Here is a 57,671-nt window from a genome sequence, read left to right as displayed (position 1 = left end):
CCGGAAATGGATGGCGCCCAGGTATCAAAAGAAATTAAAAAGCAATGGCCGGCCCTGCCTGTAATACTTGTAAGTTCGGTAGGTAGCGAGCAACATAAAAACAACGAAGCAAACCTGTTTAATGCTGTGTTAACCAAACCCATAAAACACCATGTGTTGCATAAACTGGTTACAGAACAATTGAAGACGCTGGCGCCTGTTAAAAAAGAGGTGCAGCTTACACATTCGCAGTTTTCGGAAGATTTTGCCAAACGCTACCCTATGCGTATTTTAATTGCCGAAGATAATATCATCAATCAACGCCTGGCTATTCACATCTTAACAAAAATGGGTTTTGAGCCAGACCTGGCCGAAAACGGGCACGAGGCGGTTAATGCGCTGATGGCTAAAGATTATGATGTGATATTAATGGACGTACAGATGCCCGGCATGGATGGGCTTGAAACAACCCGCTTTATACGGCAGAATATGACGATGCAGCCGGTTATTATAGCCATGACCGCTAATGCATTGCCCGAAGACCGGGCGGCTTGTATCGACTCGGGCATGAACGATTATATGAGCAAACCAATGAAGCTTTCGGATATTATGGATATGTTGGGAAAATGGGGCAAATACATTAATAAAATTCCCGAAAACTAAAATTTGAAATTATATTTACGAAATTTTAAGCACCCATGAAAACACAGCTTGCCCGTACTTTAACCTTGGCTTTTAGCTTTTTGCTTCTCGCTTTCAGCTTATCCGCCTCACCCAAAAGGTATTATTACGAGCTTAAAGTTTATCATTATAAAACGCTTGACCAGGAGGCCAAGATTGAACATTATTTAAAAGACGCATATCTGCCCGCGCTACATAGGGCGGGCATACCCAATGTTGGCGTATTTAAACCGATAAAGCAGGATACAGTCGATATGCGTATTTATGTTTACACGCCTTTTACGAGCTTAGATAAACTTACCGGTATTGATAAAAAGTTGCAGGGTGATACCCAATATTTTACCGATGGGGAAGAATACATGAACGCCGATTACAAAGATGCCCCTTATACACGCATCGAAATTATGATATTGCATGCTTTTCCGGGCATGCCTGCACCTGCCGTGCCCCAGCTTACCGGTAATAAAATAGACAGAGTTTATGAGCTCAGGAGCTACGAAAGCCCAACCGAAAAATATAACTACAACAAAGTAAGGATGTTTAATGACGGCGACGAGATAGGCCTGTTTAAACGCCTTGGCTTTAACGCGGTTTTTTACTCAGAGGTGGTATCAGGATCGCACATGCCCAACCTGATGTACATGACAACCTTTAACAGTAAGGAAGAAAGAGAAAAACACTGGGAGGCGTTTAGCAACGATGCCTATTGGAAAACCCTTTCGGCAAAGGCCGAATACCAGCACAATGTTTCGAAAGCTGATATTTTCTTTCTTTTCCCAACCGAATATTCTGATTATTAAGCAGCGCTTTACCGGTATTTAGCAAATAGGACAGGTGCATGCTTTTGCACCTGGTGCTACGGATTGTTTAAGTATTGTTATAAAATACGCCGATAAGCGAAGTTATTGCGGCCGTTATATTGATAGCTGAAGGCAGCCCCGGATTGTACCATTTCTCCGTATGTAGGCTTGTGTAAACATTAGTTGGTTTTAAACGCATAATATTCCTAAAACTACTAACGCAGGCTCGATTTTTGCTGTTGAATTACACAAGTGGGAAATTTAAAAAAAATCATGATAGCGGACGATGATCCGGGGATTGTGGATGCGGTGGAGATCATCTTGGATTTTGAAGGATACAAAGTTTCGTCGACCATTAATGGCGCGACGGTTTTGGATATGAAAACGGAACTTCCGGACTTGCTTTTGCTTGATATCTGGATGTCGGGCTCTGATGGCCGCGATATTTGCCGTGAACTTAAGCAGCGCTTCGATACCAAATCAATCCCAATTATCATGATTTCGGCAAGCCGCGATATTGAGCGCTCTGCTTACGAAGCCGGCGCCGATGACTTTTTGGCCAAACCCTTTGAGATTGATGATCTTTTGGGGAAAATAAAACGCCTGTTGTAGATAAAAATCCTCCCTTAACTGCCGCGGTATACCTACATCGGATTGTTAAGAGAGGATCGGGATGCCTTCAGGCTTATTTTTTAGGCCCAGTTAAAGTCAACTACTTTTCCGTTAAGTTTCCATTTTTGTGGCAGCATCGTTTCCATCCAATCCAAAGGTTCACCTAAGGGCAACACCTTGGCTGCACTGGCAAATGCATTTTTTACAGCAATCTTTTGTTCGGCACCCATGGCCTCGGGCTGCCCGGATATAAATAGGGGGGCACCGCTTTCTGCCAATAATTCCAGCCACTGTTTATTTCTACTCCATGCTATTTTAGTAGTGATACCTACACAATCGCCATCTACAGCATAAAATTTATTGTGCTGCGGCAAGCGGAAAGCCAGCGTATTTACGCCCATTTTGCGTGTGCGTTCCCATTCGTTGCCGCTGGTATCATCGCCTATGCGGCACATTTCAAAAATACCCGCGCTTAAATGGCTCATGGTATTACAGCCTATTACATAAATACCATCGCCGGCTGCTTCGCGGATATCACGGTACAGGTCAAGAATGATTTCGGCTGTGGTTTTACTCCGGTCGTTATAATTCCAGTTGGGCGTCGTGATGCTGTCCTTCATATCAAATCCCCAGCGGCCGGTGATATCATAAGTAGTAAAATCATGTTTAACCATTTCGTAGCCCCATTGCTTATAAAAGGTAAAATTTCGTTTAATACGTTCCCGGTTTTCGGGTATAGTTGGGTCAAGGGTTGGGTTTTTAGGGTCGTCCCTGCCGGGGATTTTTGGCGCCAGCAGGCTCGCCTTCTCATCATGACGGGCGCATAGCGGGCGCATCCATAAGCCGGGACGCATCCCCAGTTTTTTGATTTCATCGCCTAAAAGGTGCATATCCTTAAACTTATCGTTCGGCTTGCTAAAATCATCGTTCCAGCCGCCATCTCCTGGCAATAGTGGTGAGTATGTTGCCCAGCCCGCGTCAATTACCGAAAATGGTTTGTTATTGGTATCGGTAACCAACTCGCTCATCATGGCGGTGGTTTGTTTTATCAGGTCGAAATTGTTGTTACCGTAAGCAAAATACCAATCGTTAATGCCATAAATTGGCTGTTTGGGTAGTCGTGGTTTTTCGCACATAATACCGCAAAAGCGATGATCGGTATAAAAAGCGTTTTCGTCCGGCTTGCTGTGTGTGGTTACAATATCTGCTGCATGTAAGGTGCGGTTGCCCAGCAAAACCCCATTGCCGCCCGAGTGTGTATCCAGGTTAAGGTCAAGGTAGTTCTGGTCCAATCCCCACCAGCAAATACTGCTGGCACCCGTTTTTACCCCGAAGCAGGCCGTTTGCTTTTCGTCGTTTATTAATATATACCAGGGGCTTTTACTTCCGTCGAAGCCAGATTTCCATTTTAAATCACCATAGGACCGTTCCCAATGATCGCCAAGGTATTTTGCGGATGGCGGCGTATTATGTTTCCAGCGCAATCTTACCGCGTTCAATTGTTGCGTTGGCGACCGTAGGTAGATAGCTTTAGCATTGCCACTGGTTTTAAAATCAACCTGGATATCTTTATAGGTGAATTTTGTGCCGTCCATGGCTTTCAACTTAAACCATTCTTCACCGGATTGCGCCCAAACCTCGTCAGGTGCATTCATAGTTGTTGTTTGGGCTGATGTGGCATAAGTTAGGCGGCTAAACAGTACAGCGGCGCCGGTTGTGGCCGTCAGTTTCAGGAAATGTCGTCTTTGCATAGTGATGTTCTGAATTGGATATACAACATTACTAAAAGCATTTAGTGATTTAAAATGAAATGTTGCAAATTGTTGTTGCTAAAACGACTAAAGCCAATCTTATGAGTGCTAAAACCAAATAGCAAATTCGGTTTGCCCCGCGGCTACGGTTTTTAAACTAAATTCAAAACCATGGTTCAGGAGTATCTCGCGTGTTAAAGTAAGCCCTATACCTTGCCCGTCCTTTTTGGTGCTGAAAAATGGGCTGAACAGGTTGGCGCTTTGCTGGGTGCTAATGCCTTTGCCAGTATCGGTGATAGTAAGCTTTCTTTCGTTAGCTATAAAGGCAAACTTTACCAGGCCTTCATCTTCAATGGCTTCAATGGCATTTTTTACAATGTTTATCAGTGCCTGTTCCAATTGTTGCTCATCGGCCATAATGTTTACGACCTCATCCGGCAGGTTAAATTCAAATTCCACTCCCTTTCCTTTGGCCTTTGCGCGCATAAGTGTGGCTACCGATTGTATTAGTTTTTGAAGTAAAACAGGCTGTTTATTGGCAGGCGGGAGTTTCACCAGGTCGGCAAAGTTGCGCATAAACAGGTTTAGGTTTTGGTTACGGTCCATGGCTATCTGTAGGGCATCCTTCAGCATATCAAACTGGTGCCCGGCCCAAAGCTGGTCGGTTTTCATGGCCGATTGCATGATGGAATTTACAGGCCCTATTGTGTTGTTCACTTCATGTGCCATCATCCGAATGACTTTGCCGTAAACCTTCTTCTCGGCTGCAAGAATCTCGGCAGTTAAATCCTCGATCATAATAAAATGACGCGAAAATCCCCTGTCAACAAAGTGCGATTTCTGGAGTTTAAAAGAATTGAGGCCATCCAGTTTTACAACAGCTGTCTCGCCAGACTTGAGCAGTTTCATTTGCTCAAACAAAGGATGTTGCAGGTCATGAATGGAATTGCCCTGCAGTTTATCGTCGGCTATACCCAACAACTGTTGGGCTTTTGGGTTTATCTGCTGAATGCGGTCGTCAAAATCCAATATAATAATACCGGTAGGTGAGGTATAGATCAGTTTTTCTAAAAAGAAATGTTGCTGTTCCTGCCTTGTCCGTTCTGTTCTTAACTCATCCATCATGTGGTTATAAACATCAATTAATGTATCAACCTCGTGCCTGCCGGTTGATAAAAATTTCACGTTAAAATCCTTGTCTTTTATGGCATCCAGGCCCTGCATTAATAGTTTTAAAGGGTTGATGAGCTGCCGGTAAAGCTGGACAGACACGACCACCGAGATAAGCACAAATACCTCCGAAGCAATAAAAAAAACCTTGTTTTGCTGAAAAATAAAATAGGTGAGCACCAGTGTTACCAGGTGCAGTGTTACAACAAATAAAACGTATTTAGTCCTCAGCTTCATCGTATGGTATCTGGTATTTATCAAGCCGGCGGTAAAGGGCGCTCCGCGTGAGCCCAAGGGCCGCCGCTGCCCGGCTTATTTTGTTTTTATGGTGGTCCATGGCGCGTTTTATCATCTCAACCTCCACCTCTTCCAAAGTTAGGGTACCTACGCCGGGTAATTGCATGTTTCCTTTTTTTACCGGCGATAGCTCCAATTGCGATTGGAAATCCTGGATATCTAACTCATCCTTTTTACTCACCAGTATTGATCGCTCTACAAGGTTTTTCAATTGCCTTATGTTGCCTGGTAAAGGTAGTTGTTGCAGCCATTTCATGGCAACAGGCGATACCGATAATTTGGGCCGGTTATATATCTCCTTTAAGTTATTGATAAAATAATCAACCAGTAATGGTATATCCTTTGGCCGTTCGCGCAGGGCGGGCAGGTACACAGTGATCAGGTTAATGCGGTATAACAAATCCTCACGGAAAGTACCGCGCGATACCATTTCATTCAGGTTTTTATTGGTGGCGCAAACTACCCGCGTATCTAATGTTTTGGTACGGCTGCTGCCCAGCATTTCGTAAGTTCTGTCCTGTAGTACGCGCAATAGTTTTACCTGGCTGCTGGCATCCAGGTCGCCAATTTCATCTAAGAATATGGTTCCCTTGTGCGCCATTTCAAAGCGGCCCGTGCGGTCAAAACGCGCGTCGGTAAAGGCCCCGCGGATGTGCCCGAACATTTCGCTTTCAAATAACGACGTAGATATCCCCCCAAGGTTAACCTTAATAAACGGCTTATTGCGGCGCAGACTGTTTTGGTGGATAGCCTCGGCTATCAGCTCCTTGCCGGTACCACTTTCGCCCATGATCAGGATGGATGCATCGGTGGTTGCAACGCGGCCGATGGTTTCCAGTATATCCAGCATTTTGGGGTCCTGCCCTATAATGTTTTGAAAATTATAGGTTTTATCTAACTGTTTACGGGTATGATGTTCTGTTTTTTTATCCCTTAAATCTAACAGGGTTTTAACCGTTTGTAAAAGGTGTTCATTATTCCAGGGCTTGTTGATAAAATCATTGGCGCCCAGCTTCATGCCTTGTACAGCCAGTTCAATGCTACCCCAGCCGGTAATTAATATTACCGGGATGGCGCTGTTAAGTTGCTTGATTTTCTCCAGCAGGTTCATACCTTCCCGGCCCGACGTATCTATCGAAAAATTAAGGTCGAGAATGATTAGCTCCGGGCTTGCTTTTTTTATAATCTTTATAGCCTCGGCAGGCTCTTCGGCGCTCACAGCGTCGTAGCCTTCACTTTTGAGTAATAACAAAAGCGAGGTGCGTACGGCAATATCATCATCAATAACCAGTATCATAATTGCAGGTCAATATCGTAATTAGTTAAAAGTATTGAGTGTTGAGTTTTGAGTTATTTTTTTGAGGCTCATATGTTATTCTTCGTGTAAAGCAACGGCGGGATAAATGGCGGCCGCTTGCCTGCCCGGATATAGCGAACATAAGAATACCAGCACGTAAATAAATATGATTGAAAACAGGATAGCTACCAGGTAAATACCGGCCGAAAGATCAAACACGTTGAGCAGCGGGAACTGCACGGCGAAAAATGACCCGACGATAAGCGAGAAGGTAGCCAGTATCATTGACTCCATAATGAGCTGGTTAGATACCGAGCTACCGGTGGCGCCCACAGCCCTGCGCAAGCCAATCTCGCCACGTCGCTTATTAATGTTATACCAAAGGACTCCGAATAAGCCAAGCGCTACGTTGATTACTAAAAAACAGCCTACAATGGTCAAAACTATCATTGGTACCAGTGTAAAGTAGTTGATATCCTTACGTTTGTTTACCAGGTGCTCAATTTCCACGTTCGAATCTTTCATGTAATTGGCTAAGGTTTTATATAATCGGGCTTCGAATGCAGCGCTGGCGTTAGGCGTAACTTTTACCAGGATCTTTCCAAGTGACCTAAAGCTGCCGGTATCCGTTCTGTGGTATAAAGCGTCGCCCGCAACTGCGTAGTCGCCTTTTGCCTTGATGGCCTGTATTACACCGATAACTCTTTTTTTATCTTTGCCTTCTTCACTTTCCTCTATCAATTTACCTATCGCCTCGCCTTTGCCAAATAGTTTCTCGCGCAGGGTGTTATTAATTACAACTGAAGGCGTTTTGGTTGCCATATCTGTTTTGTTAAACCACCGGCCTTCCACCAACTGCGCGTCTAAGGTTTTGAGGTAGGCATCGTCGGCGTTATACATATTTACATTACTGTAACCATGTTTATTATGGCCGGCCCATCCTGTCCAGGTGTTTGCCGAGAACGGGACGTTATCGCTGCAAAAACTTATTTCGCGTACCTCGGGCATTGCTTTTATGGTTTGGCTCAGGGTTTGGTAATAGGTGTTTAATGAATCGGTATTTTTTGTTTGCAGGGCATTGTTGTAACTCACTACCCACACATTTTTATAATCCATGCCTATTGGTTTTTTATAGTTATTGTAGTAATACACCAACAATGTAAATACGGCAAATAGCACCAGGAACGAGAATAGCATCTCGGACATCAATAAAAAGTTTTGTTTCTTTTTATTCCAGATGAGTTTAAATAAATGCTTAAACATAATATCTTAATTTAAAGGATGAATAATTGTTATGAAGCTTTCAGGGCTGTTACTACGTTTAGTTTTGACATACGCCAGGCCGGGTAAACACCCGATAGTAAGCCAAAGAAAAAACAGATGAGTAATCCTATTCCCAGTACGGTAAAATTGAGGGATAGTACAAGGTTTGGAATAAGGTTCATACTGTTAAGCCCCTGGATGGCGATAAAAGACAATACCACACCAATAAGCCCGCCCAACAGCGTGAGTATGATGTTTTCGACAATAAACTGGTAAACCAAGGTGCCGGACGATGCCCCGAAGGCCTTGCGCACGCCAATTTCTGACGAGCGTTCCATAATGCGGGTAATATTGATATTTACCAGGTTAAGCGTTGGCAGCATCATTACCAGCAAGGCAAATATGCCAATGGTTGTTAATACGATCATAACCCCCGACGATTTTTCGTTGCCGGTATCAACATAGCTTACAATGTAAGGATCGGCATGGCTGAATATTTTATCAAACTCCTTGCTTTCCATTGGTAACCGGGCAACCATACTTTGATATTCATCGTGCATACGCGGCAAATCTGCTTTTGAATTTGCAAGCAATACACCAAAAAAACCTCCCCTGTATCCTTTATCCTTACGGTAATCTGTTTTTGATACAGTATAGGGTAGGTAGATGTCGCCATAGGTCATGTAGCTGGTTATCGGTACATTTTTTACTACGCCGGTTACTTTATATTTCACGTTATCGGCCTCGATGTACTTGCCTACAACCGAGGGTATATCGCCGAAGTATTGCTGTTTCATATCCTCTGATATTACAGCTACTTTATCGGCATTATCAACCTGTTGCTTGTTAAAAGCCTTGCCTTCAATAAAGTCGTATTCCATAATATCCCAGTAGGCATCATTGGTGTATTTATAGTTTACGGCAATCTTTTTATTGTTAACATAGGTATTTGTGCCGCTGAATATAGAGGAAATGCCCACCTTAACAGGCGTTTTTAAACTACCAGCATAGTGGCTTAAAAAATAGTAAGATAAGGGCCCCGAGCTTTGCCCGCCGGTTTTATTTATCTCCTGCATTCTTGAAATGTACAAAGAACGATCGCGTTTCCTGTCGGGATAGCTGTCGCCGGCAATTTTATCTATAAAGGCGGTAAGTACAAGTAGTATGGTAAGGGTAAAGCTGATACCAAACAAACTGATAAAGGTGAAGAACTTCCTTCGCCTCAACACCGCTATGGCTATTTTAAAATAATTTTTAAGCATGACTGATTGTTTAAGCGGTTAATTATTGAACTTGCGAACCATCAAACAGGCGTACCAAACGGTGCGTTTTGTGGGCCATATTTTCATCATGTGTAACCATTACAATGGTGGTGCCTTCGTTGCGGTTAAGATTAATGAGGATGTCCATAATTTCGTTGCCCATGGCGCTATCCAGGTTGCCGGTTGGCTCATCGGCCAAAATAATATCCGGCCGGCCTACAATGGCCCTGGCTATGGCTACGCGCTGGCGCTGCCCGCCCGATAGCTGGGTTGGGAAGTGTTTGATGCGGTTGGCAAGGCCCACTTTTTCCAGTGCTTCTGTGGCCAATGCGCGGCGTTCTTTTGCGGTGGTATCGCGGTACAGCAGGGGAAGCTCTACGTTATCAAGCACCTGCAAATCGTTAATCAGGTGATAGCTTTGAAAAATAAAGCCCAGGGTTTTGTTCCTGAATTGGGCCAGTTGCTTATCATTCAGCTTTTCTGTCGATTTATCGGCAATTTTTATGTTTCCTTTTGATGGCGCATCCAGCAGGCCCATAATATTAAGCAGCGTGCTTTTGCCGCAGCCCGACGGCCCCATGATGGATAAAAATTCGCCTTTGGCCACGTCAAGGCTGATGCTGTTAAGGGCCAGGGTTTCTATAGTGTCGGTGCGGTACACTTTTTCGATGTTTTGTAAACGGATCATATTGGTGAGTTGTGAATGGTGAATAGTGCGTGGTTGGTTAATTATTGAATTATTGAATGACTGAATTATTGAATTTGTATTTTTTAATTATTGAAGCGACGAGTTTTTTGAATTTTTACTTTTGACTTTCTCTACTGGTAGTTGATTTTTCTGTTGGTTTCAAAATCATATAACGATAGGTAGCGTAACTGGTAGTAGGCGCCCCAGAAATCGCGGAGCGAGGCTACATAGTCGCGTTTGGCCTGGTCGTTTTCGCGGAAGGCTATGCCAAGGTCGGTGATGCTCAGGTCGCCTAAAACGTAGCGTTCGCGGGCTATCTGGTACTTTTCAGAAGCTATACTGTCGGCTTCCGCAGTGTATACCAGCTGTTCTTTCATTACATTAAAAAGCGATACCTGGGTTATAATCTGTTGTTTAAAAGTTTGCTTGTCTTGTTCAACGGCATATTCGGTAAACTGCTGGTTGGCCAGGGCTGTTTTGGTGCGCGATTTAGAGCGGCCCCAATCCAAAATCGGCACTGCTAACTGTACCTGCAACACCTGCTGGTTTTGCGGGTTTTTATAAACCCCCGGTATACTGCTTGATGTATTTGAGTAACCCAAATTGGCATTCAATGTAGCGGTTAAACCATTCTGGCCTTTTGCTTTTGCCACATCCCGCTTGGCCTCGGCCACGCGGCGCAAAAACGCAATGGCATCCGATCGGTTGGAGAATGCCTCGGCCAAAACTTTGTCTGCCGATACCTGCATCTGGCTAATCTGCTCGGGTACTACCAGTACAATTTTCTCTTCGCCTTCCTGACCGGTATAGCTGCGCAGGTTAAGGGTGGCAATTTCCATGTCGCGTTTCGCGGTGCCTACAGCTTTTTTTGCGTTTATCTGTTCCAGTTGCAATTGCAGTATTTCGTTTTTTGAAACCTTGCCCAATTCAAATTTAGTATTGGCAATGCTCATGATTTTTTGGGTATTAGCGTAATTGGTTTCGGCAATTTTAAGGTTAACCTGGGCCAGCAGCAAATCGAAAAAGAAACCTTCTACATCTATGGCTATTTTTTCCTGTGCTTCAATGTAGGCCTGCTTACTCTCGTTATATTTTAAAGGCTCAATGCGTTTATCCCACTTTAAACTATTAAACTGAAATAGGGGCTGGGTATACCCGATGCCATAGGGGATGCCATTGTAAAGCACGTTATGCCTGTCGAAATCATCAAAACGCTGCAATTGCGTGGTTCCGTAAATCGTTCCGCCGGTGGCAGTAATGCTCTGGCTAAAATTAAGCGCCAGCGACGAGTTATCATTATGTATAGGCTGAAACTGTATGGTGCCGTCGGGTTGTTGTACCTGGGTAAACGTTTTGGTATATCCCGGTAAAATGCCGCTGAGTGATAGCTGCGGCTGGTAATTTGATTTATAGGTGCGGTATTCCCAGTATTTTGTTTCGCGCACCGTAGCAGCCTGCTTGGCGGCTATGGAGTTGGCCTTAGCCATCTCAACCACCTGCTGCAGGGTAAGCCGAAGCGTATCGCTACTGCCCGCGGCAAATGCCCGTGAAACAATGGTTAGTAATAATATGGTGTATAAGAATTTCATTTGGTGTGTACTTATATTTTGATCTGCTGCCGTATCCGGGCTATTCCAAATACGTCATGTCATTGCGAGCGTAGCGTGGCAACCGCGGACTTTGCATGGCGGACTTGTCCAGTTCGCGATTGCTTCGTTCCTCGCAATGACATATTTGTCATTAATTCGTTATCGTTACTTCCTTCGAGTTTTTAAACTCTGTCATATCCGATGTAATCACAACATCCCCGGGTTTAACCCCATCTTCAATTTCCACATAGTCGAAATTGGTGAGGCCAATGTGAACGGTGCGCCGTTCGGCTTTGCCGTTGTTAATTACAAAAATGTCCTGTACGGTAGGGCCTTTAAATGCCGGGCCGTTGGCTACCCGCAGTATTTTGCTGTGGGTGGCCGTTACCAAAAACACATCTACCTTCATATTGGGGCGAAGTTGTTTGTTCGCACGGTCATCCAGCTGGATATCGAAGGATATAATGCTGTTTTGTATCGATGGCGAAACATTGGTAACATGCCCGCGCAGTTGCGTATCGTTAATACGGATAATTACCGGAATCCCGCTGTGCAGTTGGTCCATCGAATTATCTGATATACTGCCCGATATCTTAAAACTGCCCAGGTTGGCAATACGGGCAAGGGTTTCGCCCTCGTGCACGTTGGCGCCTATGTTTTTGTTTACGTAGGTAATAACGCCGGTGCGGGTAGCCACCACATTGGCCAGTGCAAGCTTGCGTTGCAGGGCCTTCAAATCGTTCTCCTGTATGGCGGCAGCAATCTGGGCTTCTTTAATTTCTATCTGCATGGTTTGCTGCTTATTTTTAATCTCGTTTTCCAGCTGCTTTTTTTCAAGCTGGGCAACTTTCAAATTAAGTTCGGCCTGTTCAATTCCTTCGCGGGTGCCGCCGCCCGCTTTAAACAGGCGTTTGGCATTTTCAACGGCATCGGCCAGGCTGCTGATGCGCAGTTGCTTAATGTCGTTGTTTGATTGGATATCGTAAAAGCTTTTAGCAAGGTCAAGTTTTAGTTTAGCAATCTCGTTTCGTTTTGATTCGAGGGTAAAGTTTAGCTTATCAAATTCTGTTTGGGTGGCCGATTTATCTAAAGTTAATATAGACTGGCCCGGAGTAATTTTATTACCTGCATCCATCAGCGCACTTTTGATTGATGCATTTATCGGGCTGGTGATGATCTCCTCAAACTCGGGCAAAACCTCGCCGGTAGCGTTAAGGGTATTTTCTATATTGCCAACTTCTACGGTGGCGGTAGTAATCTCTGCTTTTTTTACCGATGATTTTATAAATCCCCGAAGAGCAACAATCAGCAGTACTAATACCGCGATACTGATCACTGCGATCACCGCGCCTTTTTTTCTTTTTTGCGATGTTACCTCGAGCGTAATTTCCTTATCCATTGTGATATAATTTGTATAAGGTTTTGCAATAGGTATACCAATGTTAAAGTGTTTATTATTAGTGATTTATGAAATTTTTATTTTGAAAAAGTGTCCGGTATCGGACAAATATTTTGATTTTGGACGGGGGGCTGTCTGAACCGGGATTCATCGGATTTAGCAGATTTTTTTGATTTTGATTTGCAGGCGGAGGAATAATTGATAGTTAAAAATCCAAAAAATCTGATAAATCTGCTTAATCCGAGTTCAGAAAATTGCGTTAGGGACAAAAGCGGATACCGGCCTCGCGCTTAAGGTCTGTGCAGTATGATCCGTTAGCCAACAGACCGGGCCGAAGGCAACGCTAAAAAGAGAGTCAAGAGTCAAGAATCAAGAGTCAAGACTTTTTGAAAAGGCAGGCGACAATGTATAGGCTGCCGAAATATATTATCTTCATTCTGCTAATTTAAAAATCCTGTAAATACTGATTCAGACAAACATTCCTTCCGTAAACAATGTAATTATTATCTTGTTCCACATTTACATCGAACCGGATACTTTGCTATGAAGAAAATACTGCTCTATTTACCCCTGTTTTTTATGTTATCATGCGGACATGGACCGGCACAGCTGGACGAGAATAAGAAACTTAACACCATTGCTACTGAATACGTTAGGCTGGGCCTTAACATTGGACAGTACGATACTGATTTTGTGGATGCCTATTACGGCCCCGACTCGTTGAAGCCAAAATTGCCGCCTGCAAAAGAGTTTCCTAAGGATAGTTTGCTGGCCAATACCAATATTTTGATGAACGAGTTGAAAATAATTTCGACCAACGCGCAAGTTGACAGTAATAAAATGCGGGCAGATTGGATGATCAATCAATTGGTGGCATTTGGCCGGCGCATCAGGATTTACTCGGGCGAAGAGCGCCCCTTTGACGAAGAATCGAAAGAACTTTTCGGCGTATCGGCCCCCGTTTATGACGAGGATCATTTTAAAGCGCAGATAGCTTTGCTTGATAGTATTTTGCCGGGCAAAGGCCGCGTAAGCGAGCGTTTTCAAAAACTGGCCAATAAATTCATTATTCCAAAGGATAAATTAGATCCGGTTATAAAGGCCGCAATTGCCGAAGCCCGCAAACGTACATTGGCGCATTACGGCTTACCCGCCGGTGAGGCATTTACGCTGGAATATGTGACCGACAAACCATGGAGCGGCTATAATTGGTACAAAGGCAATTATAAAAGTACGGTGCAAATTAATACCGACCTGAAAATTTTTATTGACCGTGCCATTGATGTGGGCAGCCACGAAAGTTATCCCGGGCACCATGTTTATAATATGCTGCTGGAAAAACACCTGTATCATGATAAGGGCTGGGTTGAGATTTCGCTTTACCCGTTGTTTAGCCCGCAAAGTTTAATTGCCGAGGGAAGCGCCAATTATGGCATTGAAGTAGCTTTCCCGGGAGACGATAAGGTGAAATTTGCCAAGAACGTGTTACTGCCGCTGGCGGGGCTGGACACCGCCGGCATCGATCTGTATTTTAAAGCACTTGCCATACGTGGCGGGTTGAATTATGCCCGCAACGAGGCTGCAAGGGGGCTGGTAAACAACACCATGTCGAGAGATAAAGCGACCAATTACCTTACCAAATATTGTTTGATGAACGATGAAACGGCGGCAAAATCAATCAGCTTTATCAAAAAGAATCGCAGTTATGTAATTAACTATAATTACGGGCAGGATTTGGTAAAGAATTATATTGAAAGAAATGGCGGCACTGCCAAAAATCCTGCGAAGCAATGGGAACTTTTTGGTAAATTGCTGAGCAATGAGGTCGGCCCCGACCAGTTGCTCCAAAAGTAAACCGCTATGTTAAAAAAAGTTGTCCCTGTTTGCCTCGCTGCGATATTATTAGCAGGCTGCTGCTATGCTCAAAAACGAATAGTTTGGCTTGATTCTGATACTGCCAATGAGATGGACGATTTGTATGCCATTACTTACCTGCTTAAAGATGCAGGCGTAAATGTAGTTGGTCTAAGTTCGGCCCATTTTAATAATGCCGATATGCTTGTTGGCGAAAAATGGCATTATTACCCTACCAAAAACATCAATACAGTACAGCTAAGCCAGGATTTAAACGAGGAGATGTTAAAACTTATGGGCCGCACAGAAATACCACACCCGCTGGGAGGCCGCGGCACTATTGGCCATGCCTGGGGCGGTAAAGAACTGGTGCTTTCGGCAGCCGAAAAGGGTATCATAGCTACCGTACATCAGCTTAAAGCAGGCGAAAAGCTGGATGTTTTGTGCATAGGTGCGGCATCAAACCTGGCCTCGGCTATACAGGCCGATACCACCATTATTCCACATATAAGAGTTTACCTGCTGGCTGCCCGCTATTTTAGCGACCGCAAAGTTTGGGACAAAAGCGAATTTAATGTGCGTAATGACCTGAATGCCTTCGACCTGTTGCTAAACTGCAAAGGTTTGGATTTGACAATTATGCCCATTAATACCGCCATTGCCCTAAAATTCGACCGCACTGTATGCCGCGATAATTTAAAAGATAAGGGTAAATTAGGGCAATTGTTATATAGCCGCTGGGATTTTGTAGAAGCCGGCCAAACCTGGATTATGTGGGACCTTGCCCTGGTAATGGCCTATCTTGATCCCGCCAAAACCGAAAAGATAAGCGCACCCGTGCCGCCAGAGAACGACGCACGTGAGATATCGGTTTACAAAACCATTGATGCGGCTAAAATGCAGGCCGATTTTTGGAATAGGATGGCAGGGAAGTAAATTGAAGATTTTTATTAAAAAAAGAAGTCATCCCGAGTGGTAAAATTTTGCGAAATCGTGAAGGAGGAGTGCTAACCAAATAAAAGACTGTCATGCTGAGGAACGAAGCATCTATTCACGAACTTTTCTATCGGCTATGCATAGCTGAGAGATCTTTCGTACCTACCTATGACAAGTTGAAAAACGGAAGTCGTCCCGTCCGTTAGCTAACGGACGGCATGACATTGGGGATTAAATCGTTGTTATTCCCCTTCGTTATTTCCCCCAATTTTACGGCTCAGCATGCCCATTATAATAATACCATTAACCCGTTATAACAATGAAGTCCCGATTTTTAATAGCCCTTTTATTTGCAACCGGCATTCATGTGTCGTGTAAAAATCCAAAGCCCCGGCATGTCTCAAAACCTGGGCCGCCAGACAGTGGCTGGGGCACCTACGCGGGATCAAAAGAAGGGAACCGTTATTCATCAAACGACGAAATTAATTTAGTCAATGTAAGCAAACTGAAAGTGGTTTGGACTTATAGTACCAACGATAAAGACTCGGCCAACCGCAGCCAAAACCAATGTAACCCCATTATGATTGATGGTATTTTATACGGCACCAGCCCCAAGCTGAAGCTGTTTGCATTGGACGCGGCAACCGGCGAACAAAAATGGCTTTTTGACCCGGCAAAAGCCGATACTACCAACAACGGCGACCCAATGGCTTACTACAAAGTGAGCAGGGGCGTGATTTACTGGCAAAACAAGAGCGGCGGCGAAAAACGGTTGTTTTATAGCGTTGGCGCTAAAACTTTTGCCATCGACGCCGAAACCGGCGGCCCCATTATGACCTTTGGTAAAAATGGTTACCTGGACCTGACGAAGAATCTGGACAGGGATACCAAATCATTTGTGGCCGGCACAACGCCTGGGGTAATTTATAAAGATTTGCTGATAGTTGGCACGCGTGTATCCGAATCGGCAGATGCTGCGCCAGGGCATGTGAGGGCTTACGATGTGCGGAGAGGGAAACTGAAATGGATTTTTCATACCATACCATATCCGGGCGAAAAAGGATATGAAACATGGCAGGATACCGCGGCATGGAAAAAGTTTGGCGGGGCCAACAGTTGGGCCGGAATGGCGCTGGACGAAAAGCGGGGCATAGTTTATGTGCCAACCGGGTCTATAGGCGGCGATTTTTATGGTGGTTTTCGCAAAGGGCAAAATCTTTTCGGTAATTCATTGCTCGCCCTTGACGCAGGCACCGGTAAGCTAAAATGGCATTTCCAGGTGGTACATCATGATCTGTGGGACAGGGACCTGCCCGCCAATCCCAATTTGGTGACTATTACACACGATGGTAAAAAGATTGACGCGGTAGCCCAGATCACCAAGCATGGCTATATTTTTATGTTCGACAGGACAAATGGCAAGCCTATTTTTCCGATAGTAGAAACCCCCGTGCCAACCAAAGGCTTGCCGGGGGAGGTGCCCTGGCCAACACAACCCATCCCGGCTTTGCCGCAGCCTTTTGCCCGGCAAATGTTTAACCCCGAAGATATTACCGACCGCACACCCGAGGCCCACAAAGAAATGCTGGACAAATATAACCAGGTTAAAAACCGCATTATGTTTACGCCACCGAGTAAACAAGGCGGCTGGATATTTCCTGGTTTTGATGGCGGCGGTGAATGGGGAGGTGCCGCGGTTGATATACAAACCAATATTATGTACATCAGTAGCTCCGAATTGCCCTGGGCGCAAGTAATGATAAACGTGCCTAAAGTGGCCAACGATAACTCCCTGAAAGGAGCGGGACAGGTGATTTACAATAAAAACTGCATTGCCTGCCATGGGCCGCAGTTAAAAGGAAACGGCACATCGTACCCATCGCTGGTAAATATTGGCGCTAAGTACAAAGAGGAACAACTAAGCCAGATTATTGCCAACGGCCGTAATATGATGCCATCCTTTAAACAAATAACATCGCAGGATAAAAAAGCATTACTGGCTTTCCTGCTTAAGTTACCTGATGCCAAAGCGGCAAAAATATTAGCTAAAGAACCAACCACAAACCGGGCAGCCAGCACGAAAACCGAAAAGAAAATGGTGGACGAGACACCGTACACGATGACCGGCTATAACCGCTTTTTGGATAAGGACGGCTACCCGGGAATTAAACCGCCATGGGGTACGCTCAACGCTGTTGACCTTACCACCGGTAAACTTTTATGGAAAGTGCCGGTAGGCGAATATCCCGAGTTGACTAAGAAAGGCATCCCGGTTACCGGTACAGAATTATATGGTGGCCCGCTGGTAACCAAAGGCGGCCTTGTATTTATAGCAGCCACTAAGGACGAAAAAATCCGTGCATTTGACAAAAAGACAGGTAAAGTGCTTTGGGAAGCCAAACTGCCTGCCGCAGGCTACGCAACTCCGGCTACTTATGCTATAAATGGTAAGCAATATTTAGTAATAGCATGCGGGGGAGGTAAGATTGACAGTAAATCGGGCGATGAGTATGTTTGTTTTGGGTTGGGGGAGTAAAATTATTGATAAGAGATATGGATATTAAAAAACTTATTCCAAAACATAAAGACGATCAAAAAGTAATTGCAGGCCTTAAAAAGCTTTCGTTTGAACAGTTAGAGCCTATTATTCCCGAGTTGTTAGAATGGCTTCAAGATGCGAATTGGCCAATTGCCAGGCCTGTTGCCGATATTCTTAAACCCTTTGCAAATAGGATAGTTCCTGAAATAATTAAGATCTTAAAAACAAACGATGGAATGTGGAAATTGTGGGTATTGGGATATCTTGCAAGAAGTACAACAGATCCCCTTTTGTTGAATGAAATTGAACGGATCGCGAAATTTCCATCATGGGACGAAATTGAAGATGAGGTTAATTTGGAAGCGATTTCGATTTTGAATGGGGATTATAAATGAGCCTTTAAGGAACATCGGTAAATTGGCAACAAAAATCAAAACAACTTTCTGTCCTGAAATTCCATTAATTATTATATTGCAACATATGCAAAATGATAAAACCGCTTCCCTAAATAAATGCTTAGTTAAGTTTTTCATCCCATTTATGTTAATCGTTTTAGCGGTTTGCCAATCCTTCGCGCAATCGCGATATCAGCCATCGGCATTATTTCCCGCCTTGCCGCTGTTGCCCCCCGGTAATGAATACCGTACCGCCACCGGTGAACCCGGACCTGCATATTGGCAAAACCAGGCCGATTATGTGATAGATGTAGCCCTGGATGATCAGAAGAACGTGGTTAGCGGAACGGCTACCATAACTTATACCAATAACAGCCCTAAAGCGCTATCGTCATTATGGCTGCAATTGGAGCAAAATGTTTTTAAAAAAGATTCAAGGGGCATAAAATCAAAATTGTTCCTTTATAAAAACCCGGAAGAAGAAACCGCCGATGGGGGATACGATATACAGGCAGTAAAGCTGAAGGAAGGAGTGATTAAAGGCGACATTAAATATAGTATTTACGATACCCGGATGGAGTTGACATTGCCCCAGCCCTTAAAAAGCGGGCAAAAAGTAACCTTTAGCGTTCAGTACCGTTACAATTTTCCTCAAAACTATAAAAATGCCGATTTCCTGGTTAACCGTACCGATATCCTGCCGACCAAAAACGGCAACATTTACGCGGTTGCCCAATGGTACCCGAGGATGTGCGTATTGGATGATGTGGAAGGCTGGAATACCTTGCCTTACCTGGGTAACGGCGAATTTTACCTGGAATACGGTAATTTTAACGTGAACATTACCGTGCCCGCGGGCTATATTGTAGAGGGCTCGGGCGATCTGCTGAACCCTGAAGAGGTATTAACCCCTGTACAGCTCAAGCGCTGGCAGGCAACTAAACAAAGCGAGGCGCCAGTATTTATCCGTTCGGCTAAAGAAGTTACGGAAGCTTCGTCGCGGCCTGTAAAAGCTACAAGTACCTGGAAATACAGGATGGATAATACCCGCGATTTTGCCTGGACGGCCTCGAAGGCGTTTATTTGGGAAGCCTTCAGCTTCCCGGTAGCTGGGGGTAAAAAAGTGCTGGGAAGTTCGCTGTACCCGGTTGAATCCGACAAAAAAGATAGCTGGAAACGGTCATCAGAATATATCAAATTCACGTTGCAGCATTTTTCGGAAAAGTGGTTTACTTACCCATACAATAAGGCGGTAAATGTGGCATCCAACCTGGATGGTATGGAGTACCCGGGGATGGTATTTTGTTCGGCCAGGGATACCGGTAACGCGTATTTTATGGTGGTAAACCACGAATTGGGCCATACCTGGTTCCCGATGGTAGTGGGCGGCAACGAGCGAAAGTACGCCTGGATGGATGAAGGTTTTAATACCTTTATTGATAACCTGGCTGTGAAAGATTTTAATAAAGGCGAGTTCAGGGGCTATGCCGAAATATACAGCCCGCTTGATACGCTTTTTTCGGAACGGGTAGTGCCCATCATTACCCGGCCTGATGCGATACCCGGCGATATGGTTTTCCCGGTCCAATACCAAAAGGTAGCCTATGTGCTAACCCTACTGCGTAACCAGGTAGTTGGCCCCGAAAGGTTTGATAAAGGTTTCCGCAAGTATATTGCCGATTGGGCTTACAGGCACCCTACACCCTGGGATTTTTTCAGGAGTATGGATAGTTCGGTAGGCGAGGACCTTAGCTGGTTTTGGAAATCGATGTTTTTAGAAAATTACCGCCTTGACCAAGGGGTAACCAAAGTAGAAAACCTGGCAAGTGACAGGGCGCAGATCACCATTGAAAACCTGGAAAAAGCCGCCATGCCGTTGGTGGTTGAACTAACTTACGCCGATGGCTCGACAGAGCACCGCGAATTCCCGGTAGAGGTATGGGAATATACCGGCATCTACACATTTACAGGCAACAAAAAAGCGGCGGTAACTAAAGTAACCATCGATCCGGATAAGCTCTATCCCGATGTAAACAGGGGAAATAATACATATGAGGTGAAAAAGTAAATACGGGTGGCGGTTGTTTAAAAGGTGTTTTATTGCCCCTTATCAATAACAATTAAATAACATACAGTTAAATTGATGTTGATGCCCGGCCTTTAAATTTAGGGAAGAAAAAAACCAATGGACCGTATCCTTTTCCCTCGCAGTAATTTTGATGATCTTCGTAGTTGCCCGATAGATAAACTGGAGGAGGATATTTCCCGCACATCTATCCGCTTAAAACTACAGGGCAACCTGGCGACAGATCATGAGCGCGAACGTTATAAGCAGGAGCTGGATAAGCTAAGCGTTTTTAAATACATAAGCCAGCTGCGAAAAGGGAAACTCAGCTATGAGGATTTTAATCAGAAGGTTGAATTGACGTCCTGAAGAGGCTAAAAACTCTCTTCGTAACTAAGGTATTATGAAGCCGATAAATACCAGGCCAATGCGATACTACCGGCTAACGGCTGGTTTTATGTTAAAGTGATAGTTATACCGTACAAATTGGTATTTGTTTGAATTTCAGGTATATTTATTGGACAAACCGATATTTATTTACGCAACCAATGCCAGTTTTTAACAGGGATAAGTTTCTAAAAAACAGGCCGGTCATTATCATTTGGTCGACCTGTTTTATAGCGATCGCTATTTGGTACACCTGTGTTTATGACTGGGGACCCAGGGGGATTTTACATCTTAAAGATACGCATCCCGAAATGATGCTGGCAAAGCTGGATGCCGGTAAGAGCCAACCCAATCCCGACTCGGTACTGTTAATCAAATCATTACTTCAAAAGTTGGCCGCTCAGTCTGGCGAATCCATGGATACAATCGCCGCTTCAACCAAAGGCGGGCAATATTTGATATTAAAGATGTATAGCAAGCGCCGAAGCAGTATTTATATTATGCAGAGGGTAGATATTTTGAGTAAAAGCGGAAAGAACAGCAAGCAAAATTTTTGGCTGGGCAAAGCGCAATATTTTGATAAACTTAAAATTGTTTTGATGCTGGAAGGTTTACGAGATAAATTTGGTTCTTAAAATTCAAACCAAAATATGCAACTTTATTGCCAGCCAAATTATATCTATGAAATTCAAAATATTGCCCGCCCTAGCCTGTACTGCTTGCTTAACCGCGATAGCCCTTTTTAGTAACGCCCAACCGGCTTTTAAACCGCAAAAGGACCTTTCAAACACCCTCAAAAAAAACTTTATTACCGCAGATGCCCAATACAAACTATTAGCAACAAAGATAGGACCGGAGGAGTTTCCGAAAACGTATCATCCCGATAAGGATAAACAGGAAAACAGCAACTCGGGCTGGTGGTGCAGTGGCTTTTATCCCGGCAGCCTGTTGTTTTTATACCAGGAAACCAAAGATAAACAGCTGCTTACCGAGGCTAACCGCATTATGGGGGTATTAGCTAAAGAGCAGTTTAATACCCATACCCATGATTTGGGTTTTATGATGTACTGCAGCTTTGGCAATGCCAACAAAATTGAGCCAAAGCCGGAGTATAAACAAATATTGATTAACAGCGCCAAATCCCTCTCTACAAGGTTTAACCCAACAGTAGGTTGTATCAAATCATGGGATTCAAAACCGGGCGATTATTTGGTGATCATTGATAATATGATGAATCTGGAGCTGCTTTTTTGGGCAACTCATGAAACGGGCGATTCCAGTTATTATAAAATAGCGGTTACCCACGCCAATACCACCATGAAAAATCATTTCAGGCCCGATTTTAGCTCGTACCACGTTATAAATTATGATGCCCAAACAGGTGCAGTAAAAGAAAAGAAAACTGCCCAGGGCTTCGCTAATGAATCGGCGTGGGCAAGGGGGCAGTCATGGGGTTTGTATGGTTATACCGTTATGTACCGCGAAACTCATGATAAAAAATATCTTGACCAGGCGCAAAACATCGCTCATTTTATATTGACTAACCCCAATTTGCCGGCAGATAAAATTCCATATTGGGATTACAATGCCAGCAACATTCCCAATGCTTTAAAAGATGCATCGGCGGCTTCTGTCATGGCCTCGGCCCTGCTTGAATTATGCCGGTATAGCGATGCGAAAAAAGGGCAACAGTATTTTGATGTTGCACAAACCATATTGAAAACACTTTCGGCACCCCCTTATGTGGCTGCCGCGGGTGCCAACGGCGGTTTTATTTTGCAGCACAGCGTTGGCCATTTCCCTGCCGGTACAGAAATTGATGTCCCTTTAACTTATGCCGATTACTATTTTATTGAGGCAATGCAGCGTTACCTGGCATTTGGCACAAAAAAATAACTTACTTTTAGCTGTATAAATTATAAAATGGCATTAGGTAAAGGTAGGTTAGAGGCTTTCAGCGATGGCGTTATTGCCATCATTATCACCATTATGGTGTTAGAGATGAAGGTGCCCCACGGCGATAGTATTGAGGCGTTAAAGCCGCTTATTCCTGTTTTTATGACCTATGTATTGAGTTTCGTTTATGTAGGTATTTATTGGAACAACCATCACCATACCCTGCAGGCCGTAAAATCAATAAATGGCAAAACGCTGTGGGCCAACCTGCATTTGCTGTTTTGGCTATCGTTAATACCATTTGTAACCGGGTGGATGGGCGAAAATCACTTTGCCAAATGGCCAGTAATGTGTTACGGTTTTGTTTTGCTTATGAATGGTATAGCTTATTCAATCCTGGTAAAAAATCTGGTTCGCCATCACGGCGAGCACTCTTTGTTGGCACAGGCATTTGGCGAAGACTGGAAGGGTAAAATATCTGTTATTTTATATGCCGTAGCCATTTGTTTATCATGGTTTAGTGCGGTTGGGGCACTTGGATTGTATGTTTTAGTTGCCGGCATCTGGTTTATTCCCGATAAAAGGATCGAAAATAAACTTACTCATCATGATACTGACAACCAGCTATAAATAAACCTGAATGCTAAATAATATCAACTAAATGCATTTAGTTGATGGAAAAGTATAAACTATTTCGCAATTTCGTAGTTGTAGTAGTGTTTTAACCTAAGTGATTTTTATTGCATTTTAATTAACCATTATTTGCCACTACTATACGTTTACCTATGTTGGATATTGCTTATAACCATGAGCCGGAATTGCTTACCAGGGCAGCGCCACAACATCATGACAAGGATTTGCTATTAAAAGTAGCGGAAGGGGATGAACATGCTTTTCGCTGTTTGTTTATTATGCACCATCAGCAATTAGGCGTTCATATTCATCGCATTACCAACTCAATGGAACTGGCTGAAGAAGTGGTTCAGGATGTTTTTTTGAAAATATGGATGGCGCGCGAAACCCTTGCGCAAGTAGAGGATTTTAAGGCTTACCTGTTTGTTATATCAAAAAACCATGCCCTTAATTGCCTCAAAAAGCTGGCGAAAGAAAAGGTACAGGCAAAAAAACTGGAAGAGAGCAGTCTTGGTTTGATCATGGACGATCAGCAGGATAACTTATATTACAACTTATTGGATGAAGCAATAGACCATCTGCCATCGCAACAACAAAAAGTGTATTTGCTAAGCAGGCACAACCGCCTTAAGTATAACGAAATTGCCGATCAGCTTAAACTCTCCCGCGAAACGGTAAAAAAATACCTGCAAATAGCCACCACCTCTATAACCGATTACGTACGCAGCCATTTGGATGTGTATCCGGTTGTATTACTGGCGATAATTTATTGGGTAACAATGAAAAACAAATAAAAGAAGAGGGGAATTTAGGTGAAAGAAGGGGTTAAAGATCAAAAGGATTTAGCGCATATCGCTTAATTGCTTATCAACATCGTTTATTGCCTGCGAAGACATTGCCCCTTTGTATTTACTTACGAAATCATCAGAATTAGTATCGGCAACCTGTTTGTTATTTCTGACACGGATAATTTTAAGCATCTCCAAATCTTTTAATAGGTTTAGCGCTTTGTCGTTTAAAATATCTATGGTTACTGTTGCCATGATAACAAATTTAATGAATATTATTAATAATTACGATCATCGCAACAGGCCGTCAGGAATGCCGCTTTTAAAATGAAGGCACCTACGGAGCCTGGTTTTTTTGTGCACTTTGCTATAAACACGTGACTCCTCTGGAGTCAATAAATTCACCAACTATTTTCAACTCCAGCGGAGTTGCGTGTTTATAGCTAACGGATCCCGTTTTTTTTGGCTCCATAGGAGCCTCCTGTTTTTTCCTTGGTCTAAAAGCGATTCCCTGAGCAGATCGTATGCATTGACGATTAGAGCACATATATATATTCCCATTCAAGGTTTTTTTATTTTTTTTCAAAAGCGATAGCCCCTTTTTTATCGCATTTATTGTCTTACATGTGAGTTAACCCCAAACTCGGCATTTACCAATTTATAATATGAATTAACATCTACCTGTATGAGTGCATTTAATGCAAGGCTTAACTACCTGTTTAATAGTTATTACCACCAAACTGCTACGCAGCAGGAGCGGGATGAATTGTTTGAAATCATCAATTCATCTGCCAACGATGCGGAGCTTGCTGCACTTATTCATGAAGCCTGGAACAGCCTTGAAGTAAATGAGCCGCTTTTTGATGCCACAAAAAGTATGGATATGCTCAACAACATCCTTCAAAACAAATCAAACCCGGATAATATACACCCCATAAGGCCGCCAAATAAAAACCAGTTATGGTTAAAAGTTGGTGTTGCAGCCGCTATGATGGTGTTTGTTGGCTTTGGTGCTTATGTATTAATTAACCAACATAAAACTGCAGCAAATAAACGAGCCCAGGCCAGGCTAAAGGCGGTGCCGGCGCATGATGTTTTGCCAGGTGGCAACAAGGCTGTGCTCACCCTGGCCAACGGTAAAACCATAACGCTGGATAGCGCAAAAAATGGTTTGCTTGCTAATGAAGGCACTGCTCATATCAAAAAAACACATGATGGCGAGCTAGTGTACGAAGCAGGTGAAAATGAAAGCACAGATGTGCCTGCCGCTATGAATACTGTATCTACCCCGCGCGGCGGCCAGTATCAGCTGGTATTGAACGATGGAAGCAAGGTTTGGTTAAACTCGGCATCGTCGTTAAGTTTCCCTGCAGTATTTAAAGGAGCAACCAGGGAGGTTGAAATTACAGGCGAGGCTTATTTTGAAGTGGCCAAAAATGCAAAGATGCCATTTAAAGTAAAGGTAAATAATACCGTTGTTGAAGTGCGTGGTACCCATTTTAACATTATGGCTTATAATGATGAAGACGCTATGAAGACAACGTTGTTAGAGGGATCTGTGAAAATCAGCAACAAACAATTTACTGGTCTTTTAAAACCGGGCCAGCAAGCGTTACTTAAGCAAAACGGGCCCATAAAAATAACTTATGAACCGGATGCCGATGATGCCGTTGCCTGGAAGCAAGGAATATTCCAGTTCAGGGACGCAGGTATTGAGGCCATTATGAGGCAGGCCGCGCGCTGGTACGATGTACAGGTGAGCTTTACAGGCAAAGTACCGGCAAAAGAATTTACCGGCCGTATTTCGCGCAATGTAAAAGCATCCGAATTAATGGGGATGCTAAAATATATGGGTGTGAATTTTAAAATTGAAGACAAACATATAACGGTGCTGCCCTAAATAATCAGCCTCAATTAATAACCAATTTATATACAAATTAATCAACAACCAATTACTCACTTTTAAAAAAGCTATGATGGAAGAAATACCAAATGTAAGTTAGCCCGGGCGGGGCTTGCATGGTAAAATGGTTTGTTACTTATGTTAAAAAAAACGTAATGACGCCGAAGATTTAACCAACAAAAAAACCGGGAAGTATTCGCAGTACTTTCCCGGCTAAGCATCTGGGCCCCAAAAAAATGCAATCGACGAATTGAAAGTTAATGTTTAACCCAAACTCTACAAACTTATGAATTTTAATTCTAAGGCCACGCCTTTGGTATGGCCCCAATTATCCAAAATAATTTTAGCTATGAAGCTAACAGTTATTATTATGGTGGCGGTACTTACCAACGTAAGTGCTAAAACCTACAGCCAGGTTGTTACCCTGCACCAAAAAAACGCAAGTGTCGAAAAAGTTCTTCGTTCTATTGAAAAACAAACTGGCTATCATTTTATGTATGATAAGCAGGATGTATCCAAAGCAAGTGCAATTAACATCGAAGTTGCCGGTGTTTCATTGGAGCAGGCGCTTGACCTTGCTTTTAAAGACCAGCCTTTAACCTACAAAATTTTCCAGGAAACCATTGTGGTTAAAAAGAAGGATGAAGTTAGTACACCAGTCGCTGACATCAAAGTATCAGGCACCGTGTCTGACTCAAAAGGCCCCCTGCCGGGCGTAAGCATTAGGCTCAAGGGATCTGACCAGGGCACCCAAACGGATGTAAATGGTAAATACACATTAAACGCACCCGAAAACGGAACACTGGTATTTAGCTTTGTAGGCTATACAACACAGGAAGTTCCTGTTGGCGGTAAAACTACTTTAAACGTGGTGCTGGCCGAATCGCCAAAAGCCTTAAGCGAAGTGGTTGTTGTGGGCTATGGTACCCAAAAGCGGGTTGATTTAACAGGATCTGTTGGTAGCGTAAGCGCTAAAGGTTTGCAGGAAAGGCCACAAACCAACCTGGAGCAGGAATTATCAGGCAAAATTGCCGGTGTAAACGTTTCAACAAACTCCGGCGCCCCAGGTGGTAATACAAAGATCAGGATTCGTGGTTACAGTTCCATCAACACCCGTACAGATCCTTTGTACGTAGTTGACGGTGTGATATGGACAGAGGGCGGTAACGCTATAAGCCCTAATGATATCGAGTCGGTTGATGTGTTAAAGGATGCATCATCAACTGCTATTTACGGTACACGCGGTGCAAACGGTGTTATTTTGGTTACTACCAAACGTGGTAAAAAAGGAGAGGGTACAGTAAGCTATGATAGCTACGTAAGCGTAGGCCACATGGCAAAAGAGTTGCCCGTATTAAATTCAGCCCAATTTATGGCTGTTGAGGATCTGTCATATGCCAACATTAAAAAATATGACCCTACCGGCTGGGCATCCGGTAAATATGCTGATCAGGATCCGGTTAAATTGCGCACTGCCTTAATTGGTAAGTTATTTGATTCAAATCTTAAACCGTTATATGATGTGGATTGGCAAAAAGCTACCACACGCAATGCGGTAAGTCAAAATCATAACCTGACTTTTACAGGTGGATCAGACAAATTAACCTACGGTTTATTTTTAAACTATGCCAATGATCAGGGTATAATTTTAAATAGTTATTTAAAACGCTATAATGCCCGGTTAACCATCGACAATCAAATTAAATCATGGTTAAAAGTTGGGGCTACTTTAAATTACAATGCCCAGGATCAGCGTACTGCTGATGATGGTACCGGAGGTAACAACATTCCGCGTATGTTAATTGAGATGGTGCCGTTTATCCCAATTAAATATCCTGACGGAACTTATGGTAAACGTACAGATTATCCAAACTTAGAAGGCGGCGATAACCCGGTAGCCCAGGCCAACGAGATTGAAGCACTTTACCGTAAACGCATTTTTAGCGGCAACAGTTACCTTAATATAAATATAATACCGGGTCTTGAGTTTCGCAGCACCCTGGGTATAACAACATCTGCCAATTATAATCCTCACTTTCAAAGTGGGTTAGTTGGTGGTTCTGTAGCAAGCCAAACAAAAAGCTCTGCATCAATTGATGAGCAGAACAATACTTTTTGGCAATGGGAAAATCACTTTACTTATAACAAGACCTTTAACAAGGTGCATACTATTAACATAGTTGCAGGTACCGAGCAGCAAAATTTTCAGCAAACCGGGTTAGGCGCGTCTACCAGTAACCTGTCTGATAATTATTACCAGTACTATAATTTAGGTGCAGGTTCTATCCCTGGTATCCCTTCTTCAAATTATGATGCATGGCAAATGCGCTCTTATTTTGGACGTTTAAATTATAACTACAAAGAAAAATACCTGTTAACAGTAACTGGCCGCCAGGATGGTTCTTCCCGTTTTGGTACAAATGTAAAAACCGGCTTTTTCCCATCGGCGGCTTTCGCATGGAGGGCATCGCAGGAGGATTTCCTGAAGGATAACAAAACTATTTCTGATCTTAAATTCAGGTTGAGTTATGGTTTAACAGGTAACTCCGAAATTGGCGAGTACCGCTCACAGGCGCAAATTGGAACGGTTAACTACGTGTTTAACGGTGCGCAGGCTATAGGTACCCAGCAAACTACCATTGGTAACGAAGATCTTTCATGGGAAAAAACCGCCGAGTTTGATCTTGGTTTCTCTGTAGGTTTATTTAACAACCGTGTTAATATTGAAGCGGATGCTTATTTAAAGAAAACCAAAGCCTTGTTGCTTAACGCGCCATTGCCGGAAACCAGCGGTTTTAACAGTGTTTACAAAAACATTGGCAGGCTGCAAAACAAGGGTTTGGAGTTAACTATCAGTACACAAAATATCAAAAGCGAGGATTTCTCCTGGAATACTTCATTCAATATCTCGTTCTTAAAGAATAAAATATTGGCTTTGGGTGCGTCAAACGATGATATATTTTTGTCGCCAACCTTCCTTTCACAATTTAACCTGATGCGTGTAGGTTTACCTGCAGGTAGTTTTTACGGTTACAAAGTGTTGGGTACATGGGGCACTTCCGAAGCATCGCAAGCTGCAATATTTAACAAATTACCAGGCGACCTGAAAATACAGGATACTAATGGCGATGAAAAAATTACGGCTGATGATAAAGTGATCCTGGGTAAATCGATACCAGATGGATACGGAACATTAAGTAACACCTTCCGGTATAAAAACATCGACTTAGGTATCGATCTGCAATTTAACTATGGTAACCAAATCATGAACCTAACCCGCCACTCAGGTCAGGATCGTACAGGTCAGGCTAACAGCTACGCCACCGTTTTGAATGCATGGACACCAACCAATCAAAATACAAGCATAGCCGAAGACAGGCCAGCCTACGTGTATTACCAAACAGAAATCTATTCAACCAAAGTTGAAAGCGGCAATTTTATCCGCGGCAGATCGGTAACCCTTGGTTATACTTTCCCAACTGCTTCAATAGCTAAAATTAAATTGAGCAGGTTAAGGGTGTATGCGCAGGCTCAAAACTTGTTTGTTATAACCAAGTATACTGGCTATGATCCCGAAGTTTCTACCTATGGTTATGATCCTAAGAATCCTAACAATAACAGCAACTTTAATCAAAGCATCCAGTTTTACGATTATCCAAAACCAAGAACCTTCCTGCTTGGCTTAAATGTTAGTTTCTAATTTAAACGTTAAAACATACTATTATGAAGTTTAATTTAAAAAAATACCGAATTGGTTATTCATTACTGATTCTCACTATAATGCTTGGTAGTTGCAAAAACGAACTTGTTGAAAAAAACAAAGGCGGTTTTGTAAAAAGCAATTATTTTACCAGTGCAAACCAGGCGCGTATATTTGTTAATGGTATTTACCAAAAGCTTTACATGTTTCAAAATGGCGATGCCTACGGCGAAAGTCCGTTTATTACCATTGAGCTTTTTGCAGGTCATACTACATCATTAGGGCAGAGTGTTAATAATAACAACGTTATAAACAATCGTACCGACGCGGTTAACCCGGGTTTTGAGGATGTATGGCAAAATAGCTATGGCGCCATAGCAAATGCCAATGTGGCGATAGCAAATATTCCGCCAATAACCCCTTTTGCCGATGCCGATAAAAAAGCTTTATTAGGCGAAGCCTATTTCTTAAGGGCGTTTTTTTATTATCACCTGGTTAGGTTATACGGCGATGTACCATTAATTACCGAACCGGTTACTATTACAAGCCCCAATCTTTACCCTGCGCGTACAGCTGCCGCCGCTGTGTATGATCAGATCATCAGCGACCTAAAAGCCGCGGAAGCATCGGGCCTGCCTGAGTCTGATAAAACAGGTAAGGTATCGTTAGGTGCAGTGCGCACTTTGTTAGCCAGTGTTTATTTAACTACAGCTGGTTTTCCGCTTAAAAAGACTGCGAATTATGCTTTGGCTGCTGCCGAAATATTACCGGTTATAAATGGTACCGCATACACTTTGTTTGATAAGTATGATTATCTGCATGACAATGCACACAAAAACCAGGGCGAATTGATATTTCAATCCAACTACCTGGTTGGTGTAGCCACAAACGCCATCCCGCAGTTAACAGTTCCATTTAACTTACTGGTTGGTGTATATGGCGATCACCTTGGGGCGATGATCCCTACCAATGCGTTTTTTAACAGCTATGAGGCAGGCGACTTACGTACAAAAGAAAGGCAGTTTTATTTTTCAAGTTACCCATCATCTAAAGATGGTACTATTATCAACTTTGGCGAGCATGCCCTTTACAAATATTTCCACGTAGAGAGTGCTACAGGTAATGGGCAAAGCGATGAAAACTGGACCTTTTTGCGCTTGCCTGAAGCTATGCTGATTTATGCAGAAGCAAGCAACGAAGCAGAAGGAGCGCCAAATGCCACGGCAATTGCCCAGGTAAACAAAATACGCGCACGCGCACAGCTGGGGCCGATCGGGGCACTAAGCCAGGACGCCTTCCGCAAAGAGGTTTGGAAAGAGCGTTATCATGAACTGGCGTATGAAAACAAAGCTTATTTTGACATACAGCGTACCCACCAGATTTATGATGTTATCAACAACACGTTTGGCGATGCTACATCAACCAAAAACGAGCAAAATGTAATCATGAAAGCTCAGTATTACCTGTGGCCTATTCCACAGCGCGAGATTAGTACTAATGCTAAACTAACCCAAAACCCAGGATGGTAAAATAGAATTGAATATTTAAATATAAAAGACCGGCCAATGCAGCTGGTCTTTTATATTTACAGGTAAATTGAAAAATATTAAATGTCGCCCCGAATGAAGAAAAACATTGTACTCATAGGTTTATTATTAATGGCTGCTACATGTGCCATGGCGCAGCAGGTAAATAAAGTAACCGACCCTGTTGAATACATTAACCCGCTGATGGGTACCGACTCGCATTATGACCTATCCAACGGTAACACTTACCCGGCGATAGCACTGCCCTGGGGTATGAACTTCTGGACACCCCAAACCGGTGTAATGGGCGATGGATGGGCTTATACTTATGATGCCCATAAAATACGTGGCTTCAAACAAACCCACCAGCCATCACCATGGATGAATGATTACGGGCAGTTTGCTATCATGCCGGTAACCAGGCATTTAAAAGTATCGCAAAACGGCAGGGCAAGCTGGTTTTCGCACAAAGCCGAAACAGCGAAGCCTTACTACTACAGCGTTTACCTGGCCGATCATGATGTAACTACCGAGATTACTCCGACCGAAAGGGCAGCCCAGTTCAGGTTTACCTATCCCAAAACTGATAGTTCTTTTATTGTGATAGACGCGCTGAACAAAGGGTCATACGTAAAGATTATTCCCGGCGAGAAAAAGATAGTAGGTTACTCTACCAAATACGCCCGCGGCCCGTTAAAAAACTTTAAAAACTATTTTGTTATCTATGTAGATAAGCCCATAACTCTGGCGCAAACCTACAGCGATACTACTCTGAGCAATGGCCTGGAACTGAAGGCCGAGCATGCCAGCGCTTTAATTGGTTTTGCAACTACCCACGGCGAGAAAGTGCATCTGCGCGTAGCGTCGTCATTCATCAGCATTGAACAGGCCGAATTGAACCTGAAAAGAGAAGTGGGCAACGACAGCTTTGATGTAACCAAGCAAAAAGCTAAAGACGTTTGGAATAAAACCCTTAGCCGCTTAACTGTTGAGGGCGGCACTATCGACCAAATTCGTACTTTTTACTCCTGCATGTACCGGATGGTTTTCTTCCCGAATAAGTTGTATGAGATAGACGAGAAAGGAAATATTGTACACTATAGCGCATCTACAGGTAAAGTATTCCCCGGTTATAAGTTTGCCGGTACGGGCTTTTGGGATACCTTCAGGGCGCTGTATCCGTTCCTGAATCTGGTTTATCCTTCGATCAATAAAGAGATGCAGGAAGGTCTTATTAACGACTATAAAGAAGGCGGCTGGCTGCCGGAATGGTCGAGTCCCGGATATTCTGCTGTAATGATAGGCAACAACTCTGCATCTGTTGTATCCGAAGCCTACTTAAAAGGTGGCAAAGGTTATGATATCGAAAAACTGTACGAGGCCCTGGTACACGGCGCCAATAACAAAGGCCCTGCTGCAACCGGCCGCGAAGGGGTGGAGTACTACAACACATTAGGCTATGTGCCTTATGATGTTAAGATAAACGAAAATGCAGCCCGTACCCTGGAGTATGCTTACGATGATTTCACCATTTATAAATTAGGTAAAGCCTTAGGCAAACCTGCTGCTGAAACAGATGTTTACAAAAAGCGCAGCATGAACTACAAAAACCTGTTTGATCCATCAACCGGGTTAATGCGCGGTAAAAATAAGGATGGTTCATTTGAAACGCCTTTTAGTCCGTTTAAATGGGGCGATGCCTTTACCGAGGGCAACAGCTGGCATTACAGCTGGAGTGTATTCCACGATATCCAGGGCCTGATAAACCTGATGAGGGGCAAAAAGCAATTTGTAACCAAGCTCGACTCGGTATTTACATTACCACCAGTTTTTGACGATAGCTATTACGGCGAAACTATCCACGAAATCCGCGAGATGCAGATTGTAAATATGGGGCAGTACGCCCACGGCAACCAGCCTATACAACACATGATTTACCTGTACAACTACGCCGGCGAACCATGGAAAACCCAGCTGCATGTGCGTGATGTAATGAACAAATTATACAAAGCCACCCCTGATGGCTATTGCGGCGATGAAGATAACGGGCAAACTTCGGCCTGGTATGTATTCTCGGCTATGGGCTTTTACCCGGTAACGCCGGCCAGCGACCAATATGTGCTGGGTGCGCCTCTGTTTAAAAAGATAACCTTAAAGCTCGAGAACGGCAAAACGGTAACTATCAATGCCGCCAATAACAACTACGCCAACAGGTACATCAATACCATGAGTGTAAACGGCAAGCCTTATGATTTAAACTGGTTAAGCCACAGGGAATTGTTAAAAGGCACATCCATCAACTTTAATATGGCCCCAACGCCTAATAAAGCAAGAGGGGTAAAGGACAGCGATGTGCCTTACTCCTTATCAAACGAAGCCCCCTAATCCCCTGAAGGGGGAACGATGGCGGGTTTAGTTATTAAATAAGGCTCAATAACAATTATGTCATTGCGAGGAACGAAGCAATCGCGAACTATATAGGTGGACCTGTACAGTTCGCGATTGCCACGCTGCGCTCGCAATGACATGGTTTTTATTGTCATTTCCACTTCAGAATTCGCAAGATTTGACCGTTCATGATGACAATTAGTAGTCGTCTTAAACAAGGCTAATGCCATTCTTCCCTATAAACAAATTTGGGCATTTGCCAGTTGTATTTGATGGATAGCAGGCGTAATGCCAGTCCAACACTACAGGCTATTACAATGGCAACCGGATCGCTTGCGCCAAGATATTCTATCCCTAAATAAACAGCCCCGGTAACTATCGATGCACTCGCATAAATCTCTTTGCGGAATAGTAAAGGTACCTCGTTACAAAGCACATCGCGCAGCACGCCGCCGGCACAGCCCGTTATCATGCCACTTAATAATACAATAGTAGCCGGCAGGCTTATTTGCTGTGCTATCTGGCAGCCTATAATGGTAAATACCACCAAACCCAGCGCATCCAGGTACAGGAAAAGTGTTTTCATTTTGGTCATCAGGCGGGCTATAATGGCGGCCAGTATAGCTGCGCCGGCGGTTATTACCAGGTATTCGGGGTGCTCAACCCAGCTCATGGGGTAATGATTAAACAGGATATTGCGTACAGTGCCACCGCCTAATGCAGTTACCCAGGCAATAATACAAACGCCCACCCAATCCATATCCCTGCGCCCTGCCGATAGGGCAGCGGTCATGGCTTCGGCAATAATAGCTATGATGTATAAAATATGTAGCATGGCAGATGTGATGTTTCACAAATATAATCAATCTGTTGGCGTGAAGTATGTGGGCAAAATTGATGGTGAAAACCCTTACAAATTAATTGAATTCCACAACTCCAATACATGGTAAAATAACATGTAAACTGTTTTTTTTGTGGGTAAACAGTACAAATTTACGCGCTTCCTTTTATATTTCAAAAACACCGTTTATTCATGCATAAACAAGTAAAAATAAGGCAATTAATGTACACTTTTCAGCAATAAATGCGCTATTTATTGACACAAAAATAAAATGAAAATTTTTGCAAAAAAAATCAGAAAAAGCAACATGAAAAATCGGGTGTCTGAAATTTAAAAACTGCCAGGTTAGCGGTCGCGGCGTGCCGGTGACCGGGGTAAAGTAAATCAGGGCAATAAAGTAATTAACCTTTCAATCCGTCAGGAACAATATAACCAGGCAACTAAATTTCTGTCAACTCCTTTACAGGTTCAGGGCCCATCCAATTCTTGCCGTCGACGAAACGGGAAATCAACATGGCTGCCACGGTATCGCCGGTGGCATTCAGCAGGGTGGCCATGGGGTCAACCAGTGTGCCTATGATCATAGCCGGAGGTAAAGCCTCTGGCGGAAAACCATAGGCCGATATAAACAGTAATTCGCCTATATAACCGCCATTGGGTATGCCGCCTTCAACAAGGCTTACCAGTACGGTTAAGGCCAGCGCCACTACGATGGTTTCTACATTATTAAAACTTTTACCAAACAAGGCAAACACCACCGCCATTTTTACGATGGACGATATGCTTGAACCATCTTTATGCAAAGTGCCACCCAGGGGGATGCTCACGTTGGCGATAACATCCCGGATGCCCATTTTTTTTGCGGCATCTAAATTTGCCGGGATGGTAGCAATACTACTACAGGTGCCTACTGCTGTAGCCGATGGGATAATGTTGTTTTTCCAGTACCTTTTTACCGCACCTACGCCGCCCGCTATAAAAGCGTAAAGGCTAAATATGGCCACAAAATAAAACGCGCCCACACCATAGTACAAAGCCATTGATCTGGCGTACCCCCCAAATAGCTGCGGACCGAATACGCCCACCTGGTAAGCAAAATAAGCCCCCAAACCAATTGGCCCCAGTTTCATGATCAGGATAAAAATATTTTTAAACACCTCGTTACCGCTATGCAAAAAGCGGGTAAAAGCAGCGCCTTTTTCGCCGGCATTAAGGGTGGCAAAGCCAATCAGTACCGAAAATATGATCATGGCCATCATGCTTTTGCGCGATAGCAGCTGGTAAAATTCGCTGGTAGTAAAAAGGTTGGTGAGCTGATCGCCTAATGGTTTTTTGTCTATAGCTTCGGTTATAGGGTTGGCCACCAAATGCTGATGGATAGGGAAGATCCAGATGGCTATAATAGTGATCATAGCCGCTACCAGTACGGTGCCCACAAATACCAGTGAGGTTACCCCCAATAATTTACCAAGCTTGTTTGTGGCATCCAGCCCGGCAATGGCCGATGCTATGGCAAAGAAAACCAGGGGGACTACGGCTGTGAATAACAGATTCAGGAAAATATCGCCTATGGGTTTGATAATACTTACCTTATCGCCTAAAAAAATGCCGGCGATACTGCCAACTATGATACCGGCCATCAGCAATATGATGCCCTTGTAGTTTTTGAACCAATCATTCATGTAGCTAATATAGTTTTTTACACGTATACATCAGCATGGGGCGTACCCGCGTCAGGTAAGTCGCGTTGAAACTTTTAAAACGCGAGCGCTATTTAAAAAGGTAGCCTCTACGAGGCAAAAAAAGATTTCAGATAAATATTGCTACAAACAGGTAGCCTCTACGAGGCAAAGCTTGCTTGCTAAAATGTGTCTTGTTCTGAAAGGAGTTTACATAAAAGTAAATGCTATCGTCCTAAAGAAAGCTTACAGTTTTTTTATAATTCTGCTAAGTATTTACAGGCGATAGTGTGCCTTGTAGAGGCTACCCGTTTGTAGCAACAAAAACAAAAAATATTTTGCCTCGTAGAGGCTACCCATCATCCGACAGGCAAACTATAAAGGCGAATCTCCTGGCATCTGCGTAACTTATTTATGCCGGCGCATCACATTCATGTACAATAACTCATTTTATTATATTAGCAGCCAATTTATAACCAATGCAGATTGATAAGGCCGGGGAATTTATCCTGGATAAAATAAAACGCGAACTCCCGGTATACTTTTACTACCACAACGCTACCCATGCGCAGGATGTATACAACGCTGCTAAACAGTTAGCGTTGGGCGAGGGTATCGATTTAGCAGACACTACTTTGCTGCTTACAGCCGCCCTGTTTCATGATTCGGGTTTTTTGTATGGACTGGATGATCATGAAACCAACTCTTGTAAAATAGCCCGCGAATGCCTGCCGGCCTTTAGTTATACAGATGCCGAAATAGCCGTTGTTTGTGAAGTTATTATGGCTACCAAAATACCACAGAAACCGCATAACAAGCTGGGCGAAATTATTTGTGATGCCGATTTGGATTATTTAGGCCGGAATGATTTTTTTATCCTTAGTAAAAGGTTATTTTCGGAACTTGAAATAACCCATAAACTGAAAACAGAACAGGAGTGGGATAAACAGCAGGTAAGCTTTCTGAAAAGCCATCGCTATTTCACCAAAACAGCTATCGGTTTAAGAGAAGCTGAAAAAGAAAAGCACCTGCGTACAATAATTGAAAGATTAAAATAAAGTACTATACATGACTAAACCGGAACATAGTTTATCTGAAATAATTAAGGATGTAGTAACCGTAATTATCGGGATTTTATTTTGCGGATTTGCCCTGAAAGGTTTTTTGGTACCTAACCAATTTTTTGATGGGGGTGTAACGGGTATATCCCTGCTCATTCATGAACTTTATCACATCAACATCGCTTTTGTGATCATAGCTGCCAATATTCCGTTTATCATTATGGGAATGTTCCAGGTGAACAGGTCTTTCGCGCTCAAAACTTTTGCCTGCGTAATAGGGCTTGGGGTTTGCTTGCTGTATGTGCCTTATCCGGTTATTACATCCGATAAGCTACTGGTATCCATATTCGGCGGCGTGTTTATGGGCCTGGGGGTTGGCCTTTCCATTCGTGGCGGCTGCGCGTTAGATGGGATAGAGATCCTGGCACTTTACACCTTAAAACGCAGTAGTTTTACTATCAGCGAGATTATTTTAGGCATCAATATCATCATATTCCTGATTGCCGCATTTGAACTTGGCTTGCCAACCGCATTATACTCTATATTAACCTACTACACGGCATCCCGCACCATCAGCTTTGTGATTGATGGTTTGGAGGAATACACCGCCGTAAATATCATATCGGGGCAAAGCGAGATCATCAAAGAAAAACTGGTGATGGAACTGGGCCGGGGCATCACCATATATAAAGGCGAGCGCGGCTTTTTAAAAGAAAGCTTTGATGTACACCAGCCTGTTGATATCATTTTCACCGTAATAACCCGCTTCGAGGTACGCCGCCTCAAAAACCTGGTGCATAGTATCGATCCCAAAGCATTTGTATTTACCAACAGCATCAAAGAAGCAGCTGGTGGGGTGTTGAAGAAAAGGGTTAGGGAGCATTAGTTTTTAAGTAGTAAGTATCAAGTAATAAGTATCAAGATTTTTAACTTTGGATAAAGAGCTTTTGGACTGCGGGGATAATATCAGCGGTCTCAATACTGACTACTTGATATTAATTATTGCAACAGACTTGATACTTGCGACTTGATACTAATTGTTGCAGCAGTCTTGATACTTACTACTTGATACTTACTACTATCCTAAGAAACTACCTCATAAATCTCCACGGGCAATGCCTTATTCTTCAGCGCCACTTCGCCAATCTTTTTTAGTTCGAAGGATTCTTTGGCTTTGTGGTAAACTTCTTCGGTAACAACAATCTGGTTGGCCCTGGCTACACCTTGCAAGCGTTGGGCAAGGTTTACGGCATCGCCAATTACGGTATAATCCAGGCGTTTTAATGTAGCGGAGCCAATGTTGCCCGATATCATTTCGCCCGAATTGATGCCAATAGATACATCTGGTTTAAATGTTTTATCGCCATAAACTATGGCTTCGGTGCCATGCATTTTTTCGCGCACGGCAAGAGCGGCGTCAATGGCACGGTCAAGGTGGTATTCGCCCCTGAACACCGCCATAACAGCGTCGCCCATAAATTTATCAATATGGCCGGTTTGCGCTATAATTTCCTGCACCATCATGTCAAAAAGCTTGTTAATCAAGGTAACAACGGCGTTGGCCGGTACATGTTCGGATATGGCCGTGAAGCCGCAGATATCGATGAATAAAACAGTGGCGTCAACCGTCTCGTTGCTCAGCAGGCTTGTTTCAAACTCCTTATGGGTCATGAAGTTGAGCACATTCTCATCCACATACATTTTAAGGATGTTGTTCTCCTTAATGGCCTGCATGGTTTTTTTTAATTCCAGCACATGCATCAAAGTTTTTTCGATGGTAATATCCAGGTCGTCGAAATTTACCGGTTTAACCACAAAGTCAAATGCGCCGCGGTTCATGGCAGTGCGAATATTATCCATATCGCTGTAGGCCGATACCATTACAGCTTTTATAATAGGGTTGGCTTCGGGCAGTTTGGTAAGCAGGGTAAGGCCATCCATTTCGGGCATATTGATATCACTCAAAATCATATCAATTTCCGGGTCTTCGGCAAGTTTGCTTAATGCTTCAAAACCGTTATGGGCGAATACAAAATCATATACTTTTTCACGGATCTTTTTCCTGAATTTTTGTTTAATCAATAATTCCAGGTCCAATTCATCATCAACCACCAGTATTTTGGCCATTATTGTTCTAGGTGTTTTAGTTTTTCTTTTAAATTATTAAAATCAAGGGGCTTGGTTAAAAAGTCATTAGCGCCCAGCTCCATCGATTTTTGGTAGTTTTCATCATCGCCATAAGCAGTAATCATCATGACCACCGGTGGCGGTTTTTCGTAAGTGTGCCTTATTTTGTCAAGCAATTCCAACCCCGTCATGCCGGGCATGTTAATATCGGACAGGATCAGGATCACTTCCGAATGGTTAATCGCCAAAAACGACATGGCTTCCTCGCCCGATTGGGCGAAATTAAACTCGATATCGCCGTTTTTTATCTCTTTGCGAAAGCGTTGCAAAAACAATGGTTGTACATCAGCCTCGTCATCAACAACAAGTATTTTCATAGTTTTATTCTCGTTTCAAATTTAGGTTTTGTATTGATTTAACAGGCAGTTAAAACACGATTGTTACGGCTGTTTTGCCGTTAATTGGCTTTGACATCGGGAATGGTGATCACAAACTTAGCAAACTCGCCCTCGGCAGTCTCCACTTTTAAATCTCCGCCATGGCCTTTGGTAATAATATCATAACTCATAGATAGGCCTAACCCCGTTCCCTGTCCCGTAGGTTTAGTGGTAAAAAATGGTTGATATATTTTATCCAATACCTTTTGTGGTATGCCGGTACCATTATCGCTTACGGTAATTTCAACGGCGTTTGGTAATTTTCGGGTAACCACCGTTACAGTAGGCTCATAACCGGCAATGTTTTGCTTTTTCTTTTCGGCTACTGAGTAAAACGAATTGTTAAACAGGTTTAGTAAAACCCTCCCCAAATCCTGCGGAATGGCTTCAATTTTACCAATATTGTCGTCGAAGCTGGTTTTCATGCCGGCGTTAAACATTTTGTCTTTTGCCCGCAAACCGTGGTAGCTCAGGCGCAGGTATTCATCGGCAAGGGCGTTAATATCGGTCGGCTCTTTTTTGCCCGTGGTGGTGCGCGAATGCTGCAGCATCCCTTTTACAATGGCATCAGCACGTTTGCCGTGCTGGTTTATTTTGGTTAGGTTTTGAGTAATATCGCTTATGATGTCATCAGCTTCCTGTTTAATATCGTCGGGAAGCTTGCTTAATACCTCATCCTTAAGTTCGTCCAGTAATTCGATACTCACCTCGCTAAAGTTGTTTACAAAATTAAGCGGGTTTTGAATTTCATGGGCTATACCTGCGGTAAGTTCACCCAGCGATGCCATTTTTTCCTGTTGTACCAGTTGTGCCTGGGTGCTTCTTAGTTCGGATAGGGCGAGTTGCAGTTCTTCTTTCTGGTTGGTGAGTTCGGCGGTACGTTGCTTTACTTCGCTTTCCAGGTTAACCTTCATAGCGGCCATCATCCGGTTTTGTTCCTCTTCGTTACGGCGTTTTATCCGTTCTGTTTCAAGTGCTTTGGCTTGTTTGCGGTTTATCCACCACATGGCAAAAAGCCAGAGCACGGTAAAGTTTACAAAGTTGTTGAAAAGTTGGTCGTGCTCCTCATGGAATTGGGGTACAACCAACAATATAAGGTCGCTGATAATAACAGCGGCGGCAAAAGGAAGCACCCAGTTAATAATGGACCTGTTTTCTTTAAATTCAGGCCTTGTAAAAGGCAACGAAATTAGCCAGACTAACAACATGTGACCTGCCCACCTGATGAGCCCTTCTTTTTCAAGAAAAATGCTCCCCATCATTATGGCAGCAGCGCCATATAAAACATACATCAGGTACTTATCCCATTCGCTAACAATACCCCTGTCTTTTAAGCTTTTGCGTAGCTGGGTACAAAGAAAAATGGTTACAGCAGGTTCTACTCCTATCATAAAGAATCAAATTTTCAATTTGCGCCCAATGTTTAGGCAAACAATTTTAAAACTAATATTTTATTTGCATTAATCAGAATTTAATAGCGAAATGGGCTAATTCTCTACATCACCAGGCTGTTTTTTTTATATGATCCGGGTGTTTGCCCGGTAATATTCCTGAATATCCTCGAAAAATAAGCAAGGCTCTCAAACCCGGTCTCGGCAGCTATTTCATAAAAAGGCAGGTTAGTTGTGGTAAGCAGTAACTGCGCCCGTTCAATGCGTTTTGATTGGATATAGGTTAAGGGCCGTTCGCCGGTATTCTCAAAAAACAGGCGCGAGAAATAGTCAGCATTATGGTTGGCGCGTTTGGCCAGCTGGGCAACTGTGATGTTCTGGTGCAGGTTGGTTTGTATATAATTGATAGCATCAGATATTTTAGAGTGGATGATGCTTTTATCCTCCATCAAAAAAATATCCGGTTTTAAAAATATCGATACCAATTGCAAAAGCAAGCCGTAAGTTTCCATATAAGCCGAGGCATGCGTCAGCTGGTTCAATTCCTCGAAGTTTTTTTGCACCGGGCGTTTTTCATATACTTTGGGATTGTAGGATATATACAAACTCCTGTTAGGGTTTAACTGCAGTATACGCTTAAAACATGCCAGGGCATTATCGGCAGCTTTTAACTTGAATATTTTACGGTTTGATGAAAATAATGATGCTCCATCAACAGATTCTTCGGCAAAGCAGATATAATACTGGCTTAAATAATTGTCGCAATAATAGTTGCAGGTAGTAAAACTCGGGATAAGATAAACAAAGCCGGGCTCCAGTTTAATGCTGCTATCGGCATTATACAGCACACCTTCGCCGCCGTCGATATAATACAGCCGGTAAAATGTACTGGTCACGTTTTTATAGTTCCAGTTTTTGTTCAGCTCTACATGATCAATGTTCAGTAAATTGAATGTCGATCTTAAAACGCTTTTGTTCATACCTATAAGGGAATGCAAATTAATAAATTTATCGCTATAATGTTCTGTTAAAGTCGGGTTTGTGCAAATTGATGTGGCCTTTGTGAAATTTTTAATCAGTAGCTCCCCGTAGATTTATGCTGATTATAAAACCGATAAATTTTATTATGCTGAGGTCTTTTTTAGTGACGCTAAGTGCCGTAATGGTAACAGGCAGCGGTTTATTTTTTTATTCATCGGCTGTCGACTTGCCCGCCGATGTGCAAAAAGCATACGATGCCTTGCCGCCAACGGTTGATTATAACATTGATGTAAAGCCCATACTATCCAACAAATGCTTTGCCTGCCATGGTCCCGATAAAAACAAGCAAAAAGCAGGTTTAAGGCTGGATATAGCTGCAAATGCCTACGCCGAAATACCCGACGATATAGGCGTGGTTGCCATTAAACCCGGCGACCTGCAGCATAGCGAGGTGGTTAAACGTATCTTATCAACCAATTCAACCTACCTGATGCCGGCTCCCGAATCGCATCATACATTGTCGGCTTACGAAAAGGCTGTCATTATAAAATGGATAAAAAACGGGGCTGTATATAAACCCCATTGGGCCTTTGTAAAACCGGTAAAAGCAGCCGTACCCGTGGTTGATGGCGTTGTGAATAACCCTATTGATAATTTTGTGCTGGCCGGGCTTAAGCGGCAAAACCTGCTGCCATCTAAAGAAGCCGATAAAGAATTGTTGTTGCGCAGGCTGTCGCTTGACCTTACCGGTCTGCCGCCGACATTAAAAGAAATTGATGATTACTTAAAAGATACATCACCCAATGCCTATGAAAAACAGGTAGACCGCCTGCTGGCATCTCCCCATTATGGCGAAAAAATGGCGGTGGACTGGCTGGATGCCGCCCGTTTTGCTGATTCGCATGGGTACACGGTAGATAGGATAAGGGATATGTCGCCCTACCGCGATTGGGTGATTAAGGCTTTTAACAGCAACTTTAGCTACGATAAATTTATCCAGTGGCAGTTGGCCGGCGATTTAATGCCGCACCCAACAAAAGATATGATCATCGCTACCGCCTTTAACCGCAATCACCAGCAAAATATGGAAGGCGGCGTTGTTGAAGAGGAATACCAAACCGAATATGTGATTGACCGTACCAATACCTTTGGCAGCGCGGTATTAGGCATGACCGTAGGCTGCGCCAAATGCCATGATCATAAATTCGACCCGATATCGCAAAAGAATTATTACCAGCTGTTCAGCTTTTTTAATAACGTAAAAGAGGCGGGGCAAATATCCTGGGACGATGCCTTGCCAACGCCAACATTAATGCTGCCAACAGCTCAAAAGGAAAAAATACTTGCTTTTATTAATGACAACATCGCGCAGCAAAAAAACACCATTGCCCAAACAGAAAGTAAGGCTGTAGCTGATTTTGATAAATGGCTTGCCGATGGCGAATATAAAAAACTGGCCACTGAAAAAATCCCTGCCAATGGCTTACAGGCCTGTTTTAATTTTGATAAAGGCGACCTGGCAAGCAACGTGAATACTAAAGACATCGGTACCATGAAACGCGAAGGCGGCCAGGCCGGCGATGCACCTTTATTTGAGGCTAAAGGCGATGGCAAGGCATTGGCCTTAAATGGCGATACCTGGCTGGATTTGAATAAGATTGGCGTATTCCGCAAGTCGCAGCCCTTTAGTATCGGTGTTTGGGTTAACATTCCTAAACAGTTGGGCGAAGGTGTTATTTTCCATAAAGGTAATTCCGAACGGCTATACAATTTCAGGGGCTATCATTTATACCTCAAAAATAATAAGTTGGAGCTCAACATGGCCCACACCGGGCCTTCAAATTCAATAACCCTGGTTACTGTTGATGATGTGCCGCGCGATAAGTGGATACAGCTTACTGCCACCTATGATGGATCGTCAAAAGCGGATGGTTTTAAACTGTACCTGGATGGCAACGAGATGAAAATGGAAACAACCATGGATCGGCTTACCAAGGACATTTTATTTATAGGCGATAGCCAGCCGGGCTTACAGGTTGGCGCATGGGAACGCGGGCGTGGTTTTAAAGATGGAAAGGTAGATGATATTGTGGTGTACAACCGGACCCTTACCGCTTTCGAGGTGAAAATATTGGCCCAAAAGGATAGCTGGCAGCAGGTGGCTGCAAAAAGCAAGGAGGCCTTAGCCGCCGATGATATTGGTAAGCTAAAAACCTACTACCTTACAGCCGTTGACCCGCTGATGCTTGCCGAAACAAAAAAGTTAACCGCTTTGCGCACTACTTTATCAGATTCGACCGAAAACGTGGCCGAGTTGATGGTGATGCAGGAAATGGCTAAGCCTAAAAACTCGTACCTGCTTAACCGCGGCAATTACGATATGCCCGGCGAACAGGTTTTTCCCAACACGCCAGAAGCTATATTGCCATTTGCGGCCGATTTGCCTAAAAACAGGTATGGCCTGGCGCAATGGGCTACCAATGCCGATAATCCGTTGGTAGCAAGGGTAGCGGTAAACCGTTTGTGGCAAAACTTTTTTGGAACCGGCCTGGTGAAAACCAGCGAGGATTTTGGCAACCAGGGCGAAATGCCAAGCCACCCCGAATTGCTGGATTGGCTGGCCACTACATTTGTTGAGCAAGGCTGGGATATGAAAGTTTTGAATAAACTGATCGTGATGTCGGCTACATACCGCCAGGATTCACGGCCGGCTAAAGAGGCCGCCGAGAAAGACCCTGAAAATCGCTACCTGTCGCACGGCCCGGCGTATCGGATGCCTGCCGAGATGATCCGCGACAATGCCTTATTTGCCAGCGGGTTGTTAAATACCCAAATAGGCGGCAAAAGTATAAAACCATACCAGCCCGCGGGTTTATGGGAAATTAACAATACCACCTACACGCCGGATACAGGAAAGGCGGTGTACCGGCGCAGTTTGTACGTAATTGTAAAACGATCTGTCCCCAACCCAACACTTGCTACTTTTGATGCGCCATCGCGAAGCTATTGTATTATCCGCAGGCAAAAAACCAATACGCCATTGCAGGCATTGGTAACCCTGAATGATCCTACGTTTGTGGAGGCTGCCAAAGTTTTGGGCGAGCAAATGACCCGAAACGCTGATGGCAAGGCAGCTATAGCTACCGCCTACCGCAAACTAACCAGCCGGAACCCAACCGCCGAACAAGTAAGCCTGTTAATGGCCCTGCAACAGGCGGAACTCAAGAAGTTTAAAACACACCCCGAGAAACAAAAGGGCTGGCTTACTGCCGGCCAATACCGGGTAGATAAAAAGCTGGACGGCGCTTTAATAGCCGCCAATACCGTGGTGGCCAGCGCCATTTTAAATTCAGATGCATCATTAACCAAAAGATAAAACACCCATGTCGGATTTTCACCATGATGAGGAATTCAGGTTGCATACGCCGGAATTCGATGAGCTTCACCGGAAGATGGACAGGCGCAATTTTTTAACCAAAACTTCGCTGGGTTTGGGCGCGCTGGCCGTTGGATCGTTGTTTGGCAACAGTGTTTTTGGCAGCCCGCTTAAACGTCCCGGCAGCCTGGAGGATGATATTTTGAGCGCCCTGCCGCAGATTGCCCCAAAGGCCAAAAGGGTAGTATACCTGTTCCAGGCAGGCGGGCCATCGCAATTTGAAACTTTTGATTACAAGCCCAAACTGGCTACCATGCTTGGCCAAAACCTGCCCGATTCGGTGAGGCAGGGGCAAAGGCTTACCGGCATGAGCGCCAACCAGAGCGTGCTGCCGCTGGCCCCATCGTACTGTAAATTTAACCGGCACGGCCAAAGCCAAACCTGGATGAGCGAGCTGATGCCTTATACCGCGCAGGTGGTAGATGAGCTATGTATCGTAAAATCGCTGTATTCGGAAGCTATAAACCACGATCCGGCTATAACTTTCCTGCAAACTGGCAATCAGCTGCCGGGCAGGCCATCGATAGGTTCCTGGATTAGCTATGGTTTAGGGTCAGATAATCAAAACCTGCCTACCTTTATTGTACTGGTTTCAAAAAACGCACCTAAAGATCAGCCTTTGTACGCCCGGCTGTGGGGTAACGGTTTCCTGCCATCCAAATTCCAGGGTGTGCAGTTTGGTTCGGGTAAAGACCCTGTTTTGTTCCTGAATAACCCCGAAGGCTATGATGGCGCCGATAGAAAGGAAATGCTGGAATACCTTTCTAAACTCAACAACCTGCAAAACGCCGCGTATGCCGATCCGGAAGTAGATGCCCGCATAGCCCAGTATGAAATGGCTGCCCGCATGCAAACATCGGTACCCGAGGTAATGAGCACCGCCAATGAGCCCAAAGAAATTTTTGACATGTACGGCCCCGATAGTAAAGACCCCGGCACCTATGCTGCCAATTGCCTGCTTGCGCGAAAACTGCTGGAAAAAGATGTAAAGTTTGTGCAGTTATACCACCAGGGCTGGGATCAGCATAGCAACCTGCCATCGGGCATAGCCGGCCAATGTAAGGCAACCGACCAGGCTACGGCAGCGCTGATAAAAGACCTGAAACAACGCGGCATGCTGGATGATACCCTGGTAATATGGGGCGGCGAATTTGGCCGCACCGCATACTCCCAAGGCAAACTAACTGCCAATAATTATGGCCGCGACCATCACCCGCGCTGCTTTACCATGTGGATGGCCGGCGCAGGTGTAAAACACGGCATCAGCTACGGCGAAACGGATGATTTTAGCTACAATATTGTAAAAGATCCGGTACATGTGCACGATTTCCAGGCCACGCTGCTGCACCTGATGGGTATCAATCACGAGTTGCTTACCTACCAGTTCCAGGGCCGCCGTTTCAGGCTAACAGATGTAGAGGGCAAGGTGGTGAGGGATATTTTGAGTTAGTATCATTTTTAGTATCAAGTAGCTAGTATCAAGTATCAAGATTTTTACAGGCGTTCCTCTGGAACGCTGAAACACCCGGAACGGTGTGGAACGCCTTGGTTTTGATAGTCAGGGGCTTATGAATTTAAAAAACGACATATTGAACGCATTGTGGCTGATAATCAATGTTTTAATAAAATTAAAATTTGGTTTTTTTTATGCAAATCAATCGGATATTAGCGAAATTGAATTCGACAGTGAAATTTCCATTAAAACTTAGGGCAGCAATGATCGTGGCATTTTAAGAGATAAGTAAAGTTGAGATATAAAATTCAAATTTATATCTAAAAATATTCAGATATTAGAAACTACGTTAACCAATTAAACAATTATAAAAGAGCCAGCCACGTTCCGCAGCTATCTTGATACCTGCTACTAACTGCTTGATACTATTTTATTAACCAATTAAAAAGCCAACCGCGTTCCGCAGCTATCTTGATACTTGCTACTAACTACTTGATACTATTTTATTAACCAATTAAACACCAATTGAAAAGCCAACCGCGTTCCGCAGCTGTCTTGATACTTGATACTTACTACTTGATACTATTACATTATGGAAAGAAGGAATTTTATAAAAAACTCGGCCATCGCGTCGGCATTGGTGGCTGCTGCGCCGGTAAATAGTTTTGCTATTTTGCACAAGGACCTGCAACCCGACGACCAGACCATAGGGCAGGGGGGATACACCTACAAAGCCGATAAAGGCTGGGCCAAGATCAGCGTAAACAGCCATCCGCTGGCCAATTGCCACGAAATGGTCCAGGACAGTAAAGGTCGTTTGATCATGCTGGGCGATCATACCCAAAACAACATCCTCATTTTTGATAAATCGGGCAAACTGCTTGATTATTGGGGCACCGCATTACCGGGTGGCCATGGCTTAACCATCAGCAAAGAAGGCGGCGAAGATTTTTTGCTGTTGACTGATTGCGGCTGGGCAGTTGACAAAACGGGTAACTCGTACGGGCAATCGGGCCAGGTGCTGAAAACCACTGTTGATGGTAAGCTGATATTTGCCATTGGCCACCCACGTACCATTGGCGTTTATAAGGATAATGAAGCCTTTAAGCCAACCGAAACCGCGGTAGCCCCCAATGGCGATATTTATGTGGCCGATGGTTACGGATCGGATTATATTATTCATTACGACAGCAAGGGGCAGTATATCCGTCATTTCGGCGGGCATAATAATGCCAATAAAGACCATAACCTGGTGAATGCGCATGGTATCACGGTTGATACGCGCGATAAAAATAACCCTACGCTCATTTGTACCTCGCGCGAGGAAAACTGCTTTAAAGTGTTTACTATGGATGGCAAATTCATTAAGCGTATTGATATGCCGGGCATGTATGTTTGCCGGGCCGTAATTAACGATCAAAATATTTACGCCGGTGTGTGCTGGAGCAAGGATGCCAGCGGCAGCAGGTTTGATTATTCGGGTTTTGTAACCATCCTGGATAAAGACAATAAAGTGATATCAAACCCGGGCGGTGCCGCGCCTGTATATAAGAACGGTGTTTTACAGCCTACTTTACAAGCGTCAAGCCGCATTTTTCAGCACGGGCACGATGTATGTGTTGATGAAGATAAAAACGTTTACGTATGCCAGTGGAATGCTTATCATACGGCTCCGGTTAAATTAACAAGGGTGTAAGTTAAACAGGTGCATTGTCAATATCGTTGAATAATATGCCAATATTAATCCAATTTTAATTACCTGTTTTTAACAATCTTAGCTATCTCAAACACCTGACTAAATTAATTTAGCAAACTATGATTAACAGCACTACCAAAACAAAATTAATCCCGTTCTTAATAAGCGCGCTTATTCTAAGTATAACCAATTTAAACGCCCAAAGCGTTTCAAAAAAGCAGTTGCCGCTTTCGGAATTGCAACAAAAATTTGTCGACCTGCGTTTCGGCATGTTTATCCACTTTAATATCCCAACCTACCAAAACGCCGATTGGCCCGATCCTGAAACTCCGGCATCTCTATTCAACCCCACGAAGCTGGATTGCGTGCAATGGGCAAAGGCCGCAAAATCGGCCAATATGAGCTATGGCTGTTTAACTACCAAACACCATAGTGGCTTTTGCATCTGGGATACCAAAAGCACCGATTACAATGTGATGAATAGCCCGTTGAAACGCGACGTGGTTAAAGAGTATGTTAAAGCTTTCCGGGATGAAGGTTTAAAGGTGATGCTGTACTACTCTATTTTAGATACGCATCACAAATTACGCCCCAATATGATCCAGCCAAGGCATATCGATATGATCAAAAAGCAGATCACCGAATTGCTTACCAACTACGGCCCTATAGAAGCTTTGATTATTGACGGCTGGGATGCACCATGGTCAAGGATCTCTTATGACGATGTTCCTTTCCAGGAAATCTATCAATTGGTAAAATCATTGCAGCCAAACTGCCTGATGATGGATTTGAACGGCGCCAAATACCCCGGCGATGGTTTGTATTATACCGACATTAAAACTTATGAAATGGGCGCCGGTCAGCGTTTATCAAAAGAAACCAATAAAATGCCGGCATTAGCCTGTTTGCCAATCCAGGCCAACTGGTTTTGGAAAACAGACTTCCCTACAACGCCAATCCGCGATGTAAATAAATTTGTTAATGAAACCCTGATCCCGCTTAATAACGCCAGCTGTAACTTTATCCTGAACGTTGCACCAAACACCGACGGTTTAATGGACGATAACGCGCTTGCCGGCTTAAAGCAAATAGGGCAGCTATGGAAAAATGAGGGCCCGGTAGGCAAATTGGGCGAAACAGGCCCGCCGATTGTATCGCATAACCTGGCTAAACACGCGCCAGCCAACTCAAGCTGGAGCGATGACTCTGAAATTATGGATTTTGCCAACGATGATGATTTTGGAAGTGTATGGCAATCAAACCCAAGGGTAAAAAATCCATGGTACGAAGTTACCTTAAAACCTGGCCAGCCTTTTAATACCGTGGTGATATTTGAACGCAAACCCAACATTAAAAAATACAAACTGGAATACCTTGACGGCGCCACCTGGAAAACCTTGTATGAAGGCGAGAACCTAAGCCGCGTTAAAGTAAACCGTTTTGCCCAGGTAAAGGGCGACAAAGTGCGCATGTCTATCGAAACCTACGATAATGCCCCAAGCATAGCCGAGTTCCAGGTTTATAATGAGCCGAAACTATAAAGAATTATTTGAGGATTTGAAAATTTGAAGATTTGAAAATGACTATTGTCGTACGAGTAACATCAGGTAAAACCTGAAAAAAATGTTACGACGTGCAACGAAATATAGCTAAATCAATGCCCTAAAGTACCGTCATTGCGAGGCACGAAGCAATCCCCGACATGCTAAGGTCCACATAGTTCGCGATTGCTTCGTTTATCGCAATGACATAAATATCAGGTTATTCCGATTTTCAAATCCTCAAATCTTCAAATTCTCAAATAAATTCTATCATTTGCTCATCTGTATTCTGCACATTTGTAAATGCACTTCATCTATCCGGCTTTTTTATTTGCATTGCTTACGTTAGCCATCCCGGTGATTATTCACCTGTTCAACTTTCGGAAGTTTCAGAGGGTTAATTTCAGCAATGTTCAGTTTTTAAAGGAGATCCAGGAGCAGCAATCGTCGCGCAGGAATTTAAAGGAGCGATTGATATTGGTGTCGAGGCTGCTGGCTTTGGCATTTTTGGTTTTTGCCTTCGCCAGGCCATTTATTCCCGGGCAAAACGCCACTGCGGCGGGTAAACAAAATGTGGTAAGTATTTTTGTTGATAATTCATACTCGATGCAAACCCTTAACCGCGAGGGATCATTATTGGATGACGCCAAACAAAAGGCTAAGGAGATAGCATCTGCCTACAATATCAATGACCGCTTTCAACTGCTCACACAGGATTTTGAAGGCAAACACCAGCGTTTGCTGAGCCGGGATGAGTTTAACGACGCTGTCGACCAGGTGAAAACCAGTCCGCAAAGCCGCAGGTTACAGCAAATTATCAGCAGGCAGCAAAGTTTACTGCTAACTCAGCCAGGCATTACAAAATCGGCTTATATTATATCCGATTTGCAAAAAAATATGGCTGATAAGCCACTGAAGGCAGATAGCAGTATCGCTTATAGTTTTATTCAGCTTAAAGCCGGTAACCTGCCAAACGTAACTGTTGATTCTGTTTGGTTGCTCAGCGCTATTCATCGCCCCGGCGAAAGCGAGAAGCTGGTGGTGCGCCTGCACAATTACGCCGGTGAAAAGGCCGGGAAGATTCCCTTAAAAGTATTGATTAATGGCGAGCAAAAGGCTTTAGGCAGCTATACCGTTGCGGCGCGATCGGTACAAAACGATACCTTATCATTTATGGGCCTGCGGGCAGGCTGGCAGCTGGGCGAGGTGCAATTGCAGGACAATCCTATTACTTTTGATAATAAATTCTATTTCAGCTTTAACGTAGCACAGCAGATGCCTGTTTTACTGATCGACGCAGGCATAGCCAACCCATACCTGAAAGCCGTTTTTGCTGCCGATCCTTTTTTTAAAGCCCAACGGGTTCCCGATGGTAATGTGGATTACGCCGGTTTAAGCATTTATCCCTTAATTCTGATTAGCGATATTAAAGCAATATCTACAGGCCTGGCGCAGCAGTTAAAAATTTATGTATCCAAAGGTGGCACGCTGGTTGTTTTTCCTTCGGGCGAGGCTGACCTGGCCAATTATCGCTTGTTCCTGCAAGGAATAAACGCCGCTTATCCCGAAAAATTAATAACCGAAATAAGTAAGGTCTCCGTCCTCAACCGGCAAAGTCCGGTATTCAAAAATGTATTTGAAAGCTTTCCGCAAAATCCCGATTTGCCGGTGGTAAAAAAATATTACCAGTTGAGTGCTGCCCACGGCGCTGCGGATAACCTGATGACGCTGACGGGCGGCCAGGTATTCTGGGCCGGCTATAACAGCGGCAAAGGCAAAGTTTATGTAGCGGCCGTTCCCTTAGATGAAGAATTTAGCAACCTGCCACGGCACGCTTTATTTGTGCCCGTATTGTTCAGGGTAGCTTTACTAAGTGGCCATGATATGCCGCTTTTTTACACCCTTGGGCAGGATGATGCTTTGGAGGTGCCCCCTGTAGAGGTTACCGAAAAGCAATTGCTTAAATTAAGCAAAGGCGAGCAAAATACCATACCGGATGTAAGGCAGCAGGAGGGGAGTACGTTATTGTACGTATCTGATCAATTACATGAACCGGGTATTTACACTTTAAAAAAACAAGACAGCACCCTGGCTACGCTGGCTTTTAACGACAGCAGGAATGAATCGGATATGACTTACCTGGCCCCGGCCGCTTTAAAACAATTTATGCCAAAGTCAAGCGCCTTAATTACAGGAGGTAACGCTTCGTTAAAAGGTATTGTTGCCGAAACAAATTTAGGCACACAATTATGGAAACTTTGTATAATTTTGGCATTGATTTTTCTGGCCGCCGAAATTGTGCTCATCAGGTATTTTAAGCCGGGTGTCGCGGCGGTAAAGCAGCCGGTTTAATCAACAAAAAATCCTTAAAGCGGTGCTAATGAATTTGCTTATCAAATCTGCCACTATCCTTGATCCCGGATCGCCCTTTCATCAACAAATTACCGATATTTTAATTGAAAACGGAGTTATCGTGCGCATTGCCGATGATATTGAAGCCGATGCTAAATTGGTTGAAGCCGGGGGCAAATATGTTTCGCCGGGTTTTTTTGATTTGAACTGCAACATAGGCGAATTAGGGTTAGAAACCAAGGAAGATATCACATCGGGTACGCGGGCCGCCGCCGCCGGAGGTTTTACCGGCCTGGCCATGATGCCAAACACTGCAAACCCCGTGCACTCCAAAGCCGAGGTTGAATACTTGATTAACCGTTCAAGAGGGAACCTGGTGGATGTTTATCCTTTAGGCACCATATCGCACAAACGCGAAGGTAAAGACCTTGCCGAAATGTATGATATGTTCCTGAGCGGTGCCAAAGCTTTTACTGACGGTAACCGCCCCGTGCAGGACGCCGGTTTGATGGAACGTGCTTTACTGTATGCACAAGGTTTTGATGCGATGGTATTCTCGTACCCCGAAGATACCGCTATTGCAGGCAAAGCCAAGGTGAATGAAGGCGAAATCAGTACCCTGTTGGGCATGAAAGGAATCCCCTCATTGGCCGAAGAGCTCATGATAGCCCGCGACCTTTACCTGGCCGAGTACACCGTATCTAAAATACATTTCAGCACCATATCAACCGCCCGCTCTGTCGATCTTATCCGCGAAGCCAAACGCAAAGGGTTGGAGGTTACCTGCGATGTAGCGGCACATCACCTGGTACTTACCGATGAAGCTTTATTAGGCTTCGACAGCCAGTATAAAGTAAAGCCGCCATTGCGTACTGCGGATGATGTAAAAGCGCTTATAAAAGGTTTAAAAGATGGTACAATTGATGCTATCGTATCGCAGCATACCCCGCACGAAATTGAATTTAAAGATGTGGAATTTGAAGTGGCTGCTTATGGCATGGTAGGTTTCCAAACTGCGTTGCCGCTTGCGCTTAAGGCGGGTTTACCGGTTGAATTGCTGGTAGAAAAGCTGGCCATTAACCCACGCGAAATACTTGGTGTAGCTGTGCCGGTAATTGCCCAAGGTGAAAAAGCCAACCTGGTACTTTTTGATGCCGGTGCCGAGTGGGAGTATAATAGTAAAAGCAACGTATCAAAATCGGTAAATTCACCCTTCATTGGCGATACCTTAAAAGGAAAAGTGCTGTTAACATATAACAACAAACAAATATCTAAATAGAAAAACATGATAGATCCAAAAATAGAAACTGCCTTCCAGGCGGCCTTAGAGGCATTTTCTAAATATAACAGCTTTGATGCAACCGTACTAACCGGCGATTTCGGCGATGTTTTTATATCCGACGAAGATTTCCTGACCAAAGTTGACGCTTTGGACGAGGTATTTGATAATAATCCACAGGTGGAGGTCCTGCGCGAGGTGTTTTTTGATCTGTTGATGATCAACTTTTTTAGCGCTGATGTTAAAAAGCTGGAAGAAGATTACCTGGATACCCCCGAGTGGGAAGATATTGAGGAACAGACCCTTGACCGTGGTACCGAACTGCTAAACATGCTCCTGTACCTGAACGAGTGCGAAGATGAAGATATAGAGCCCGAACTGGAAGACTATTTAAAAGAATTTTTGTTGGTTGATGAAGACGAGTTTCAGGATGAATACCGTATTTATGAGCCTATAATAGCTAACCAGATATTGATGGAAAGCCCGGTAGAAGAAATTGCCAATGTAGCCAACAGCCTGCCCGAAGATTCTGAACTGGCCGAGCTGTTTTACCCGGTAATGTGTTTTTTCCAAAATACCGATCCATCGCCCGAAGCAAAAGCTGTAATAGCCGAAAACGCTTTAGAGCCGGATTTTGATATGGCTGTTTTAGAGATATTGGTAAATTTTCAATAGGTTTTAATAATAGCCTGAATTACGTGTTAACATGACTGAAGAAAGAAACAAAAAGATAAAAATACAGGGATTAATTAACGGACTAATATTGGGTGCTGTATTGTCTGTAGTAAGTATCCTATATTTTTATTTTATGATACAGGTAGCAAAAACGGCTGTTGCAGTAACTGTAGGATCGGTGGTGTTTTCATATGTATTGCCAATTGGCATAGCCATTCTGTTTTGCATGAACCTCCGGAAAAAAATAGGAGGGTACTGGAATGTGCGGCAGGCTACTACCGGCATCTTTATCATGTTTTTTGCTTCCTACCTGGTAGTGTTTATTATTAAAGACAAAGTGTTTGCGAAAGTAATAGAGCCCGATATGGTTCAAAAAACTGAAACTGCGATGATAAACGCGCTAAATAAACTTAAGGTAGAACACCCGGCAAACGCCAAGGATGTGGATGCCAAAATAAGCGATATGAAAAAGGCCTTAGAAGGTGAAAAAAGCATCACCATAGGGCAGCAAATTCAGTCATTTGGTATAACTATTATATTTCTGTTTGTTTTAGCATTAATTTTTGCTGCTTTTTTTAAGAACGAACAGCAGCAATATAGTTCATGAGCCAATGATGCATTAGCTTAATTAATAAGTATATATGATTTTTACAGGCCTTTTCTCACCCGGAAAGGCCTGTTTTAATTTGGTGTTATTGCCTTACATGCAGATGATTTGCCAACAGGTGTATTAAATATATTTGATGGGACTTAGCTGATTTATAAAATATTAGTTAATTTAGGGAAACAAAAAATAAACCTAACAATCTCATGGAAGTAAAAAAAGCAAGCCCATCCGCCCCCGCAATAAAGTGGGCTTTGATCAATCTGGTAACATCAATAATTATAACATATGTTATTCAATTTGCAAATCTCGACCCCAATTCGCCGGTTAAGTACATTGGATTAATTCCGTTCTTTGGCTTTTTATTATTAACACAAAAAGAATACAAAGACCAACTTGGCGGATTTATGACCTTTGGACAAGGATTTTTGTCGGGTTTTTTATACTCCGTTTTTACCGGTATTTTATCAGCAATATTTCTTTATTTATACTACGCCGTATTAAGCCCCGAAATGGTGGAAAAAACGGTAGCCTCTGCACAAGCCCAACTGGAAGCAAAGGGGATGTCGCAGGAACAAATTGATGCGGCGATGAATATAACCCGTAAATATTTTGCAGTAATAGGCGCCGTTAGTGCTGTTTTTGGTTCGGCTATAATGGGGGTAATTGGAGCTCTCATTGGTGCGGCCATATTTAAAAAAGAGCGTTCTCCGTTTGATACCCCCGGATATAACGACCCGGAGCCGCTTGACTCACCCGTGTAATATGATACAACTGATCTTATAACAATTCAACAGGCCTTTTCTGAATAAGAAAGGCCTGTTTTGCTTTCCGGGCCCTGCAAAAATACTATTGCGGCTTATCGCAGCTATAGAGTGGCAACCTGGCTAAGCTTGATATACGCCGTATGAAGCACGAAGGATATGTCAGTTGTGCATGAGCGATAGAAAAGTTTGCCGATAGGTGCTTCGTATGTACTCATAATAAGTTTAAAAACGAGAGGCATCCCGTCCGTTAACTAACGGATCAGGATCCCACAGGACAGATGACCCGCATGAAGTACACTTAGCATGTGGGGTGCCGAAACAAGTTCGGCATGACATTGGGGATTAATTAAGATACTTCGTGCCTACCCATAACAACTCAAAAAACGGAAGTCATCCCGAACTTGTTTCGGGACCCCACAGGACAGTTGACCCGCATGAAGTACACTTAGCATGTGGGATGCCGAAACAAGTTCGGCATGACATTGGGGATTAAATCGTATATCATTCTCCCTACCCATGACAAGTTTAAAAACGGGAGGCATCCCGCCCGTTAACTAACGGATCAGGATCCCACAGGACAGATGACCCGCATGAAGTACACTTAGCATGTGGGGTGCCGAAACAAGTTCGGCATGGCATTGGGGATTAAATTGTTGTCGCCCTCTTTCAGCATTTTACGAAATTTTATCACTCAGGACGACTTCCGTTTTTCAACTTGTTATGGGTAGATGCTAAGTGCAACGCATTTACCGAAACCCTAAAAAAGAAAATGGACAGCCGACTATACAATTTATGGTGCATTAGTGACCGAATACGGCAACTGATGTAGCCTATTGTAGACAGTTTGTATAGTTTGAAATAAACTGGGAAACAAGCCGGCATACACGAAATTTTCCGGTTAGTTAGCTTGGTTGAATTAATTGCATCTCTATAACATCCTTATTGTGTATCGAAAATTTAAAATTTGAAAGCAAACTTTCTAATTTTGGCGTCTTTTTTGCTTGGATAGTAAAATAACAAAAAAAGCAGATAGAATAGAGGTGCAGGATTAATTACAGTTGACCCGGTAAATAGTTTAAAATTTTAACTTTATAGCTATTTAAATTTCATAACTGTAAATCAATTTTCATTGTTCGAAACAATTTGTTTTTTAAAAAGTTATAGGTGATTATAAAGGCTATTATAAGGCTGATAAAAAAACAACAACATAAAAACTATGAATTATTCTACATTAAAGAAAACAGTCGCATTGTCATTTGCTTCTTTGATGGTTGTAGGTATGGCTAATGCTCAAACCGATTCCACCAAAACCGCAACTACTACAACGTCTTCTGAGGCATCTACTGCCAAGGTATTTGGTGGTATCGGCCAGTACAACACACTTAGTATCGGCGTTAGCGTTGGTATAACTGATGGATTAGTGCCATTTACAATTAACACCACTAACAAATTTGCAGTTGATTTGGGTTACGGTGTTTCGTTAAGGCAGCAATTATCGCACACCTTTAGCTTACAATTAGACTATTTGGGTGGTAAAGTACACGGTAAAGACG

Annotated in this window: 43 protein-coding genes and 1 pseudogene (1 of these 44 running past the window's edge); 29 read left to right on the top strand and 15 right to left on the bottom strand. The window is 43.6% G+C overall.

The genetic code is table 11. The annotated features are described in order from the left end of the window. From AC1DXF_RS04765 to AC1DXF_RS04755, 3 genes are all read left to right on the top strand, one after another. Positions 1-642, top strand: the 3' portion of a protein-coding gene (locus AC1DXF_RS04765) for a hybrid sensor histidine kinase/response regulator (RefSeq protein ID WP_477446654.1). 3,513 nt of this gene lie to the left of the window's left edge; the window shows 642 of its 4,155 coding nt (coding positions 3,514-4,155); the start codon falls outside the window, past its left edge; the stop codon is at positions 640-642. A gap of 35 nt (positions 643-677) precedes the next feature. Further along, on the top strand, positions 678-1,460 hold the full coding sequence (locus AC1DXF_RS04760) for an NIPSNAP family protein (RefSeq protein ID WP_477446652.1): 783 nt from the start codon (positions 678-680) through the stop codon (positions 1,458-1,460). Positions 1,461-1,733: 273 nt separating this feature from the next. Beyond that, a complete protein-coding gene (locus AC1DXF_RS04755) occupies positions 1,734-2,072 on the top strand; it encodes a response regulator (protein WP_477446650.1) in 339 nt (112 codons plus the stop codon). An 80-nt stretch (positions 2,073-2,152) separates the two neighbouring features. Here AC1DXF_RS04755 and AC1DXF_RS04750 read toward each other — a convergent pair whose 3' ends face one another. From AC1DXF_RS04750 to AC1DXF_RS04715, 8 genes are all read right to left on the bottom strand, one after another. Then, entirely contained in the window at positions 2,153-3,823 is a 1,671-nt protein-coding gene (locus tag AC1DXF_RS04750; RefSeq protein WP_477446648.1) for an alpha-amylase family protein, read from the bottom strand. A gap of 108 nt (positions 3,824-3,931) precedes the next feature. Further along, complete coding sequence (locus tag AC1DXF_RS04745; RefSeq protein ID WP_477446646.1) at positions 3,932-5,230, bottom strand: sensor histidine kinase; 1,299 nt, start codon at positions 5,228-5,230, stop codon at positions 3,932-3,934. Next, on the bottom strand, positions 5,214-6,587 hold the full coding sequence (locus AC1DXF_RS04740) for a sigma-54-dependent transcriptional regulator (protein WP_477446644.1): 1,374 nt from the start codon (positions 6,585-6,587) through the stop codon (positions 5,214-5,216). Before AC1DXF_RS04740 ends, AC1DXF_RS04745 begins: the two co-directional genes overlap by 17 nt. 75 nt (positions 6,588-6,662) lie before the next feature. After that, positions 6,663-7,850, bottom strand: a complete 1,188-nt coding sequence (locus AC1DXF_RS04735; RefSeq protein WP_477446642.1) for an ABC transporter permease — start codon at positions 7,848-7,850, stop codon at positions 6,663-6,665. A 29-nt stretch (positions 7,851-7,879) separates the two neighbouring features. Then, the gene (locus tag AC1DXF_RS04730) at positions 7,880-9,112 is read right to left on the bottom strand and encodes an ABC transporter permease (RefSeq protein WP_477446640.1); all 1,233 of its coding nucleotides are present in this window, start codon (positions 9,110-9,112) and stop codon (positions 7,880-7,882) included. A gap of 22 nt (positions 9,113-9,134) precedes the next feature. Next, positions 9,135-9,800 carry an ABC transporter ATP-binding protein gene (locus AC1DXF_RS04725; RefSeq protein WP_477446638.1) on the bottom strand — a complete coding sequence of 222 codons (666 nt, stop codon included), beginning with the start codon at positions 9,798-9,800 and terminating at the stop codon, positions 9,135-9,137. A 131-nt stretch (positions 9,801-9,931) separates the two neighbouring features. Then, complete coding sequence (locus AC1DXF_RS04720) at positions 9,932-11,389, bottom strand: TolC family protein (RefSeq protein ID WP_477359612.1); 1,458 nt, start codon at positions 11,387-11,389, stop codon at positions 9,932-9,934. A 151-nt stretch (positions 11,390-11,540) separates the two neighbouring features. After that, positions 11,541-12,788 carry an efflux RND transporter periplasmic adaptor subunit gene (locus tag AC1DXF_RS04715; RefSeq protein ID WP_477446636.1) on the bottom strand — a complete coding sequence of 416 codons (1,248 nt, stop codon included), beginning with the start codon at positions 12,786-12,788 and terminating at the stop codon, positions 11,541-11,543. A gap of 543 nt (positions 12,789-13,331) precedes the next feature. On the opposite strand from AC1DXF_RS04715, the gene AC1DXF_RS04710 reads away from it, so the two are divergent. The 10 genes from AC1DXF_RS04710 to AC1DXF_RS04665 all read left to right on the top strand — a co-directional run bounded on the left by AC1DXF_RS04710 (position 13,332) and on the right by AC1DXF_RS04665 (position 24,287). Next, on the top strand, positions 13,332-14,642 hold the full coding sequence (locus AC1DXF_RS04710) for a hypothetical protein (protein ID WP_477446634.1): 1,311 nt from the start codon (positions 13,332-13,334) through the stop codon (positions 14,640-14,642). Positions 14,643-14,648: 6 nt separating this feature from the next. Next, a complete protein-coding gene (locus tag AC1DXF_RS04705) occupies positions 14,649-15,578 on the top strand; it encodes a nucleoside hydrolase (protein ID WP_477446632.1) in 930 nt (309 codons plus the stop codon). 319 nt (positions 15,579-15,897) lie between these two features. Then, complete coding sequence (locus AC1DXF_RS04700) at positions 15,898-18,114, top strand: outer membrane protein assembly factor BamB family protein (protein ID WP_477446630.1); 2,217 nt, start codon at positions 15,898-15,900, stop codon at positions 18,112-18,114. A 17-nt stretch (positions 18,115-18,131) separates the two neighbouring features. Continuing rightward, complete coding sequence (locus AC1DXF_RS04695) at positions 18,132-18,512, top strand: DUF5071 domain-containing protein (RefSeq protein ID WP_477446628.1); 381 nt, start codon at positions 18,132-18,134, stop codon at positions 18,510-18,512. Between the two features lie 145 nt (positions 18,513-18,657). Beyond that, positions 18,658-20,580 (top strand): M1 family metallopeptidase, encoded by a 1,923-nt coding sequence (locus AC1DXF_RS04690; RefSeq protein WP_477446627.1) that lies wholly within the window; start codon positions 18,658-18,660, stop codon positions 20,578-20,580. A 117-nt stretch (positions 20,581-20,697) separates the two neighbouring features. Then, a complete protein-coding gene (locus AC1DXF_RS04685; RefSeq protein WP_477446625.1) occupies positions 20,698-20,946 on the top strand; it encodes a hypothetical protein in 249 nt (82 codons plus the stop codon). A gap of 179 nt (positions 20,947-21,125) precedes the next feature. After that, positions 21,126-21,599 (top strand): hypothetical protein, encoded by a 474-nt coding sequence (locus AC1DXF_RS04680; protein WP_477446623.1) that lies wholly within the window; start codon positions 21,126-21,128, stop codon positions 21,597-21,599. Between the two features lie 46 nt (positions 21,600-21,645). Next, on the top strand, positions 21,646-22,860 hold the full coding sequence (locus AC1DXF_RS04675) for a glycoside hydrolase family 88 protein (protein WP_477446621.1): 1,215 nt from the start codon (positions 21,646-21,648) through the stop codon (positions 22,858-22,860). 27 nt (positions 22,861-22,887) lie between these two features. Beyond that, complete coding sequence (locus tag AC1DXF_RS04670; RefSeq protein WP_477446619.1) at positions 22,888-23,490, top strand: TMEM175 family protein; 603 nt, start codon at positions 22,888-22,890, stop codon at positions 23,488-23,490. Between the two features lie 155 nt (positions 23,491-23,645). Beyond that, a complete protein-coding gene (locus AC1DXF_RS04665; RefSeq protein ID WP_477446617.1) occupies positions 23,646-24,287 on the top strand; it encodes a sigma-70 family RNA polymerase sigma factor in 642 nt (213 codons plus the stop codon). Between the two features lie 48 nt (positions 24,288-24,335). On the opposite strand, the gene AC1DXF_RS04660 is transcribed toward AC1DXF_RS04665, so the two are convergent. Beyond that, positions 24,336-24,536, bottom strand: coding sequence for a hypothetical protein (locus AC1DXF_RS04660; RefSeq protein WP_477446615.1), 201 nt, complete (start codon positions 24,534-24,536; stop codon positions 24,336-24,338). Between the two features lie 430 nt (positions 24,537-24,966). Here AC1DXF_RS04660 and AC1DXF_RS04655 point away from each other — a divergent pair, with 430 nt between their 5' ends. From AC1DXF_RS04655 to AC1DXF_RS04640, 4 genes are all read left to right on the top strand, one after another. Continuing rightward, complete coding sequence (locus AC1DXF_RS04655) at positions 24,967-26,181, top strand: FecR family protein (RefSeq protein WP_477446613.1); 1,215 nt, start codon at positions 24,967-24,969, stop codon at positions 26,179-26,181. A 352-nt stretch (positions 26,182-26,533) separates the two neighbouring features. Next, the gene (locus tag AC1DXF_RS04650) at positions 26,534-29,884 is read left to right on the top strand and encodes a TonB-dependent receptor (RefSeq protein WP_477446611.1); all 3,351 of its coding nucleotides are present in this window, start codon (positions 26,534-26,536) and stop codon (positions 29,882-29,884) included. A gap of 23 nt (positions 29,885-29,907) precedes the next feature. Beyond that, the gene (locus tag AC1DXF_RS04645) at positions 29,908-31,413 is read left to right on the top strand and encodes a RagB/SusD family nutrient uptake outer membrane protein (protein WP_477446609.1); all 1,506 of its coding nucleotides are present in this window, start codon (positions 29,908-29,910) and stop codon (positions 31,411-31,413) included. Positions 31,414-31,506: 93 nt separating this feature from the next. Then, positions 31,507-33,795: a GH92 family glycosyl hydrolase gene (locus AC1DXF_RS04640; RefSeq protein WP_477446607.1), complete on the top strand. Its 2,289-nt coding sequence runs from the start codon at positions 31,507-31,509 to the stop codon at positions 33,793-33,795. 223 nt (positions 33,796-34,018) lie between these two features. Here AC1DXF_RS04640 and AC1DXF_RS04635 read toward each other — a convergent pair whose 3' ends face one another. Further along, positions 34,019-34,633 (bottom strand): trimeric intracellular cation channel family protein, encoded by a 615-nt coding sequence (locus tag AC1DXF_RS04635; protein WP_477446605.1) that lies wholly within the window; start codon positions 34,631-34,633, stop codon positions 34,019-34,021. 446 nt (positions 34,634-35,079) lie between these two features. After that, the gene (locus AC1DXF_RS04630; RefSeq protein WP_477446603.1) at positions 35,080-36,321 is read right to left on the bottom strand and encodes a dicarboxylate/amino acid:cation symporter; all 1,242 of its coding nucleotides are present in this window, start codon (positions 36,319-36,321) and stop codon (positions 35,080-35,082) included. A gap of 476 nt (positions 36,322-36,797) precedes the next feature. On the opposite strand from AC1DXF_RS04630, the gene AC1DXF_RS04625 reads away from it, so the two are divergent. Together AC1DXF_RS04625 and AC1DXF_RS04620 are read left to right on the top strand one after the other, a co-directional pair. Beyond that, on the top strand, positions 36,798-37,376 hold the full coding sequence (locus AC1DXF_RS04625; protein WP_477446601.1) for an HD domain-containing protein: 579 nt from the start codon (positions 36,798-36,800) through the stop codon (positions 37,374-37,376). A gap of 10 nt (positions 37,377-37,386) precedes the next feature. Further along, complete coding sequence (locus tag AC1DXF_RS04620) at positions 37,387-38,265, top strand: YitT family protein (protein WP_090651951.1); 879 nt, start codon at positions 37,387-37,389, stop codon at positions 38,263-38,265. A 197-nt stretch (positions 38,266-38,462) separates the two neighbouring features. On the opposite strand, the gene AC1DXF_RS04615 is transcribed toward AC1DXF_RS04620, so the two are convergent. The 4 genes from AC1DXF_RS04615 to AC1DXF_RS04600 form a co-directional block, all read right to left on the bottom strand. Continuing rightward, on the bottom strand, positions 38,463-39,506 hold the full coding sequence (locus AC1DXF_RS04615) for an adenylate/guanylate cyclase domain-containing protein (RefSeq protein ID WP_477446599.1): 1,044 nt from the start codon (positions 39,504-39,506) through the stop codon (positions 38,463-38,465). After that, on the bottom strand, positions 39,506-39,883 hold the full coding sequence (locus AC1DXF_RS04610) for a response regulator (protein WP_477446597.1): 378 nt from the start codon (positions 39,881-39,883) through the stop codon (positions 39,506-39,508). The genes AC1DXF_RS04615 and AC1DXF_RS04610 overlap by 1 nt, the downstream gene beginning before the upstream one ends. 80 nt (positions 39,884-39,963) lie before the next feature. Beyond that, positions 39,964-41,334: a sensor histidine kinase gene (locus AC1DXF_RS04605; RefSeq protein WP_477446596.1), complete on the bottom strand. Its 1,371-nt coding sequence runs from the start codon at positions 41,332-41,334 to the stop codon at positions 39,964-39,966. A 104-nt stretch (positions 41,335-41,438) separates the two neighbouring features. Next, a complete protein-coding gene (locus tag AC1DXF_RS04600; protein ID WP_477446594.1) occupies positions 41,439-42,314 on the bottom strand; it encodes a helix-turn-helix domain-containing protein in 876 nt (291 codons plus the stop codon). 146 nt (positions 42,315-42,460) lie between these two features. On the opposite strand from AC1DXF_RS04600, the gene AC1DXF_RS04595 reads away from it, so the two are divergent. The 10 genes and pseudogenes from AC1DXF_RS04595 to AC1DXF_RS04550 form a co-directional block, all read left to right on the top strand. Further along, the gene (locus tag AC1DXF_RS04595) at positions 42,461-45,691 is read left to right on the top strand and encodes a DUF1553 domain-containing protein (protein ID WP_477446592.1); all 3,231 of its coding nucleotides are present in this window, start codon (positions 42,461-42,463) and stop codon (positions 45,689-45,691) included. 7 nt (positions 45,692-45,698) lie between these two features. Further along, positions 45,699-47,201, top strand: a complete 1,503-nt coding sequence (locus AC1DXF_RS04590) for a DUF1501 domain-containing protein (protein WP_477446590.1) — start codon at positions 45,699-45,701, stop codon at positions 47,199-47,201. Positions 47,202-47,796: 595 nt separating this feature from the next. Next, positions 47,797-48,900, top strand: coding sequence for a twin-arginine translocation signal domain-containing protein (locus AC1DXF_RS04585; RefSeq protein WP_477446588.1), 1,104 nt, complete (start codon positions 47,797-47,799; stop codon positions 48,898-48,900). Positions 48,901-49,019: 119 nt separating this feature from the next. Then, positions 49,020-50,441 (top strand): alpha-L-fucosidase, encoded by a 1,422-nt coding sequence (locus AC1DXF_RS04580; protein ID WP_477446586.1) that lies wholly within the window; start codon positions 49,020-49,022, stop codon positions 50,439-50,441. A gap of 303 nt (positions 50,442-50,744) precedes the next feature. Continuing rightward, positions 50,745-52,793 carry a BatA domain-containing protein gene (locus AC1DXF_RS04575; RefSeq protein ID WP_477446584.1) on the top strand — a complete coding sequence of 683 codons (2,049 nt, stop codon included), beginning with the start codon at positions 50,745-50,747 and terminating at the stop codon, positions 52,791-52,793. A gap of 28 nt (positions 52,794-52,821) precedes the next feature. Continuing rightward, the gene (locus AC1DXF_RS04570; protein WP_477446582.1) at positions 52,822-54,072 is read left to right on the top strand and encodes a dihydroorotase; all 1,251 of its coding nucleotides are present in this window, start codon (positions 52,822-52,824) and stop codon (positions 54,070-54,072) included. 6 nt (positions 54,073-54,078) lie between these two features. Then, complete coding sequence (locus AC1DXF_RS04565; RefSeq protein ID WP_477446580.1) at positions 54,079-54,747, top strand: hypothetical protein; 669 nt, start codon at positions 54,079-54,081, stop codon at positions 54,745-54,747. A 31-nt stretch (positions 54,748-54,778) separates the two neighbouring features. Further along, the gene (locus AC1DXF_RS04560) at positions 54,779-55,354 is read left to right on the top strand and encodes a DUF4199 domain-containing protein (protein ID WP_477446578.1); all 576 of its coding nucleotides are present in this window, start codon (positions 54,779-54,781) and stop codon (positions 55,352-55,354) included. A gap of 203 nt (positions 55,355-55,557) precedes the next feature. Further along, entirely contained in the window at positions 55,558-56,115 is a 558-nt protein-coding gene (locus tag AC1DXF_RS04555) for a DUF4199 domain-containing protein (protein ID WP_477446576.1), read from the top strand. Between the two features lie 1,219 nt (positions 56,116-57,334). Continuing rightward, positions 57,335-57,671 (top strand): annotated as a pseudogene (locus AC1DXF_RS04550) (OmpA family protein); the annotation flags it as partial.

Source organism: Mucilaginibacter sp. P2_A5 (assembly GCF_056404995.1).
This window is presented reverse-complemented; position numbering and strand designations above follow the sequence as displayed.

Coding starts and splice junctions, on each gene's coding strand:
- AC1DXF_RS04760 (WP_477446652.1), top strand. CDS start 678: ATGAAAACACAGCTTGCCCGTACTTTAACCTTGGCTTTTAGCTTTTTG.
- AC1DXF_RS04755 (WP_477446650.1), top strand. CDS start 1,734: ATGATAGCGGACGATGATCCGGGGATTGTGGATGCGGTGGAGATCATC.
- AC1DXF_RS04750 (WP_477446648.1), bottom strand. CDS start 3,823: ATGCAAAGACGACATTTCCTGAAACTGACGGCCACAACCGGCGCCGCT.
- AC1DXF_RS04745 (WP_477446646.1), bottom strand. CDS start 5,230: ATGAAGCTGAGGACTAAATACGTTTTATTTGTTGTAACACTGCACCTG.
- AC1DXF_RS04740 (WP_477446644.1), bottom strand. CDS start 6,587: ATGATACTGGTTATTGATGATGATATTGCCGTACGCACCTCGCTTTTG.
- AC1DXF_RS04735 (WP_477446642.1), bottom strand. CDS start 7,850: ATGTTTAAGCATTTATTTAAACTCATCTGGAATAAAAAGAAACAAAAC.
- AC1DXF_RS04730 (WP_477446640.1), bottom strand. CDS start 9,112: ATGCTTAAAAATTATTTTAAAATAGCCATAGCGGTGTTGAGGCGAAGG.
- AC1DXF_RS04725 (WP_477446638.1), bottom strand. CDS start 9,800: ATGATCCGTTTACAAAACATCGAAAAAGTGTACCGCACCGACACTATA.
- AC1DXF_RS04720 (WP_477359612.1), bottom strand. CDS start 11,389: ATGAAATTCTTATACACCATATTATTACTAACCATTGTTTCACGGGCA.
- AC1DXF_RS04715 (WP_477446636.1), bottom strand. CDS start 12,788: ATGGATAAGGAAATTACGCTCGAGGTAACATCGCAAAAAAGAAAAAAA.
- AC1DXF_RS04710 (WP_477446634.1), top strand. CDS start 13,332: ATGAAGAAAATACTGCTCTATTTACCCCTGTTTTTTATGTTATCATGC.
- AC1DXF_RS04705 (WP_477446632.1), top strand. CDS start 14,649: ATGTTAAAAAAAGTTGTCCCTGTTTGCCTCGCTGCGATATTATTAGCA.
- AC1DXF_RS04700 (WP_477446630.1), top strand. CDS start 15,898: ATGAAGTCCCGATTTTTAATAGCCCTTTTATTTGCAACCGGCATTCAT.
- AC1DXF_RS04695 (WP_477446628.1), top strand. CDS start 18,132: ATGGATATTAAAAAACTTATTCCAAAACATAAAGACGATCAAAAAGTA.
- AC1DXF_RS04690 (WP_477446627.1), top strand. CDS start 18,658: ATGTTAATCGTTTTAGCGGTTTGCCAATCCTTCGCGCAATCGCGATAT.
- AC1DXF_RS04685 (WP_477446625.1), top strand. CDS start 20,698: ATGGACCGTATCCTTTTCCCTCGCAGTAATTTTGATGATCTTCGTAGT.
- AC1DXF_RS04680 (WP_477446623.1), top strand. CDS start 21,126: ATGCCAGTTTTTAACAGGGATAAGTTTCTAAAAAACAGGCCGGTCATT.
- AC1DXF_RS04675 (WP_477446621.1), top strand. CDS start 21,646: ATGAAATTCAAAATATTGCCCGCCCTAGCCTGTACTGCTTGCTTAACC.
- AC1DXF_RS04670 (WP_477446619.1), top strand. CDS start 22,888: ATGGCATTAGGTAAAGGTAGGTTAGAGGCTTTCAGCGATGGCGTTATT.
- AC1DXF_RS04665 (WP_477446617.1), top strand. CDS start 23,646: ATGTTGGATATTGCTTATAACCATGAGCCGGAATTGCTTACCAGGGCA.
- AC1DXF_RS04660 (WP_477446615.1), bottom strand. CDS start 24,536: ATGGCAACAGTAACCATAGATATTTTAAACGACAAAGCGCTAAACCTA.
- AC1DXF_RS04655 (WP_477446613.1), top strand. CDS start 24,967: ATGAGTGCATTTAATGCAAGGCTTAACTACCTGTTTAATAGTTATTAC.
- AC1DXF_RS04650 (WP_477446611.1), top strand. CDS start 26,534: ATGAAGCTAACAGTTATTATTATGGTGGCGGTACTTACCAACGTAAGT.
- AC1DXF_RS04645 (WP_477446609.1), top strand. CDS start 29,908: ATGAAGTTTAATTTAAAAAAATACCGAATTGGTTATTCATTACTGATT.
- AC1DXF_RS04640 (WP_477446607.1), top strand. CDS start 31,507: ATGAAGAAAAACATTGTACTCATAGGTTTATTATTAATGGCTGCTACA.
- AC1DXF_RS04635 (WP_477446605.1), bottom strand. CDS start 34,633: ATGCTACATATTTTATACATCATAGCTATTATTGCCGAAGCCATGACC.
- AC1DXF_RS04630 (WP_477446603.1), bottom strand. CDS start 36,321: ATGAATGATTGGTTCAAAAACTACAAGGGCATCATATTGCTGATGGCC.
- AC1DXF_RS04625 (WP_477446601.1), top strand. CDS start 36,798: ATGCAGATTGATAAGGCCGGGGAATTTATCCTGGATAAAATAAAACGC.
- AC1DXF_RS04620 (WP_090651951.1), top strand. CDS start 37,387: ATGACTAAACCGGAACATAGTTTATCTGAAATAATTAAGGATGTAGTA.
- AC1DXF_RS04615 (WP_477446599.1), bottom strand. CDS start 39,506: ATGGCCAAAATACTGGTGGTTGATGATGAATTGGACCTGGAATTATTG.
- AC1DXF_RS04610 (WP_477446597.1), bottom strand. CDS start 39,883: ATGAAAATACTTGTTGTTGATGACGAGGCTGATGTACAACCATTGTTT.
- AC1DXF_RS04605 (WP_477446596.1), bottom strand. CDS start 41,334: ATGATAGGAGTAGAACCTGCTGTAACCATTTTTCTTTGTACCCAGCTA.
- AC1DXF_RS04600 (WP_477446594.1), bottom strand. CDS start 42,314: ATGAACAAAAGCGTTTTAAGATCGACATTCAATTTACTGAACATTGAT.
- AC1DXF_RS04595 (WP_477446592.1), top strand. CDS start 42,461: ATGCTGAGGTCTTTTTTAGTGACGCTAAGTGCCGTAATGGTAACAGGC.
- AC1DXF_RS04590 (WP_477446590.1), top strand. CDS start 45,699: ATGTCGGATTTTCACCATGATGAGGAATTCAGGTTGCATACGCCGGAA.
- AC1DXF_RS04585 (WP_477446588.1), top strand. CDS start 47,797: ATGGAAAGAAGGAATTTTATAAAAAACTCGGCCATCGCGTCGGCATTG.
- AC1DXF_RS04580 (WP_477446586.1), top strand. CDS start 49,020: ATGATTAACAGCACTACCAAAACAAAATTAATCCCGTTCTTAATAAGC.
- AC1DXF_RS04575 (WP_477446584.1), top strand. CDS start 50,745: ATGCACTTCATCTATCCGGCTTTTTTATTTGCATTGCTTACGTTAGCC.
- AC1DXF_RS04570 (WP_477446582.1), top strand. CDS start 52,822: ATGAATTTGCTTATCAAATCTGCCACTATCCTTGATCCCGGATCGCCC.
- AC1DXF_RS04565 (WP_477446580.1), top strand. CDS start 54,079: ATGATAGATCCAAAAATAGAAACTGCCTTCCAGGCGGCCTTAGAGGCA.
- AC1DXF_RS04560 (WP_477446578.1), top strand. CDS start 54,779: ATGACTGAAGAAAGAAACAAAAAGATAAAAATACAGGGATTAATTAAC.
- AC1DXF_RS04555 (WP_477446576.1), top strand. CDS start 55,558: ATGGAAGTAAAAAAAGCAAGCCCATCCGCCCCCGCAATAAAGTGGGCT.